This is a genomic window from Barnesiella sp. ET7 (genome assembly GCF_024733785.1).
GTDB lineage: Bacteria > Bacteroidota > Bacteroidia > Bacteroidales > Barnesiellaceae > Barnesiella > Barnesiella merdigallinarum.
This window is the reverse complement of sequence record NZ_JANRHM010000008.1, coordinates 1-57,671: the sequence shown is the minus strand read 5'-3', so window position 1 is coordinate 57,671 and position 57,671 is coordinate 1. Positions and strand designations below refer to the sequence as shown.

Here is a 57,671-nt window from a genome sequence, read left to right as displayed (position 1 = left end):
GCTTCTGCATCAAAGCTTCGGCCCGTTTGCTCTCCACGCCTACGACTACACGGTCGGGGCGCATGAAGTCGGCAATGGCACTCCCCTCCTTGAGGAACTCGGGGTTCGAAGCCACATCGAACTCAATCGACACGCCCCGCTTGTCGAGCTCGCTCTGGATGGCCGCCTTCACCTTGCGGGCCGTACCCACCGGCACGGTGCTCTTGGTAACCACCACCAGATAGTCGTTCATGTAGCGACCCACGGTGTGGGCCACGTCGAGCACATAGTGCAAGTCGGCCGAACCGTCTTCGTCGGGCGGCGTGCCCACAGCACTGAAGAGAATCTCTACCCCGTCGAGACAAGTCGACAAATCGGTGGTAAAGCGCAACCGCCCCGCCTTCATATTGCGGAGAACCATCTCGTCGAGTCCAGGTTCATAAATGGGAATATCGCCCCGCTCGATGCGGGCTATCTTCTCGGCGTCGATGTCTACACACACCACATCGACACCGATTTCGGCAAAACATGTTCCGGTAACGAGGCCTACATAGCCTGTACCTACTACCGCTATTTTCATATATATCTTTTTTTGTACCGTAAAAAATACGAAAAGACGAGAGCAGAAAGAGGCGTAAACCCTCGGTTTTCAGCCTTTGAACAATCCCCGCCCTATCTTCGTGGGGTAAAGATAGTGACATTTTTCGAGCTATGCGCTCTTTTCTGTCGATTTCGTCGAGAAAAGAGCTCCAAAACGCACTCCACTCGAGCCAAGAGACACACAAAAAGCATTCATTTCAAGGTCATTACTTCTCCTATTTACACCACGAAAGCTAACAAAAACCTCGGTTCGGCTGTTCTATCTACAAAATTTTTACTATCTTTGAGCCGATTTTCGACTTATACTCAAAGTGTATGAGGGCGATTCCTAGGGACTCCCCACGCACTTAATCCATCTGCGAATAGACGGAAATTAAAAAAGAGAAACATGAATGTAAAGAATCTTTTCTTATGTGGCGCAACCGTGCTATTGTTAGTATCTTGCGCAAACGAGGAGAATCAGGTCGATTCGGGATACGGTTCCATAAACGTAAAAGTTTCAGCCGATTACCAAGTAGTACCTGTCACTCGCTCGACCACCGAAATTACCGAAACCACCAATCCCGATGTCAGTGAATTTGCCTTAAAGTTGGTATCTGCCGACGGCAGTTTTTCCCGCGCCTGGGACAGTCTGGCCGACTTCGACCCGGCCGAAAAAATTCCCGTAGGCACCTACACCATGAGCGCCTACTACGGCAACCTCGAGGAGGAGGGGTTCGACAAGCCCTACTACCTGGGGCAGTCCGACGTAGCCGTACGCTATCGCGAGAATACGCCGGTCGAGATACTCTGCACCCTGGCCAACGTGAAGGTGACGGTCGAATACTCCGATGCCTTCAAGAAATACTTTGCCGACTATGCCACCACCATACATGCGGCCGAGGGTGACTATATAAAATTTGAGAAAGAGGAGACCCGTGCCGCCTATGTGAAACCCGGCAAGATAACCATACAGACCTATCTGAAGAAACAAAACGGCATCGAGTCGACCTTCGAACCGGCCGCCATCGAGAATGCGCAACCGCGTCAGCACTACCGCATCAAACTCGATATTGCCGACAATGCCGCGGGCGAAGCTCAACTCAGCATCAGCTTTGACGAAACAACCGAGACACAGCCTATCGCCATCGACATCTCCGACGAGGTGATGGTAGCCCCGGCCCCCTCGTTCCTCCCGGCCGGATTCGAGCCGGGCACGCCCCTCGAAGTGAAAGAGAACAGCTACCCCGACAACCGGCAGGCAAATATCTCGCTCACAGCCAAGGCCGGCCTCTCCGCCTGCACACTCACCACCTCGTCGGCCTGCCTCGAAAGCGAAGGGTGGCCCCGCGAAATAGACCTGGTGAACCTGAGCAGCGAAAACCGCGCCCTGCTCTCCCGTCTGGGACTGAAGTTGAAAGGCTTTACCGAGATGGGCAGCAAGATGGGATTCATCGACTTTGCCGAACTTTTTGCCCACCTGCATACCCTCGACGGGAGCGATATGCACACCTTCACCCTCTCGGCCAAAGACATGTATGGCAAGGTGAGCGAATCGCCCATCACCTTGTCGGTCAAGAGCATACCCATCACCTTTGCCTTGCAGACCCCCGAACCGGTATTCGTGGGCAGCAAATCGGTTACGATTCCCGTCGAGTTCGATGGAGCCTACATCGACCAGGTGAAATTCAGCTACCTCAACGCCGAAGGTGCGAAGGTAAACAGCAACTCGACCGTGGTCTCGAGCGAAGGCAACCTCTACCAGATAAAGATTTCGATCGAAGCTACCGACAAGCCCGTCGTAGTCGAGGGCTCGTATGCCAACGGAGCCAAGACCTCGACCATCTCGATACCGGTCAAGACCCCGGCCTTCACCATCACCGCCGAGGAGTATGACATCTGGGCCCGCCGCGCCACCGTCAAACTCACTGCCGAAGATTCGCAGTATCAAGAGGCCGTAGACCGCTATGCCGTGCTCTTTGCCAACAGTACCGGCCAGTGGGAAACCGTCGCCTCGACCTTGAGCCAGGGCCGCCGCGTCATCACCGGCCTCAACCCCGACACCCGCTACCAGTTGCGAGGTTCGTGCAACAGCGGCCAGGACAATGTCAATTACAGCGGCGATCTCACTCTGCGCACCGAGTCGGCAGCCGCCGTGCCCAACGGCGACTTCGAAGAGATAGCCCAAACCATCTCGGTAACCGATATGAACCAGGGCGGCAAATACTCGGTATGGCCGGTCAACTATCAGAATACCTGCAGCTTCACCATACATGAGCCTACGGGTTGGGCCAGTGTCAACGCCAAGACCTGCAACCTCTCGGCTGCCAACCAGAACTCGTGGTTTGTCATTCCCTCGACCTACAATACCACCCTCACCTGGGATGCCTACCGCAGTTTCGGCATGAACACCGTGACGCCCGACCTCTATCGCGACCTCACGGCCCAGAGCGGGAACAACGCCATGGTGGTGCGCAACGTAGCCTGGGACGAAAACGGAACCACTCCCGGGACCTCGGGCGGTGCCTTCAATACCACCTACTACAACACCAACGTGCCCAACATAGCCAACCGCTCGGCCGGCAAGCTGTTTCTGGGCAGCTACTCCTACTCGGGTGGCAGCGAAACCTACACCGAAGGGGTGAGCTTCGCCTCGCGCCCCTCGGCCTTGAAAGGGTGGTACAAATATGCCAACGACGGCAACGACCCCACCGAAACGGGCGTAGTGACCGTGACCCTGCTCAACGGGCAGAAGGTGATTGCCACCGGCACGGCTCGTCTCTCGGCCGCTGCCGACTACACCGAGTTCTCGGTGCCCGTCACCTATTCGGTAACCAATCAGAAGGCTACCACGCTGCGCATCATGATTACCTCGTCGAACCACGCCTCTTACAACCAGAGCGAAGAGAGTGCGGCCATAAAGACTTCGGTCTCGAACGGCCAGTACGAATCGGCCTCGCGAGGTGCAACCCTTACCATCGACAACTTAACTTTCACCTATGAATAAGATAAAGCATAACCCTATGAGAAATATATTAGGCATCTCTCTGGCCGTAGTTCTGGCCGTGGCCGCCTCCTCATGCGACCGGGAGAAATTCACCTACGACCTGGGTATAGAAACCCCGTCGGGAAAAACCGGGACACTCGACCTCTCGACCTTCGGAGCCATACCCAACAACGACACACAAGTGATAGAAAAAGCACCGGTGAGCCGGGCCGTCGATACGGGCGACTTCACCGTGCAAATATACCCCTCGCAGGGAACCGACACCCTCGAATGGAAATATAGCGAGATGCCCGAGATTGTCACCCTCAACGTGGGCGACTACAACGTGGCCGTATTCTCGCACCGCGTGCAGCCGGCCGAATGGGAACACCCCTACTACTATGCCGACAAGGCCTTCACCATCGAAGAGAACCGGGTGACCCAACTCGACACGGTAGTGTGCACGCTGCAAAACATCAAGGTGACGGTAACCTACTCCGAAGACCTGAAATCGTTCATGGGCGACGACTGCAAGGTGACGGTCGACATCGGCTCCGGCTCGCTCGACTTCTCGCAGACCGAAACCCGCGCCGGATACTTCCGCTCCGACGGTGAGAGCAACCTGCTCATCGCCACCTTCACCGGCACCATCGACGGGTATGAAGAGGTGAACCGCATCCAAGTCGACAACGTCAAGGCCGGCGACTGGCGCAAGATTCACTACGACATCAAGCGACCCGAACCGGGCAGCGAGACGGGCGGCGTAACTCCCTCGGTGACCCTCGACGCCTCGTGCGAGACCATTGACCACGAGGGCAACGTGACCATCGAAGAGGAGATTATCCCCGACCCCAATCCCGTAGACCCGGGCACCGACCCCGATCCTGACCCCGAACCCACACCGGGCGAGGCTCCCCAAATTACGAGTGAAACCATACAACTGGGTACCCCTGTCACTATCACCGAAGGGTTGAAAGTGGTGGTCGACATCACCAGCAGCGACCCGGCCGGTCTCACGGGACTCACCGTCGACATCGATTCGCCCACACTTACTCCCGAGGAGCTCTCGAGCATGGGCCTCTCGGCGCACCTCGACCTGGTGAACCCGGGCAACCTGAAAGAGCCCATCGAAGAACTGGGATTCCCCACCGAAGGCAATGTGCTGAACCAAGCGAAAGTAACCTTCGACATCAGCGACTTCATGCCGCTGCTCGGTCTGCTGGGTGCCGGTACACACAACTTCATCATCAAGGCGACCGATGCACAAGGCACCACAACCGAATCGTTAATCCTTGTAACCGAATGATATGAGATACAATATAAAGAGATATTTGGCTGGTACGCTCCTCTTCCTGCTCCTCTTTACCGCCTGTAAAGAGGAGGATATGGCACTGGGCGAAGGCTCGGTGCGACTGAGCGTGCGTGTCTCGGACGACGTGGCCGTTGTCACGCGGTCGGTCGACGCAGGCATCTACAACTCCATGCAAACGCGCATTTACAGCAGCAAAGGACTCGTCCGCTACTACGATGCCACGACACCTATCCCCGAAACCCTCAACCTCGCCAGCGGTCAATACCATGTGTTCGTACTGGCCGGCGACTCGGTGCCTGCGGCATTCAACACCCCCTACTACACGGGCTCGACCGACTTCGACGTGCGAAGCGGCGAAATCACCACGGCCAGCGTCACCTGCACCGTGGCCAACACCCTGGCTACCGTAGCCTTCGACGAGGGGTTGAACGAGGTGGTGACCGACTGCAAGGTCAAGATATTTACCACCAACGGCGAACTCTACTTTACCGAAGCTACCGCCGACTCGGTAGGCTACTACCTCTTCAACGGCAAGGAGCGTGACCTGGCCTGGAGCTTCGAAGGCAAGAAGACCGACGGCAGCAGCTACACCCTGTCGGGTGTGGTCGAAGATGTGCTGCCGGCCACCAAATATGCCTTCTCCTTCAGCTACAACGCCGAGAGTGCAGCTACGGGCGGTACTTTCCTCGACGTGAAGGTAAACGAGTCGACGGTCGACTCGACCCACAACGTGGTCATCACACAGCGGCCGCAAATTGTCGGCGACAAGTTCGACCTGACCGAGACGCTCTACTACGAGACCAACGGCGGCAGCCAAACAGCCGTATGGGTCAATGCCGCTACCCGGCTGCAACGGGTATGGTTTTCGTGCGACAAACTCACCGCTCTGGGATTCCCCACCGACTCAATCGATTTCCTGGCAGCCGACGGCTCGCCGGCTACCGAATTCGAATCGCGGGGCATCTCGTGCAAGCACACCTATCAGGAGGAGAAGGACCTCTCCAACGCCAAGATTACCCTCTCGGAGAGTTTCGTCAAGTCACTCCCGAGCGACGAATATACCTTCACCATCAAGGCCCTCGATGCTGCCGGCAAGGACAATACCGCCACTCTGTCGATTATCGTGTCGGATGCCATCGTCGTGACCGTCGACCCCGAACGGGCCGACATCTGGGCATGCCGGGCTACCCTGCGAGGCAACGTGGTGAAAGAGACTGCCGAGCCGCTCACCTTCCAGTACCGCCGGACAGGGACCAAAGACTGGACATCGGTGGCCGCCAACCGTTCGGGCTCGGCCCTGTCGGCCGAGGTAACCGGCCTTACACCGGGTACGACCTATGAATACCAGGCTGTCGCCGGGGCACAAGCATCGGTCAAGACTGCCACCTTTACCACCGAAATGGCTACTCCCCTACCCAACAGCAGTTTCGAGAACTGGCAAACCCTCTCGAAGGTCATGGTATTATACGGGCCCAATGAAGAGATGTTCTGGGACAGCGGAAACCACGGGTCGGCTACCCTGAATGTAAATGTAACCACTCCCGACGAGACCTACAAAAACAGCGGTAAATATTCGGTGAAACTGAAATCGCAATTTGTAAGTTTCCTGGGCATAGGCAAATTTGCAGCCGGCAATCTCTTTGCCGGGCAATATGTGGGAACCGACGGAACCAACGGCATCCTCGATTTCGGGCGCCCCTTTACCTCACGTCCGGCCAAGCTGAAAGGCCATATCAAGTACACCCCGGGAAGCGTCGACTACTCCGAGACCAACGATTTGCCCAAAGGCTCGACCGACATCGGCAACATCTATATCGCAGTCGGCGACTGGGATGCCCCGGTGCGCATCACCACCAAAGACAAGAAACTCTTCGACAAGAACGACGAGAAGATTATCGCCTACGGCGAATGGGACCTCACCGGCGAGACCCAAGGAACCGACGGCGGCCTGCTCGAATTTGAAATACCGCTCGATTACCGTTCGCTCAACCGTATACCCAGCTATATCGTGCTCGTGGCCTCGGCCAGCAAATATGGCGACTACTTCACCGGAAGTACCGGCAGCACCATGTGGATCGACGACTTAGAATTGATTTATGAATAAACTTATCTATCCCATACTCGCGCTGTTCCTGTTGATTCCCGGCCTCTCGCGGGCCGAGGAATTCGACCGGGGCATCGTGCTGAACACCTTCATACCCAAGGGACAATGGGTTGTGGGCAACTCGATCTCCTACTCGGAGTACAGCAACAACAACTACCAGTTCCTCGTCATCGAGAACATCGACGGCATAGGCTACAACTTCAAGATAAGCCCCATGCTTTGCTACATTGTCAAGGACAACCTGGGCCTGGGCGGCCGCTTTGCCTACGAGCGCAGCCTCACCAAGCTCAACAGCGCCTCGATACAACTGGGCGACGACCTCAACTTCGATGTCAACAACGTCTACAGCCTCAGCCACACCTACTCGGGCATGGCCATCATGCGCAACTACATCAGCATAGGCAACAGCAACCGGTTCGGCCTCTTCAACGAACTGCAGCTCAACCTGGGCGGTGGCGAGTCGAAGATGGTAAACGGCTCGGGCGACGCGCTCACCGGCACCTACGAGCGGTCGTTCAACTTCAAGATTGGCATCGCACCGGGGCTCATGGCCTTTATCAACGACTACACCGCCATCGAGGTGAATGTGGGTGTGCTGGGTTTCAATTACAGCCACGTGACCCAAACGACCGACCAGGTCTACACCGGTAAACGGTCGCAAAACCTGGCCAACTTCAAAGTAAACATCTTCTCTCTGGGATTAGGTATCGCTTTTTATTTATGAAAAACTGGAAATACATACTCATCGCCATAGGCTTCATGCTCCCCGGTCAATCGCTGCTCCACGCTCAAGAGCTCGACTCGACGGCCGTAGCCTACCCCGTGCAACAAGAGGTACCTGCCGCCTCGCTTGTCGCCGCAACGACGCCGACCGAACCCGATACCATCGTGGAAAAACGCGGGTTCAATCGCAAAAAGTACAAACGCGGACTGAAAAACTACCTCTTCATACCCAAGAAGCAGTGGATTATGGGTCTCACCCTCTCGCACGGCGAGTTTGACAGCAAAGACAACAACCTGCTGATTTTTGTCAAGGATTTCAACTTCAAGGGCAACATCACCACGCTCAACCCCTTTATCGGATACTTCATCAAAGACAACGAGTGTATCGGTATCAAACTGGGATACAGTCACCTGAGCGCCAACCTCGACAACCTCAGCATCGACATCGACGAGGATATGCAGTTCAACCTGAGCGACATGCGCTATCTGGGCGAGACCTTCTCGGCCTCGATATTCCACCGGGCCTACATCGGTATCGACCGCAACAAGCGGTTCGGCTTCTTCAACGAAACCGAGCTGGCCTTCTCGAGCGGCTCCAACCGTTTCGTGCGGGGTACCGACGAAAACCTGCGCAACACCAAAACGACCACTTCGGAAATCAAACTGGGGTTGAACCCGGGCTTCTGCGTGTTCATCATGAACAACATCAGCACCAGCGTCTCCTTCGGGGTAGCCGGTCTGCGCTACGGCACCATCAAACAGACCACCAACAACGTAGAGACGGGTAGCCGACGCTCGAGCGGGGCCGACTTCAAGCTCAACCTCTTCAACATCAACATAGGCATGTGCCTGCACATATAGAATGAAAGTCATGCGAAAAAAGATAAGCTACATAATCCCGTTGTTCTGCGCGTTGCTATTGGCATCGTGCATCCAGAACGACATCCCCTACCCCCGCATCAAGGCTCAGATTCTTGCCATTTCCGCCCAAGGTCAGGTGGGTGCGGCTACCATCGACAACGCCACCCAGACCGTACGGATAGAATTGGCCGACACCGTAGACATGCGGCGGGTACGCATCGAGTCGCTCTCCGTAACCGAAGGAGCCACATCCACCCTGCCGGCCGACTCGACCATCGACCTCACTCACGACTATTCGATTACCCTCTCCATTTACCAGGACTACACCTGGACCATACAGGCGGCCCAAAACATCGCGCGCGCCTTCAGCGTCGAGGGGCAAATCGGTGCCCCGGTATTCGACGCCTACAATCACCGGGCTGTCGCCTATGTAAACAAGGATGCCGACCTCTCGAAAATCCACATCACCGAACTGGTGCTGGGTCCCGAGGGGATTACCACCTACTCGCCCCAAATCGAGAATATCTCCGACTTCTCGCTGGGATACCAAAAGGTAATCATCACCTACCACGACATCATGGAAGAGTGGACTCTCTACGTCGTACCCACCGAGAGCGAAGTGTCGACCGACAGGGTCGATGCCTGGACCAATGTAGCCTGGCTGCATGGCAGCGGAAAGGAGGGGGCTCAGAACGGATTCGAAATCAAAGAGGCTACCGCCGAAACCTGGGAACAGGTACCCGACTCCTATATCACCCACGACAAAGGCTCGTTCACGGCCCGCATGATTCACCTCAAGGCCAACACCACCTATGTGTGCCGCGCCGTATCGGGCGACCTCACGGGCAACGAGGTGACCTTCACCACCGGCTCGGCAGCCGAACTGCCCAACGGCAGTTTCGACTACTGGAACCTGGACGGCAAGGTATGGAACCCCTGGCCCGAGGGTAGCGAGAACTTCTGGGATACCGGCAACAAGGGGGCAACAACACTCGGCGACAGCAACACCCAGCCCACCGACGACGCCTGGTCGGGTACCGGGCAAGCGGCCAAACTGGCCACCAAATTCGTGGGTATCGGCTCGCTGGGCAAACTGGCAGCCGGCAACATGTACGTGGGCAACTACCTGCGTACCGACGGCTCCAACGGTGTGCTCAACTTCGGCAAACCCTTCACCCAGCGGCCCACTCGTCTGAAGGGATACTTCAAGTACACCACGGTGCCCATCAACAAGACCAACAGCGACCTGACCGCCCTCATGGGACAACCCGACACCTGCCAGATATACATCGCCCTGGGCGACTGGAGCGACCCGGTAGAGATTCGCACCAAACCCAGCGACCGCAAGGTGTTCGACAAGAACGACCCGCACGTGATTGCCTATGCCGAGATTTCATCGGGAGAGTCGGTTCCGGAATATACCCCCTTCACCCTCGAACTCGAGTACCGCGATACCTCACGCATCCCCTCCTACATCATTGTGGTAGCTTCGGCCAGCAAATACGGCGACTACTTCACGGGTGGCGACGGCAGCGTGCTCTTCATCGACGACTTCTCGCTCGAATACGACTATTGACACCTCGCCCGGCCATCGGGCCCACACCATACACCGAGGCCCTGCCCCACTCTGCTACAAGCAGGAGGCAGGGCCTCGGTGTTTCGTCTCCATATCCTCCGCATGAACCTCGGGTCATAAACCGCCCGCACGACAACCTCCAAACCTTTTCCTCTAAAAACAGACTTCCCCCAAAAAACAGACAAAGAGCTGCCCCCGATTACCGGGAACAGCTCTTCGTCGATCATATAAATGACGCCTCTCTCTTCAAAAAAATTCATTCAACGTCGGTTCTGAACCGGGCCATACACTCACCCGGCATACCGCCGCCTCTATCGCTTGCCCTTGCCTTTGGCCTTGGCCGGTGCATACTTGATGGGGAGTCGCGGACGCTGCATGGCCCGTACCACCAGCCACACCCCGCCAATAACAAACGGGATGCTGAGCCACTGCCCCATGTTCAACGACATCGAAGCCTCGAAGGCCACCTGGTCGTTCTTGATAAACTCGATCAGGAATCGCGACAGGAAGGTACCGATGAGGAAGGTACCGAAGATGAGCCCCTCGCGCTCCTCGGCATTGCGACGCCAATACATGTAGAGCAACAGCCCGAAGAGCAGCAGATAGCACAGGGCCTCGTAAATCTGTGTCGGATGCGACGGAGCCGAAAATACGGGAGGCGCACCGGCCATCCACTCCGGCAGATTCTCGATGAAGCGGAAGCCCCACGGCAGCGAAGTCTCGTGCCCGTAAATCTCGTGATTCATCAGGTTGCCCGTGCGGATAAAGGCCGCCACCAGAGCCACCGGCACCACCAGACGGTCGAGCGTAAAGAGCATGCTGCGATGCGTCACCCGACGCGAGTAAATCCAGATGGCTATGAGAATACCGATTGCACCGCCATGACTGGCCAAGCCGCCTTTCCAGATTTTCAGAATCTCGATCGGGTGCTGCGAATAGAGGTCCCATTCATAAAACAGGCAATGCCCCAACCGCGCCCCGATGACCATAGCCACCACCACATAGATAAAGAGCGAATCGAGCCACTTCACATTCAACTGCTCGTGGCGATACATGCGGTCCATCAGGCTATACCCTACGATGAAACCAATCGCGAAAAAGAGCCCGTACCAACGAAGCTGAATAACCCCGTCGAACAGTGCCGGGTTGGCAGTCCAAGTGATAAAATCAGTAATCATAACCTTCGTAAAAAACAATGCCCTGCCCGTGCAAACACACAGACAGGGACAAAGATACATATTTGTCGGCGAAAACGGGAATCTTCCGCCCCGATTCTTTCGTCACATCATACCAACCGGCGCACCAGCTCGTCGCGGTCGCCATAGAGCAAATCGATCATCGGTATCTCGATAAGCGTGTAGCAACCAGGGCGCTGCAACATGGCAGCACGGGCCGTACCCACCAGAATCTGCGCCGTCAGGGCCGGGTTATTGATGCTCATGTCGAACTCGAAACGCTGGTTCTGCGTCTTGCCCGAAACACCCTTGCGCACCATGTTCACACCGTGGCCCATATCCTTGAGGGCATCGACACTCTCGACCTGCATCACGTGCGTCTCGTCGTGAGCAAAGTAGTCGTCGCTCTTGATGGCACGGGCCACCTCGTCAAACTGGTAACCCTCCTCGAGTTCGATGTAGACCATGCGGCGATGTATGCCCGTACCCAGGGGGATAGTCATCGACAGGGCAGCCTTCACGCCGGCAATCGCCTTCACGGCCACCGTGTGACCCATGCTCATGCCGGGGCCGAAGTTGGTATAGGTAACCCCCTTGGGCGCGCAAGCCTCCATGAGGGCACGCACCACCGAGTCGGTACCCGGGTCCCAGCCGGCCGAAATGATGGCCACCGAGTTGTGCGCCTTGGCCTGGGCGTCGAGCGTCTTGCGCAAGTCGCCTATCTGGGTGTGAATATCGAAACTGTCGACCGTGCGGATACCCTTCTCGAGAGCCTTCAGGGCATAATGCTCCACCTCGCGGGTAGGCGTGCAGAGGATAGCCACATCCACCCCCTCCAGTTCGTCGAGCGACGTCACCACCCGATAGTCGGCCAACTCCCGAGGAATATCGGTTACCCGACGACGTACCACACCCGCAATCTCAAAGTCGGGTGCCACCTGCAAGGCCTCCAATACAAAGTGGCCTATATTGCCATAACCTACTATGGCAGCTCTGATTTTCTTCATATCTCGTTCTTTTTTTAATTTTCGAGGCGTAAAGATACAAAAAAATCGCCAAATACAATTCTTGGAATCACTTTCCAATCCCCAGTCTACGGCACAATTCAGTGACTATCCGACCACATTTCGCACTGCTCCATAATGGTATTCAAGGCATCCTCCTGCCCTTCGGGCGGATAGTGGTACTTGCGCAACAGCCGCTTCACGAGCCGCCGCATACCGGCCCGGGCGCTCTCCTTCAGGTTCCAGTCGATGGTCCTGTTGCGTCGCAGGGCCTCGGTCAGTTCCTGGGTCATCTGGCGCAGTTCGTCGTTCGAGTAGAAATCGCGCACCGCCTCGGGTTTGGTCAAGGCATCGTAAAAGGCCATCTCCTCCGACGTCAGGTTCAACACCTCGCCCACCTTTTCGCCGTCGACAATCGAGTGTGCCAAATTTTTCAACTCCTCGATTACCTCTTCGTTGGTCAACTGCCCCTTCAAATAGTTGCTCATAACCCGGGCAAGAATCTCCGAAAACTTGGCCGCCCGCACCGTATTGGTCCGGCGATAGAGCTGCACCTGCTCGGCAATGAGCTTGCGCAACAGCTCCACAGCCAGGTTCTTCTCCTTCATGCGGCCTATCTCTTCGAGAAATTTGGGGTCGAACAGCGAGAAGCCCTCCTGCACATCCGAGAAGAGGTTGATGACCCCCTCGCTCTGGATACTCTGCTTGAGCAGTTCGTTGATGCGCGCATTTATTTCGCGGAACGAAATCTTGCCCTTCCCCTCGACCCGAGTCAAAAGCGTACGTACAGCCTCGAAGTAGGCCGCCTCGAGCCGCTGCTCGCGCGACAACAGACTCTGACACAGCGAGAGCGCCTGCCTGAGCAAAAGCGACTCCTTCACGTAGTGCTCCTTCACCTCGGCCCGCTCGGGGGCTTGCAGAAAATCGGCACCCCCGCTGATGGCCCGGGCCCGCTCCAGGTCCGACTCCTGGGCGAATCCCCCATAATCGAACCCGTGCAGCAAGTCGCGGCACACCTCCAGCTTCTGCAGAAATTCGGGATAGGCCGTCTTGGCAATATCGGGGTCGCCATAGTTGCGTCGGTCGCGCTGCGTATAGTCGTTCATCGCCTGCTTCAAGGCCGAGGCAATGCCCACGTAGTCGACCACCAGTCCGCCCTGCTTGTCGCCAAAGACCCGGTTCACCCGAGCGATAGCCTGCATCAGGTTATGCCCCGCCATCGGCTTGTACACATACATCGTCGAGAGCGACGGCACATCGAAACCTGTCAGCCACATATCCACCACAATCACAATCTTCAGCGGCCCGGCATCATCCTTGAAGCGCCGTTCCAACTCCTTCTTGTAGGCATCGTTGCCTATAATCTCGCGCCACTCCTCGGGGTCCTTGTTGCTCGAGGTCATCACCACGGCCAGCTTCTCACGCCACGCGGGGCGCATGGCCAGCAGCCGGCGGTAAATCTTCATCGCTATCGGGCGCGAATAGGCCACGATCATCGCCTTGCCCGTCTGCTCCCACTGGCGGAACTCCTCGTAGTGCTTCACCATATCCTCACACAGCGACGCCAGCGTTTCGTCGGCACCCAGTATCGAGTCGAGGCGGCCCAGTTCGCGTTTGCTCTTCTCGATGGCATACTCCTCGGCCTCCTCGGCCATGGCGTCATACTCGACATCGAGGCGACGCAGCGTCGCCTCGTCGAGCTTGAGGTTGATCACCCGACTTTCGTAGAAGACGGGACGCGTAGCGCCATCCTCCACCGCCTGGGTCATGTCATACACATCGATATAGTCGCCGAAAACCTCGCGGGTCGAACGGTCTTTCTGCGAAATCGGTGTCCCCGTAAAACCGATGTAGGTCGCATTGGGCAACGCATTGCGCACCAACCGGGCCGCACCGGTGCGCACCCGCCCCGTGCGCGGGTCGATGTGCTCTTCCAGGCCATACTGGCTGCGATGCGCCTCATCGACCATCACCACAATATTGCGCCGTTCCGAGAGGGGACCGTCGCCCTCCTCAAACTTCTGCATCGTCGAGAAGAAGATGCCATTGGCCTCGCGCCCGGCCAGCAACTCGCGCAGATGGGCGCGGCTCTCGGCCTGCACGGGCACCTGCCGCAAAAAGTCGCTGCACCGGGCAAACTGCCCGTAGAGCTGCCCGTCGAGGTCGTTGCGGTCGGTCAGCACCACAATCGTAGGCGAGGTCATGGCCCGCTGCAACCGCTTGGCAAAAAAGACCATCGACAGCGACTTACCGCTGCCCTGCGTGTGCCAGAACACCCCACCGCGGCCGTCGGTCTCGGCAGCTCGCAACGTCGACTCCACCGCCTTGCGCACGGCATAGAACTGGTGGTAGGCACTCAATATCTTTACCGGCCGCCCGTCCTTCTCCGAGCAGCAGATGAAACCGCCCAACAACTCGATCAGGCGGCTCTTCTCGAACATGCCCCTGAACAGCACGTCGAAGTTGGCATAGCGCCGGTCCTCTTCCGTACCGTCCACACTCTTCCACTCCATAAACCGGTCCTCGCCCGCCGTGATGGTGCCCGCCTTGGTGGTAGCCAGGTCGCTCATCACACAGAAAGCGTTGTAGACAAAGAGCGAGGGCACCTCCTGCATGTAGTTGCGCAGTTGGGCGTAAGCCTCCGACACGTCGGTCCCTTCGCGCGAAGGCGACTTCAGCTCGACCACCACCAGCGGCAGACCGTTTACGAAGACCACCACATCAGCCCTTCGCACCGACCGCTCCTCGACCGTCCACTGGTTGGCCACCGTAAAGCGGTTGTGCAGGGGCAGGTCATAGTCGACAAGCCGCACCAGAGCCGACCGCTGTTCGCGCCCGTCGTAGTAGTTGACCGCCACGCCATTCTGGAGCATGTCGGTAAAGCGGGCGTTCCTCTGCGCAAGCGACCCGCCCTCGTGGTTGCGGATGCGCGCAATGGCTTCGTCGATAGCCTGCTGCGGCAGCCCGGGGTTGAGCCGGGGCAGCATCTCGCCGAGTATATCGAGACAGAGCGGCTCGCTGTGGTCGCGCTCCACATCGGGGCCGTAGAGGTATTCATACCCGAGCAGGTCGCGGAATATCTCGAGTATCGCATTTTCAAAATGAGCTTCGGTAAAGGGCATATACTTATAAATTTCTCCAATTATGTTCTACATCAAGTAATGGAATTTGCTCAAGTAAATAATTTTGAGCATTTTGAGAGTACCTTTTATGTATTTGGCTATTTAGTCTTATTTCTTTATAAAATTCTGAATTATCTTGAATATGTAAGTGATTGATAACAATCAGTAATTTTTTTGTAGTAATATATGGGAACCTCTTTTGTATATTTCCCGTCATTGCTTTAAGCCCCAAAGAATAATAATCTAATTCATTAACTCTTTTAACAGCAACAACCGTTGCATTAGGACTATCTTTAACTAACGTAACTTCTACATCTGCCTTTTTGGCTATTTTCAACGATATAGAAGGACCTGTCCCCTCTTTACTAAGCTGAATGCCTGCAACACCTTTAAAAATTTCATTCCAACCAATGCCATCTCGTAATTTATTGGCAATAGTTCTAATCTCTTTATCAGAAGGTTGAGTATTTTTTTCACCAGAAATAACAGCATCTAAAATACATAAAGGCCGAATCTTTGAATAAGCTTCCTGTCCTTTTCTAGACCCTGGAGTTAATAATTTTTTTATTTCTCTAGTTTCAAAACGGAATAAAGCATCTATATCTAATGGGGCTAATGTTGCAATAGGAAGTACCCTCTGAGGTAGTCGTTCTGATAATTTTATATTGAATACATTACTAAGTATATCAGAGAATAATGTTACTCCAGATTGCATATGAACGTACAATTGCTGTTCTGATATCTGTAAAATATAATGTTGTGCAGCATCTCTTAACCCATTTATTGCTTGTGCAACCAAAGCCTGTTCTTCAGTTAAAAATTTTATATTCCCATTAGAAACAGCTATTCGTAAACATGCGTCAAAGCCAATTGTATTTTTATTATTTTTATCGCGTATTTTCCCATTGCGATGTACAATTGCAGCTTTTAATATCATCTCAAAACTATGGTCCAATAGAATTAAAGCTCCAGTCTGTCTACATTGCTCTTGTGGTCTATTAAATAACTCAATACTCAATATTAAAGATTCTATTGCTTTTTCAAGCAACATCTTAACTTCCTTTTTCATAATACCCTATATTTTTATTTCTCCCTTCATTAACTTCGGCAGCAGGATGTCGCGAAGGGTAGAAAGACAGTTACTTTCTATTTGATTATTCTGAATTTGCAAAAACAATGGCGATACAATAGCATCATAAACTTCAAAAACCTTTTTGTCTGGAATATCTATCTTCATTTGATATAAAATATCTGTTGTCATACTTGGAACAGCAGATCCTGCGTTCATTGCTGAAAGGTTCTTAGACTTAAGAAAGAAATAGACATATTTTGCAATATGGTCATATTTCATTACCGAATAAAACATAGTATCAACAGACCAAAAAGGAGTATTAAGATAAATTATATTATTTAACGACCCTTTTCGAGGTATAAGCACTGTTTCATTTTCGTATATAGGAGTATCCACGTAACGCATAATTCCTCCCGATCCGTAAACAGGAATATTGCCATCTTTTAAATTTTTATGGTCTTTCCCATATTTTATCTCAATAAGGTCTTTTAATATGCCCTTTTGGGTAGGACTTGTTCGACTAATATTATTAAAGAGGGCTTGTGCCTGCTCCTCCAGATTCGCATTGATGCGGCGATTCAATTCTATTTTATCGTCAAGAGATTTTAATATTTCAACAATTCGATCTTGTAAATTTCTTGGAGGAAGCGTTATCGGCATTGCTCCAAAGACTTTGGCATTGATATTACCTCGTGTTCCTCCTGTATCGAAAGACCGAACCCAATCGTAATATGGTTGCGAATGTGTATAGTATTTCAATATTCGAGGATTCACTTTATCACTATCCAAAGAAAACTTAATAAGGAAACCAGCATACACTAATTCTCCATCTGTTCCATCATAAAAATATGTTCTGCCAGTACTATTCCCTGTTCGAGCAAAAACAATATCATTCTCTTTAAGCAAATAATTCCCTGCATGTTTATCATCTACAGACATCAATCCTCCATAATTCAAAGTACCATCATCATTTATATCTGTTATTCGCAAATATGTATATTTACTCGCATCAAATAAAACTGCAGGAGCAGCTATACCATAAGAGCCTTTTGCCGTACAGAGTTCTTCAAGCTTATATGTTTTCCACTCACTCATCGGTTACGAATTAAAAATGTATTGATGTGTATTTTTTAATTCTCGTTCACATTGATTCATGGAGGCTTCGTCTGTAAATGCCACAGTTTGATATTCAATATTGTCAATGTGTTTTAAGACATATTCTCGTTTCTCAAGATTCTTGCGAAATCCACCCCCCCAAGGAGCAGGTAATAAAGAACACATTCTGTAAGCAGCATGTTTTCCTTTTCCAAACAAAACCAACTCTTTCGTATCTTTTCGGCGCAGATGATAAACACCATATCCAAAAGGAGCGTAGAGATATTCTCCTTCCTCCGGACGAGGAAATGGTCTCCATCTACTCCATTTATATTGAGACTTTATTACATTCTTCATAACCATTCACTCTATTTTAAACCCAATACTTTCCAATTGGCGGCGTATCTCGTCTTCCAGCGCGTGCGACCGGTCGAACAGTTGAGAGAGCTCGGTGGTCAGCCGCTCCATCTTTGCCTCGAAAGGTTCGCCGTCGTCCTCGGTGGGGGCTATGCCCACATAGCGACCGGGGGTGAGGATAAAGTCTTGCGCGGCAATCTCGTCGGTGGTGGCTATGGCACAGAATCCCGCCTCGGGCTGGAGCCGACCCTCGGCATAGGCCCAATAGGTATCGGCTATGCGCTGTATGTCGCCCCGGTGGTCGGGCTGGTCACTGTCGGTGAGTTCGCGCAGCTTGCGGGTAACCAGGGTGCCGAGGTTGCGGGCGTCGATAAAGAGGGTGTGGCCCGGCTGCGCCTTGGCCTTGTTGAAGAACCAGATGGAGACGGGTATCTGCGTTGTGTAGAAGAGTTGCGAGGGCATGGCCACGATGCAGTCCACGAGATCGGCCTCGATGAGCCGGCGCCGTATATCGCCCTCGCCGCCGCTCTGGCTCGAGAGCGAACCGTTGGCCAGCACCACACCGGCCCGCCCCGTGGGGGCGAGGTGATGGATGATGTGCTGTATCCAGGCAAAGTTGGCGTTGCCGTTGGGCGGTGTGCCGTATCGCCAGCGCACGTCGTCGGCCAGCTTGTCGGCGCCCCAGTCGCTGAGGTTGAAGGGAGGATTGGCCAGCACGAAATCGGCCTTGAGCGTGGGGTGGCAGTCGTGAAAGAAGGTATCGGCACTGTGCGGCCCCAGGTCGGCCTCGATGCCCCGTATGGCGAGGTTCATCTGCGCCATCTTCCAGGTGGTGGGGTTGGAGTCTTGCCCGAAGACCGAGATGTTGTTGATGTTGCCGGCATGGCTCTCGACGAAGCGGGCCGACTGTACAAACATGCCGCCCGAGCCGCAACAGGGGTCGTAGACACGCCCGCGGAAGGGGCGGAGCACCTGCACGAGGGTCTTGACCACACAGGCCGGGGTGTAGAACTCGCCGGCCAGCTTGCCCTCGGCCTCGGCAAAGCGCGACAGGCAGTATTCGTAGGTGCGGCCGAGTATATCTTTCGAGTCGCCGTGCTCGTGCATGCGTATGTTGGTGAAGAGGTCGACCACATCGCCCAGGCGCCGCTTGTCGAGTTCGGGGCGTGCGAAGTTCTTGGGCAAGATGTCTTTGAGGCGCCGGTTCTCACGCTCGATGGCCCGCATGGCGTTGTCGATGACAGTGCCTATCGCTGGGGTGTGCGCCTGGGCGGCAATGGTTGCCCAGCGGGCCTCGGCGGGAACGTAGAAGATGTTCTCGGCCGTATACTCGTCTTTGTCCTCCTCGAAGCCCTCGCCTTCGTCGACGAGCTGCCGGTATTTGGTTTCGAACTTGTCGGATATGTATTTCAGGAAGATAAGGCCCAGAACTACCGACTTGTACTCCGACGCGTCGATATTGCCGCGCATCTTGTCGGCTGCCTTCCAAATCTCCTTCTCAAAGCCTATATCGGCTGTATTCATTGCTGCCATAGATACTCACAAATGGGATATTTGGAGTAAAGGTAACAACTTTTACAAAAAAAATACCATTTACGGGAGAAATTAGACGCCTCGTCCCAGATGAAACGGCTTTGCTCCCCCGCGGCATATGCCGCGGGCAAAATGCGATGCCACGGCCCTCACTCGTGCAGGCCCCGGCGGCGCAGGTAGTCGAGCAGGAAGGCGGGGCGGTCGGTCTGCAAGATGCGGCAGCCCAGCGAGTCGACAAGGCAGCCATACTCCCGGTCGGGTGCCGAAAGCGCACGGTCATCGTCGTGTCCGCCAGCGAGGGTGTCCCACAAGAGGTTGTACCAGATGAGCGACTTGCCTCGGAGCGAACGGGCCAGCTGACGGGGCAGCGGATTGTCGTCACGGGCATACAGCAGTTCGAATGCGGCCGGCTGCATGGCGCGGACAAACGCTTCTACCTGCTCCCGGGCTCCCGGTTTGTCGAGGTTGACCACCGGCATATAGATGACCCGGTCGAGGTATTTGCCGTAGAGGGCTCTGACTTCGGCGGCGGGACGGCTCCCCTTCATCACAATCTGGCGGGTGGTTCCTGTCTTTTCGAGCAGCTCGTACACCTGGTCGAAGTAGCGGTCGGCCTTGTCGAGGTTGATCATGACTTTTCCCCGGGCCAGCCGCAAGGCCTCCTCGAGGGTGGGTACCCGGTGACGGGTCCTGATGCCGCACCCGTTTTTCAGGTACAGGGTGCGTATCGAGTCGAGCGTCCACTCCCCTACCTTGCCTCTGCCGGTTGTGGTGCGGTCGAGCGTATCGTCGTGCATCAAAATCAACTTGCCGTCGCGGGTGCGCTGCAAATCGAGTTCGACCATGTCGACCCCCATATCGATGGCGCTCTGTATCGCCGCCAGGGAGTTCTCGGGGAAGTTGCGCCAGTCGGCCCGATGAGCAACCACGATTACCGACGACAGTTCGCGGTCCAACAACCGCTCCCGTATCTGTTCGGCCCGCTCTTGCGCCCAAGCCGACACGGCCAGCAGCCACAATGTGGCCACGGCCCATAACCTCAAATGTTTTACACTGTTGATTTTCATTATCTTACCTTTTTATGCCAATAAAAAAAGTTCCTCGATACGAGAAACTCACCCAATGATATGTTTTGAAAGATAGATAATGAAGTGGAGTATAGCGGACTCGAACCGCTCACCTCGACACTGCCAGTGTCGCGCTCTAGCCAGATGAGCTAATACCCCTTGAGCTGATTTGCGCTGCAAAGATAAGCGCTTTTTTCGAACCGTGCAAAGATATTTTCAACTTTTTTCTGCATTTAAAATCGAGCGCCTCATCTTCAAAGAGTTATATCCCGAAAAAAAAATAGACCATAGAAAAAAAGCGGAGCGAATGTAGTGAACATCCGCCCCGCTCGCAAGGAGATGAAATCTTTTACGTTTCTCTCTTATTCTTGCTTTTATGCTATTTTGTCACCGGGACAAAGGTGAAGTCGAACCGATAGGTGTCGAGCGGCAACCGGTAGGCGGGCAATATGCCGGGGCCACAGGTGGCGGTACCTACCCCGGTTTGGGCAGCATCGAGGTGAACGGTGACCGTACCGTCGGCATGCAGATCGTTTACGTGGGTGGCGGCATCGATGCAGGCATCGGTGTAGGGCGTGGCGCTGAACTGGAAGGGTGCATCGGCCGTGACTTTCCAGCCGTTACCGGCCTCGCTGCCGAAGGTTACCCAACGGGTATCGGTGCGGTTGCCGGTGGCCTGGGGCACTACATAGCAGTGGAACATCTCGTCGGGACTGGTCTCGTAAAGGGCTATCTTGCCGGCGAGGCGGTCGACGTAGGTCTCCATATCGCCCCGGCCCAGATAGGTTACCCGGCGGCAGTTCCCGGTCGGCATCCCGAAGGTGAGGCCCACGCGGGGCAACGACTTCACCACCGTGGTGTCGGGGGTGAATGTGGTGTGTACCGTCAACACGCCCTTACGGTCGAAGGCGTAGGTGAGTGTGCCCTCTCCTATCGATTGGCCCTGCGCATTGGTGAGGGCAATGGCCACCTCGCATCCGTTCTTGCCCGGCTCGATCGAGGTGACCCGCTGCGATACCGACGAGAGGCCGGCCTTCGCCCACAACTGGCCGCTGGTCTTGTCCTTCTTGTCGTTCTCGGTCAAGGGGCGGTAGAGCGAGAGCACCAGGGGCGAGGCTATCATCTCGGCGCCGTTGTAGCGATAGGAGGTCAGGGCGCCGGTCTCGGGCGATACGGTGGCCGATACCCGGTCGTTGCTCCAGGTGTAGCCGTCGCGTTTCAGCGACCGACCCGAAGGCAGATCGATTTTGGCCTCGTAGCGCGGATTGGCCTCGAGCACGAACTGGTCGTAGGCCACCTCGTCGGTCGTCTGGACAAAAGCCGTAGCGTGGTTGGGGGTCCAACTGAGGTTGAGGTAGGCCTCTCGGGCGTCGCGGGGCAGTGCCACACGACCCAAGGCGACATCGACCGTCTGATGCGGAGCGCAGGCAATCACCTGCTCGCCCCGGGCCACGACGGTACCGTTGTCGGCCGTCACGTTCCAGTGCAGGGTATAGGCGTCGAGGTCGGTAAAGTCGTGCCAGTTTTTCACCGTGACGGTGAGGTTGTCGGCATCGGTAAGGGTCGACTTGATGTATTGGTACACATGCTTGACGGCATGGAGATGGGGATGCGGTTCGCGGGCTGCGTTGACCAGACCGTTGCAGCAGAAGCTGCCGAACGAGGGTATCCCCTCGGGGCCGTAGTCGCCACCGTAGCTCCAGTACCAGCGGCCGTTGGCATCGACCTCGCGGAACGACTGGTCTACCCAGTCCCAGATGCAACCGCCCTGAGCCATCGGCTCCGACTCGAACACCTTCCAGTAGTCCTGCAGACCGCCCTCGCTGTTGCCCATGGCGTGGGCATACTCACACAGGATGAAGGGGCGGTAGATGTCGGGCTGGGCCAGATAGGCCTTTATCTCGTCGATGCTGCGGTACATGCGGCAATAGATGTCGGTATTGAAGTTCTGCTCGGCGCGCTCGTACTGTACGGGGCGGTTGGTCTCGACCGATTTGAGCCAGCGGTAGGTGTGCTCGAAGTTGACCCCGTTGCCGGCCTCGTTGCCCAGCGACCAGATGGAGATCGAAGGGTGGTTCTTGCTCCGCTCGTACATGCGCCGCGTGCGGTCCATGTGAGCCTTGAGCCAGGTGGTATCCTTGGCCAGCGTAGCCGGGCCGTAACCCATGCCGTGCGACTCGATGTTGGCCTCGTCGATGACATAGAGCCCGTAGCGGTCGCACAGGTAGTACCAATAGGGATTGTTGGGATAGTGGGCACAACGCACCGTATTGATGTTGTTCTGCTTCATTAGTTGTATATCTTTCAGCATCAACTCCTTGCTCACGGTGCGGCCGCGGTCGGAGAACTCGTGGCGGTTCACCCCCTTGACCAGGACGGGCACCCCGTTGATGCAGAAGCGGCCCTCCTTGATTTCCGAGGTCTTGAAGCCCACCGGGCAACCGGTCGTCTCGACCACCCGTCCGGCCTCGTCCTTCAGATTCACAACCAACGTATAGAGATAGGGCTGCTCGGCGCTCCAGGGGTGGGCATCGGGTATCACCTGCTCGAAGCTCACGATACTGTCGGCCGACACCTCGCGGGTATCGCGCACCACCAGCCGGTTGTCGGCATCGTACAACTCGTAGGCCACGGTAGGCTTTTCAATCCCGCCGACTCCGCCCACATGCACGGCCAGCGACAACTCGCCATCCCGGTAGTCCTGCCGGTCGAGCGGCGACACCACCTTGTAGTCGGCAATATACTGCTGCGGCGTGCTGTACAGATAGACATCGCGCTCGATGCCGCTCAACCGCCACATATCCTGACACTCGAGATACGAACCCGCACTCCAGCGATAGACCTCGACGGCCAGCACGTTTTCGCCCGGTTTCACGCGGTCGGTCACATCCCACTCGGCCGGGGTCTTGGAGTCCTGGTTGTAGCCCAGCAGCTCGCCGTTGAGCCACACGTAGTAGAACGACGCGGCCCCCTCGAAACAGAGCACGATGCGACGCCCGGCCCACGAGTCGGGCACGGTGAAGGTGCGGCGATACGAGCCCACCTCGTTTTCGGCGTAAGGCACCAGGGGCGGATTTTTCTTGAAATTGAACATGGGGTCGTCGAACTCGTACGACTCGTTCACATAGATGGCCGTACCGTATCCCTGACGCTCCCAGTTGCCGGGCACCTCTATCTCGTTCCAGTTGCCCACGTAGTAGTCGGGGCGGTAGAAGTCGACCGGCCGCGTGTCGGGGTTGCGCACCCAGTTGAACCGCCAGGCTCCGTTCAGACTCATGTAGTAGGGCGACGACTCACAGGCCTGCTCGCGAATAGCCTCGACATCGCCCGCCGCATAAGGCCACACATAGGCATGCGGGGTCAGTTTGTTCAGTCCCGTGGCATATTGGCTTTGCCACTCGGGCTGGTTCTGTTGGGCCTGCATGGTCGCTGCCGTCAGACAAGCGAGGCAGAGGCCCGTCCATATTGTTCTCTTCATCGTTTCAAAAAAGTATAGATTTCAAAAAAAGTTACCTTCACACATCCTCACTCCAGCGGGAGCCCTACCCGACCGTCCTTGATTTCGGCCAGCTTGCGGGCCAGTTCCTCGACAACGGCCGGATATTGGGCAGCCACGTTTTTCGTCTCGCCCTTATCGCTGCGCATGTCGTAAAGCTGAGGGTCGGGGCTGTTACCGGTCTCGATACCCACGTTGCTGTTGTAGGGGCTACCCTCGCCCGGTTCGAGGTATTTCCAGTCGGCGGTAATAATCGAGAGGTTGTTCTGGGCATTCTGCTCGACCAGCGAGCTGCGCCCTTGACGGTCTTTGCCCAGCCAGGCATCGAGCCAGTTCTCGCTGTCGGGAGCAGCTCCGGCAGGCATCGACACCCCCAGCAGCGAGGCCAGCGAAGCCATCCAGTCGAGCTGACAAACCAGCGCGTCGGAGACTGCCGGTTGCACACGACCGGTCCAGCGAAGAATGCACGGCACGCGGGTACCGGCCTCGTACAGGCTGTATTTGCCTCCGCGGAAGGGTCCGCCCGGCTTGTGGTTGCCCAGCAGCTCGACAGCCTGGTCACGATAACCGTCGTCTACCACCGGCCCGTTGTCGCTCGAGAGAATCACAATCGTATTCTCGTCGAGACCCAGCCGCTTCAGCGCAGCCATCACCTCGCCCACGCTCCAGTCGAACTGCAGCAGCACGTCGCCTCGCGGTCCCATACCCGACTTGCCGGCAAAACGGGGGCCAGGCACCCGGGGCACATGAGCATCCTGCGTGGCAAAGTAGAGGAAGAAGGGCTCGTTCTTGTGCTGCTCGATGAAGTCGATGGCCTTGGCCGTCAACTCATCGGCAATCCGGTCGTCTTTCCACAGGGCCGACTTGCCCCCCTTCATAAACCCGATGCGAGAAATACCGTTCACAATACTCTGGTTGTGACCGTGCGAAGGGAGCATGGTGAGCAACTCGGGGTTGTTCTTGCCCGTAGGTTCGCCGGGAAAATTTTTCTGATAGCTGACGTAGATGGGGTCGTCGGGGTCGAGATTCGCTACCCGCCCGTTCTCCACAAACACGCAGGGCACGCGGTCGCCCGTGGCCGCCATGATGTAGGAGTAGTCGAACCCGATGTCCGACAGGTTGGGCGAAATGAGCCCGTTCCAGTCTTGCGTCCCCTTCTTGTCGCCCAACCCCAGATGCCACTTGCCTATGGCACCGGTCGTGTAACCAGCCTCGTGAAACATGTCGGCCAGGGTGTAACGGTCGGGGCGTATGATCATACCGGCATCGCCATCGGCAATGCCCGTGCCCTGCCGACGCCAGGCATACTCGCCGGTGAGCATGGCATAGCGGGCCGGCGTACTGGTGGCCGCCGCACTATGGGCATTGGTAAAGCGCACCCCCTCGGCGGCCAGTTGTTCGACGTGGGGCGTGCTGATGGTCTTGGCGCCGTTGCAACTCAAGTCGCCATAGCCGATGTCATCGGCATAAATGAATATGACGTTGGGCGTTTGCGACTCCCGCTCGGCGGCATGGCTCGCGAAAGGAAGCGGCAGAGCCATCAAAGGTAATATCAAAGGTATCGATTTCATCTCTTTCTCTGTTTTGTGTATCGTATGGATGGCACCCTTGCCCCGCATAGAGCAGGGTGCGGTAAAAGTCAAAAAAAAATTGTTCTTCGGGAAGCCGTATCAGGGCTATCCCCTGGGCTGTCGGGCGACTATTGCACCATCACCTCGTCGAAGTACATCCAGACCTTCTGCCCTTCGCGCACATCGCCGGCCGGACAGAGACCCGGATTCACCACCTCGAACTTCAGATAACGGGCTTTCACCCCGAGGTTGTTGAAACGGGCATCCTCGATAGCCATGCGGTTCTCGAAAATCTCCTCCCGGGAATAGCGAATCTCGCCCACCGGGCGGTAGTTCTTCTTGTCGTTCGAAAGCGACAGCCTGATTACGGCAGGCTTGTGAACCGCCATGCCCGAGTTGGTGATGCAGCCGAGAGTCACCTCGCTCACCGGGGTCTTCTTTCCCAGGTCAATCACAAACGTGGCATCCTGGTCGTACCAGCCCACCCACTCCGAATCGGTATGGCGCAAACTGCCCCGCACACCGTTAGTGAGTACACCGGCACTCCCGTTGTTGGCTATCTCCCGTTTGCCCGTAGCCAGATTCCACTGCATATCCAGGGTGAGGGTCTTCCCCATCTGCACACCTTGTGCAAAGGTAGCCGCCCGAACACAGGTGGAGGCATCGACCGTAAACGGTTTTTCGTATAGCGGCGACGTGGCCACCGGCTCCGTGCCGTCGCAGGTGTAGCGTATCTCCACATCGGGGCGGATGCACGAGAGGTCTACCCGCAGTCTCTTCTTCTCGGGGGTAACCCGGTGGTCGATGTTGTACATCGAGCGGGCGCAAGTCACGCCCAATGCCTCGAGGTGAGGCAACACCCGGTCGAGCCGGGCGAGGAATCCGGGCCAATCCTTCGTGCCCTTTTGAGTCCAGGCCACATCGGCCAAGGCCAGCAACCGGGGAAAAAGCAGATACTCCACATCGGCCGGCGAGTTGCAGAACTCGGTCCACATCGAAGCCTGTACCCCCATCAGCAGCGATTCGTAGGCCGGTTTCCAATCCTGCTGCACCGGCTCATACTGGTAGACATCCTTCAGGGTATTGTTGCCGAAATAGGTAAACGGCTCGAACCACTGGGGTCCCTGATAACGAATGAGGTAAAGCACCCGGGCCGGAGTCATCACAAACCGATGCCCCTGTTCGGCCGCCTTGAGAGCCGCCTTGCCCAAACCTTGCCAACCGTAGATGATGGCCCCCTCGGGCAGGGTACTGTTGGTGAGCTCGTCCCAGCCCATCACCTCCTTGCCCTTGCTGCGCACATAGTCGCACATGCGGGTCATAAAGTAACTTTGCAGCTCCTCGATATGGTCGATGTGCTCGGCCTTCATGCGGGCCTGGCACAACGGGCATCGTGCCCAGTTTACCTTCGAAGCCTCGTCGCCACCCAGGTGTATGTATTTCGAGGGGAAGAGTTCGACAATCTCGTCGATGACATCCTCGAGAAACGAAAACACGCTGTCGTTGCCGGCACAATAGACAATCTCGGAGTTCTTCCCGCCGATGCCCGGCAACACCCCGATAAAGCGGTCCTCCACGGGGCAGGCCAACTGCGGATAGGCAGCCAGCGACGAATTGGTGTGGGCCGGCATCTCAATCTCGGGGATTACCTCGATCTGACGTTCGGCCGCATAGCGCACAATCTCCCGAATATCGTCCTGCGTATAGTATCCGCCCTCGGTAGCCTCCTCGCCCCGCTCCTGGTTGCGGCGGTTGGGAAAGAGCTCGTCGCGCTTCACGCGCCAGGCTCCCACCTGCGTGAGGCGGGGGTACTTCTTAATCTCGATGCGCCAGCCGTTGTCGTCGACCAGATGCAAGTGCAGCTTGTTGATTTTCAGTATCGAGGCCGCCTCGATAATCTGCAACAAATCTTTTTTGGGCATAAAGTAGCGCGACACGTCAATCATCAGCCCCCGGTATCCGAACCGCGGAGCGTCGTCGATCGTCATCGCCGGCACCCGGCAAAGGTTACGCGCCACAGGCTCCACCCCCTCGATGGCGGGCGGGAGCAACTGACGCAACGTCTGCAAGGCATAGAAGAAACCGGCATCGCCCGACGCCTTTATCGTCATCCGCCTGGCAGACACCTCGAGCCGATAAGCCTCGGGGGGCATCGAGGGCACCGTCATCAGCCGCACATCGGGCTCGGGAGCTCCTACCTCGATGACCGGCAGAAAACCGGCCGTGCGACCCAAGCGGTCGACAAAAGTCGAGACCATCTGCAACTGCGACTCACACTCCACCCCGATTGTTGTCGAGGGGGTAAAGTAGAAATAGCCGCTGTCTACGCTGCATGTCATCGGCGCCGGTATCACCGGCAACGCCTCGGCCCCGACCGACTCGCCCGCCCATACCGGCAGGCTCAACCCCAGAGCGCAAGCAATCCATAGTTTTATTTTCATGGCTCTCCCCTCGTTTATTCGTTAATGGGAAACTCGTTCAAGATCGGGTCGTCGTATTGTATTTGCAGCCGCTTCAGCTCCTTCTTCAGGTCACGGGTAATCTCCTCGGTACCCTCCTGCCCGTAGATGTTGTGCATCTCGCAAGGGTCGTTCTTCAAGTCGTAGAGCTCCCACACGTCGATGTCGTTGTAGAAGTGGATGAGCTTGTAGCGATCGGTGCGTACGCCGTAGTGGCGCTTCACCATGTGCTCGGCAGGGAACTCGTAGAAGTGGTAGTACATCGAGGTACGCCAGTCGGCCGGCGACTCGCCCCGCAACAGCGGAACCAGCGACTCGCCCTGCATGTCGTCGGGCACGGTAACCCCGGCCAGTTCGAGGAAGGTGGGCGCATAGTCGATATTCTGCACCATCTGAGGAATGTCGCCCCGCTTGTCGAGCCCCTTGGGCAGGTGCATGATGAGCGGCGTGTGCATCGACTCTTCATACATGAAGCGCTTGTCGAACCAGCCGTGCTCGCCCATGTAGAAACCCTGGTCAGAGGTATAGACCACGAGCGTATTGTCGAGCAGCCCCTCTTTCTCGAGGTAATCGAGCACCCGGCCCACATTGTCGTCGAGCGACTTCACCGTCTTGGCATAGTCGCGCATGTAGCGCTGGTATTTCCAGTGCACCAGCTCCTCGCCCTGCAGGTTGTCCTTGTAGAACTTGTCGATAATGGGATTATAGAAGTTGTCCCAGGCAGCCTTCTGGGCCGAATCCATACGTCCGTAAAAAGACTCATACAGCGATTTCAGTCGGCTATCCTTATCGGCGCGCAACATCTTCAGGTCGTAAATCAGGTCCATGTCCTTGGCGATGCTCATCTCTTGAGCCGCAGCGGCCAGACGGCCCTCGTACGTATCGTTGAAGGTCTCGGGATAAGGGAACTCACGGTCTTCGTACAGCGTGAGGTTGCAGGTATCGGCCATCCAGTTGCGATGAATCGCCTTGTGGTGGATAAAGAGGCAGAAGGGTTTCGACTTGTCGCGCTTGTTTTGCAGCCAGTCGAGACTCTCGTCGGTAATGATGTTGGTCACATAGCCGTGCTTGCGCACCGTATCGTTGTTCTGTGTAATGAAATCGGGGTTGTAATAGTCGCCCTGTCCCGGCAGAATCTCCCAGAAATCGAAACCCGTAGGCAACGACTCGAGGTGCCACTTGCCCACGATAGCCGTCTGGTAACCGGCCTGCTGCAACAGTTTGGGCATGGTTTGCTGCGAGCTGTCGAACCGGCAGGTGGTATTGTCGGTAAAACCGTTTTTATGACTGAACTTGCCGGTAATCATGCAAGCCCGGCTGGGACCGCTCAGCGAGTTGGTCACGAAGCTGTTGGTAAACCGCACGCCATCGCGAGCGATGCGGTCGAGATTGGGAGTCTCGATATAGCGGGTATCATAGCAACTCATCATTTGAGCCGTATGGTCGTCGGTCATAATATAGATGATATTGGGGCGTAGCGCCTCCCTCTTGGTGTTCTGGCACGAAGCCAAACTACCCACTACCGCAAAAGAGGCTACGGCATAAAGCCAGTTGGAGTCAATCGATTTCATAAGGATTAAAGCACTTATAGGTTGGACAAATAACAGATTCTACAAATATATAAATAGAAAAGCACAATGACAAATGAGACATCCATCTCCATACGACTTTCGCAAAATCTTCTTACCTTTGTAACTGATATAACCGTTCAAAAACCGTTCGAGATGATTATCTTCAACACCACCTATCATGCCGACAATGCTCGCAAAGACGAGTTTATCGACTGGCTGAAAGAGTCGTATATCCCTACCGTCGTGGAGCACGGCCTGCTGCGGGAGCCGCAACTGACCCGCATCTTTGCCGATAACGAAGACGAAGGCACCAGCCTCTCGCTCCAGTTCAAATCGCCCGATACCGAATCGCTGGAACGCTGGCACGAGGAGTGCGGCGAGGCGCTGCTTGCCGAGATGCAAAAACGGTTTGGCGATCAGGTTTTGGGATTCAGCACCTTGCTCGAAGTAATCGACTTGTAAATGACACCCGAGAACGACCGAGTAATCATAGGCATCGACCCCGGCACCAACGTGATGGGCTACGGCATCTTGCGCGTAGTCAAGAACAAGCCCGAGGTGGTGGCGCTGGGGGTGATTCAGCTCAACAAGTTCGAGAGCCACTACCTGCGTTTGCGGCGCATCTTCGACCGGGTGCTGGGCCTCATCGAGCAATATCTGCCCGACGAGATGGCCATCGAGGCTCCCTTCTTCGGCAAGAACGTGCAGTCGATGCTCAAACTGGGCCGCGCCCAGGGGGTAGCCATGGCGGCCGCCCTCTCGCGCGATATTCCCATCACCGAATATGCCCCCCTGAAAATAAAGATGTCGATTACCGGCAACGGCGGTGCCTCGAAAGAGCAGGTGGCCGCCATGCTGCAACGCATCCTCCACATCCCCGAGGAGAACATGCTGCCCCAGCTCGATGCTACCGACGGTCTGGCGGCCGCCCTCTGCCACTTCTACCAGACCAACCGGCCTCAGGTGCCCAAGAGCTACAACAGCTGGAAGGACTTCATCAACAAGAACCCCGACAAGGTCTCGAACGGGAAACCTTCGCCCAAGAAATAGCGTCCGACCCGCGTCGCATCAGCTCCCGCCCCGCTCCTCAGCTACATATTATCTCCATTATTGGCAGAATATTTGTTTGTTTCCTCTGCTCTGTCGGGCGAAAAACAGAATATTTCACCACATCACCCACCCCAAAGAAGAGATTATTTCGAGAGGCCAAACGATAATTAGCGTTACCTTTGTACACGGGGATTTCCAATCCTGCCCTTTTTTGTATTCACGCCATACCTCTACATGATATGACTACTCTGAAACAACTACTCGACCAACGCATTCTCGTGCTCGACGGAGCCATGGGAACCATGATACAACGCTACGGACTCGGCGAACGGGAGTTCCGGGGCGAACGCTTTGCCCACACCGATGTGGAGCTGAAGGGCAACAACGACCTGCTATGCCTCACCGCCCCGCACATCATCGACGAAATACACCGGGCCTACCTCGAGGCCGGGGCCGACATTATCGAGACCAACAGCTTCAATGCCAACGCCATATCGATGGCCGACTATCGGCTCGAAGGGGCCGTGCGCGAAATCAACCTCGCCGCCGCCCGTCTGGCCCGCCAAGCGGCCGACGACTACTCGACTGCCGAGAAACCGCGCTTCGTAGCGGGGTCGGTAGGACCTACGAACAAGAGCTGCTCCATGTCGCCCGACGTGGAGAATCCCGCCCTGCGCAGCCTCCATTTCGACACCCTTGCCGCAGCCTATCGCGAACAGATGGAGGCGCTCGTCGAGGGAGGCGTAGACCTGCTGCTCGTCGAGACCATCTTCGACACCCTCAATGCCAAAGCCGCCCTGTGGGCCGCCCGCCAGGCCATGGAGTCGGCGGGTCGCGAGGTGCCCGTGGTGCTCTCGGTCACCGTTACCGAAAGCGGCCGCACCCTCTCGGGGCAGACCCTCGAGGCGTTCCTCACCTCGGTATCGCACGCCTCCCTGCTGGCCGTGGGACTCAACTGCTCGTTCGGGGCCCGCGACATGAAACCCTGGCTGCAACGTCTGGCGACCATTGCCCCCTGCTACATGAGCGCCTATCCCAACGCGGGGCTGCCCAACCAGTTGGGCGAATACGACGAGACGCCCCAGTCGATGGCCGTACAGATTAAAGAGTTTATCGACGAGGGGCTGGTCAACATCGTGGGCGGTTGCTGCGGAACCACCCCCGAACACATTGCGGCCTATCGCGAACTCGTGGCCGGGGCCGTACCCCGTCGTCCGGCTCCCCGCGACCATAGGCTGCACTTGAGCGGACTCGACGACCTGGTAGTCTCGCGCGAGACCAACTTCGTAAACATCGGCGAGCGGTGCAACGTAGCCGGCTCGCGCAAATTCCTGCGGCTCATTCACGAAAAGAACTACGCCGAGGCGCTCGACATCGCCCGCCAGCAGGTCGAGGCGGGAGCACAGGTCATCGACATCAACATGGACGACGCCATGCTCGACGCCTGCGACGAGATGGTCAACTTCCTGAACCTCATCGTCTCCGACCCCGACATCTACCGGGTACCCGTCATGATCGACTCGTCGAAATGGGAGGTCATCTCGGCGGCTCTCAAATGCCTGCAAGGCAAGGCGATTGTCAACTCCATCAGCCTCAAGGAGGGTGAAGAGCTCTTTCTGCAACACGCCCGCGAAATCAAACGGATGGGGGCGGCTGTGGTGGTGATGGCCTTCGACGAACAGGGGCAGGCCGATACCTATGAACGCAAAATCGAGGTTTGTGCCCGAGCCTACCGGCTGCTCACCGAGGTAGCAGGCATGGCTCCCTGCGACATCATCTTCGACCCCAATGTGCTGGCCATAGCCACCGGCATCGAGAGCCACGACAACTACGCCGTCGACTTCATCCGCGCTACGGCCTGGATTCACCAGCACCTACCCGAGGCCAAGGTGAGCGGCGGGGTGAGCAACCTCTCCTTCTCCTTCCGGGGCAACAACTACATACGCGAGGCGATGCACGCCGTCTTCCTCTACCACGCCATTGCCCAAGGGCTCGACATGGCCATCGTCAACCCGGCCACCTCGGTGACCTACGACGACCTGCCTGCCGAGACCCTCACGCTCATCGAGGATGTGGTGCTGAACCGCCGCCCCGATGCGACCGAACGGCTCATCGACTTTGCCGCCCGGCACCGGGAGGAGGCCGACAAACCGAATAGGACCGAACCGCAGGAACGCACAAGTGTACCCGTAGCCGACCGGCTGCGACAGGCGCTTGTCAAAGGGTTGTCGACCCACCTCGAGAGCGACCTGGCCGAAGCGGTGGCCCAATACGGGTCGGCCATCGCCGTCATCGAACAGCCCCTCATGGAGGGGATGAACCGCGTGGGTCAGCTCTTTGGCGAGGGAAAGATGTTCCTGCCCCAGGTGGTCAAGAGTGCCCGCACCATGAAGCAGGCCGTGGCCATCCTGCAACCCCTCATCGAGCAGGAGAATGCCCGCACGGGCGAGACGGCGAAACGGGGAAAATTTGTCGTAGCCACCGTCAAGGGCGACGTGCACGACATCGGCAAGAATATCGTCTCCGTCATTCTCTCCTGCAACAACTTCGAGGTGATAGACCTGGGCGTAATGGTCCCGGCCGAACGCATCGTCGAACGGGCCATTGCCGAAAAGGCCGACTTCGTAGGGCTGAGCGGACTCATCACCCCCTCGCTCGAGGAGATGGGACACGTGGTGGCCGAGATGGAGAAGGCCGGCTTGCGCACCCCGGTCATCATCGGTGGGGCCACCACCTCGCGACTGCATACCGCCGTGAAGATAGCCCCCCGGTATAGCGGACCCGTCGTCCACGCCGGCGACGCCTCGCAAAATCCGCTCATCGCCGCACAACTGCTCAACCCGCAGACCCGCCAGAGCTTCATCGTCTCGCTGCAAGCCGAGCAGGAGGCTCTGCGCCGTTCGCAGAAACCGGCCGACACCCTGCCCCTGGCCGAGGCCGAACAGCGGGCTCCCCGCATCGACTGGGCCCGCTACGTTGCACCGCGTCCCCGGGAGTTGGGCCGCCACACGATTGCCCCCACCATCACCGAGATTCGCCCCTACATCAACTGGCGGGCCTTCTTCGCCGTATGGAAGATAGGCGCAAAATATGCCGCCATAGCCGATATGCGAGGCTGCGACCACTGCCGGGCCGCCTGGCTCGCCGCATTCCCCACGGCCGAGCGGGCCAAAGCCACCGAAGCGATGCAACTCTACAAGGAGGCCAACCGACTGCTCGATACCCTCGAACGCGAAAACAACGATTCGCCCCGAGGGGTCTATCTGCTGACCGAAGCATCGAGCCGCGACAACCTCATACGCCTGCATCTGCCCGAGGGCGACGTGCTCGAAATCCCCTGCCTGCGCCAACAGGTACGCAAACCCGAAACCGATGCCTGCTACTATGCCCTGAGCGACTTTGTGCGCCCCGAACAGACCGGAGCCCCTGACTATGCCGGACTCTTTGCCGTCACTGTCGGCGGCGACATACAGCGACGCATCGAACGGCTGCGCCTCGACGGCGACGACTACAACGCCCTGCTGTTGCAATCGCTGGCCGACCGCCTGGCCGAAGCCGCTTCGGAGTGGTTGCACCTGAAGGTGCGGCGCGAACTGTGGGGGTATGCCCCCGACGAACCTGCACTCGGCCTGCCGGCTCTCCTGGCCGGCAACTACCGCGGCATACGCCCGGCCGCAGGCTACCCCTCGCTGCCCGACCACTCGCTCTTCTTCGACTGGGACCGGGCTCTCGACCTCGGACAGATAGAGATTACCCTCACCGAAAACGGGGCCATGTATCCCAACGCCTCGACCGCCGGGCTCTACCTGGCTCACCCCGATGCCCGCTATTTTCACATCGGCCACATCGCCCCCGACCAGCGCGAGCGGTATGCCCGTCAGCGGGGCCTCTCGCTCGAGACCACAGCCAAATGGCTCTCGGTATGATTTCGTAATTTTTAATCCATACAGAGAATAAACAAATCTCATCGAACCAACCACCCGTTGCGATTGTTATATCCGGGACAGACCAATCATCACGACTATGACACACCATCGCCTTCGGATCCTCCTCCTTGTACTGTTGGCGGGCATTGCGCTTGCTCACGCTCAAACGGGCATGGACGACCTCATCGCCCGGCTCGACACGATGTCGAACTACCAGAGCTCGTTTACCTATCGGGTGACACTGCCCATCACCGACTCTGAAATCGAATACCGCGCCCGGCTCGACTACCGCAGGGAGCCGGCCGATACCTTGTGCGGGTACAGTTACCTCATTGATTACAAGGCCGAGAACGACACCTGCCCCTATCGCAACTTTGCGGCGTATGCCTCCGGCCACTGCTTTCGCTTCGACCGCAACCGGCTGCGGGAGTATCACCACGACGAGAACCCCGAACCCTTTGTCCCGAGGGGGCGCAATCTCGGGGTGCACCGCTCGGGACTGTTCGCCGAACTCTTCCCGGCCGAGATGGCCCGGCAACTGAACGAGTTTCGGGCAAAACCCGACTGCCGGATGCTCTTCTTCCCCGACACGACGGTGCAGGGAGAGCCGTGCCACGCCATTCTGGTAACCGACTCGATGCGGGGCGAGGTAGTCCGCACCATACTCTATACCTTCGACCCCACTACCGGCCTGCCTCTCTACCGCGAGACCGAGAACAATCCCGGCCACCTGGGTTCGCAAACGGTTGTGGTGAGGTATGGCCCGAGCCGTACCGATACTCGTTTCTCTCCCGATCACTTTGGCGAAGAGCATCTGCTACAAGCCTACAACGAGGTGTTCCTCCTCTTTCGCGAAGGGAGCTATGCCGCCAGCGACCGTGTGGGACAACAGGCCCCCCGGTTCGACCTGCCCTGGGGCGAACGCCGCTTCACCTCCGACCTCCTGAAGGGACAGGAAGCCCTGCTTCTCTTCCTCGATACCGAAGGACAATTTTGCGCCCCGGTACGACAAACAGCCGAAGCGATTTCGTTGCAAGAGAATCTGACCCCGGTACTGCTCTACGCCGACCGGGAACCCGAGGCTACCCCCAATCCGGCCGGAGCCATCGTACTGAAACACGCGGCGAAAACCGCTACCACCTACGGCGTGACCGGCTACCCCACCCTCTTTCTGCTCGACCCCGATGGGAGAATTCGCTGGGTCAAGGTAGGCTACACCCCCTCGCTGGCCGAGGAGCTGGAACTGGCCATCCGACAGATGCGCCACCCGCCGAAACAACCTCCACATTAAAAATCATTTATACATTCACTACAATGGAAACAACAGCATTCAAAGGCACCCCCGTACATACCTACGGCAAACTGCCTCAAGTCGGGAGCATCGCTCCCCAGTTCACCCTCACCCGCGGCGACCTGACCGAACTGCGCAGCGAAGAGCTAAAGGGACGACGCATCGTCCTGAACATCTTCCCCAGCCTCGACACCGCCGTCTGCGCCACCTCGGTGCGCAAGTTCAACCAACTGGCAGCCTCGCTCGACAACACCACCGTCGTAGCCGTGTCGAAAGACCTGCCCTTTGCCCAGTCGCGATTCTGCACGACCGAGGGCATCGAGAACCTCATCGCCGCCTCGGCCTTCCGCTCGCCCGAATTTGGCAGGGAATATGGTGTCGAGATGGTCAACGGTCCCCTGGCCTGCCTGCTGGCTCGCGCCGTAGTGGTTATCGACGAAACCGGCCGGGTAATCTACGAGGAACTCGTGCCCGAAATCACCCACGAACCTAACTACGAGGCAGCCATCAACGCGCTGAAACAAAACTGGTAACGGCACTCTCGCCTCATTCGACAAACCCGAGAATCGCCTTTCCCGACTGGTGTGGAGAGGCGATTCCCTATTTAATAAATTTATGTGGTATTACGCAAACCGATTGATGATAGAGGCAATCTCGTGCACATCGTCGTCGGTCAGATAAGACGACATGGGCAGGCTCAATACCTCGTGGGCTAGCGTTTCGGCCAGCGGCAGATGCAGGTGGTTGTATTCGCGATAGCACTGTTGCTTGTGCGGCGGTATGGGGTAGTGAATGAGACTGCCTACCCCCTGCGACTCGAGATAACGCATCAGCCGGTCGCGCTCGGTGCACCGCACCACATACTGGTGCCAGATGTGTTCGCCGGGCTCTCCGGCCTGTGGCAGGATGAGCCGCTCGTTGTCAATCGACTCGGTATAGAGGCGCGCTATCTCGACCCGACGGCGGTTCTCCTCGTCGAGGTGTTTCAACTTTACCAAAAGGAAGGCGGCCTGCAAATCGTCCATGCGGCTGTTCACCCCTTTGTATTCGTTGACATAGCGCACGGCCGAGCCGTAATTGCCCAAGGCCCGCACCCCATCGGCCACCTCGCGGTCGTCGGTAGTCACGGCCCCGGCATCGCCCAGGGCTCCCAGGTTTTTGGTGGGATAGAAACTTTCGCCTGCGGCATCGCCCAGCGCCCCGGTATGGTGCGAACCTTGCAGTCCGGCGACCGACGAGACGGCCCCGAAGGCCTGGGCATTGTCCTCGACAATCTTGAGTCCGTGACGGGCAGCTACCGACTTCAGTGTCTCGTCCCAACAGGCCCGGCCATAGAGGTGCACCACCATGATGGCCCGCGTGCGCGGGGTAATGGCCTGCTCGATCAGCGAGGTGTCGAGGTTGTAGGTATCGACCGAAGGCTCTACAAAAACCGGCACCAGTCGGTTGTCGGTTATGGCCAGAACCGAAGCCACATAGGTGTTAGACGGTACGATAACCTCGTCGCCCGGCTGCATTACCCCCCTCTCGATATAGGCTCGCAACATCAACCGCAGCGCATCGAGCCCGTTGCCCGTAGCCACCGCATAGCGGCAACCCAGGTATTGGCACAACAGCTCCTCGAGCTGCGACACATATTTGCCCCGGATATACCAGCCGCCCTCGATTACCTCGGCAGCGACGGCCTTCATCTCGGCCATATAGGGTTCATTGGCCCGTTTCAAAGAGAGGTGGGGATATTTCATTCTTGACTGTCTATCTGCTTAAAATCGTTATACTCGCGCACATAATCGGACTCGTCGTAATAGTCGGAGGTCAGCACCAGACACACCGAGCCCGACGAAAAGTTGTTGAGGACCCGCCAGATACCCGGCACGATGAGCAAGCCGTAATAGGGACGATTCAACATCACCGTGCGGGTGTGCTCGCCATCGTCGAGCAACACGTCGAACGAGCCGCCGGCTGCCACCAGAAACTCGTACAGCTGCTTGTGCGAATGGCCGCCACGCTCCTCGCCGCCCGGCACATCGTAGAGATAATAGACCCGCTTCACGGCAAAGGGCAACTCGCGGTTGTTCTCCACCACCGTAATGCTGCCGCTCTCCTGCATGTGCTTGGGCAACTGGATGATGCGGCAATCGTCTACCGAAACCCGTTTACTCATCTCGACCTCCTTTCAACAACGTGCGATACTCCTCGAAATCTTCGATATAATCGGCGGCATCGTAGGGGGTCGACGAAAGCACCAGCGCCAACGAGTTGGTGGAGAAGTTATCGAGCTCGCGCCACATCATACGAGGCACATAAAGCCCGTAGTACGAGCGGGCCATGTGGTAGCGCCGCGTCTCGGTGCCGTCGTTCAGCACCACGTCGAAGCTACCCGAAAGGGCTACGATGAACTCCTCTTGCTGCCGAAAGGCGTGACCGTTGCGCCGCTCGTCGCCCGGCACGTCGTAGAGCCAATAGGTGCGCGCAATCTCAAACGGGATGTGCCGGTCGCTCTCGATAAACGACAGGTTGCCCCGCTTGTCGGCCACTTTGGGCAAATCGATTAATCGCACCTGGTTAAAGCTCATTGTTCGCCAATCTTATCAAATATTGTCCATACTGGTTTTTCTTCATCGGTTCGGCCAGCTCGAGCAGTTGAGTCCGGTCGATCCATCCCATGCGATAGGCCACCTCTTCGAGCGAAGCTACCTTGAGGCCTTGACGGTGCTCGATGGTTTCGATGAAGTTGGAAGCTTCGTAGAGCGACTCGTGCGTACCGGTATCCAGCCAGGCAAAACCACGCCCCATCAACTGAACACCCAGTGCCTGCGACTCGAGAAAAGCCTGATTTACCGAGGTAATCTCCAACTCGCCCCGGGCCGAGGGTTTCACCTGCTTGGCCACCTCGACTACCCGGTTGGGATAGAAATAGAGCCCCACCACGGCATAGTTGGACCGCGGTTTGGCCGGTTTCTCCTCGATACTGATGGCTCGCCCACTCTCATCGAACTCGACTACGCCATAGCGCTCGGGGTCTCCCACCCGATAGCCAAACACCGTAGCCATGCCCTTGTCGGCCTCGGCCACGGCCTGCCGCAACATGCGGGTAAAACTCTGTCCATAAAAGATATTGTCGCCCAACACCAGACAAACGGTGTCGTTGCCGATGAACCGTTCGCCGATGATAAAGGCCTGGGCCAACCCGTCGGGCGAAGGCTGCTCGGCATACTCGAACTTCACGCCGAACTGACTGCCGTCGCCCAGCAACCGCTTGAACCCGGGCAGGTCGGTAGGCGTGCTGATGATGAGTATCTCGCGAATGCCCGCCAGCATCAATACCGATATGGGATAATAAATCATGGGTTTGTCATACACGGGCAGCATCTGTTTCGACACACCCCGCGTAATGGGATACAATCTCGTACCGGAACCTCCGGCCAATACTATGCCTTTCATTGTACTATCTGTTCTAACAGGCAATCAACGATTGCCATACATTTGTTCGTAATATTTTTGATAATCACCGCTTACTACCTCGTCGACCCAGTCCTGATGGTCGAGGTACCAGCGTACGGTCTTCTCGATACCCACCTTGAAGGGAGTCTCGGGATACCAGCCCAACTCGCGGGCAATCTTCGACGGGTCGATGGCGTAGCGCATGTCGTGTCCCGGGCGGTCACCCACAAAGGTAATCAAATCTTCGTTGATATTCTCGACATCGGTCTTCAATACCCGACGGTATTCGGGCTCCTCGCGCATGATGCGGGCAATGATGGAAATCACCAGTTTCACGATGTTGATGTTCTTCTCTTCGTTGAAACCGCCCACGTTGTAAACCTCGCCTATGCGACCATGCTCCAGCACGGCATCGATAGCCTTGGCATGATCCTCGACATAGAGCCAGTCGCGCACATTGTCGCCCTTGCCATAAACGGGAAGTTTCTGACCGGCCAGGATATTCTTTATAATCAGCGGAATCAATTTCTCGGGGAAGTGGTACGGCCCGTAGTTATTCGAGCAGCGGGTAATGTTTACCGGCATGCCATAGGTCTCGTGATAGGCCCGCACAAAGAGGTCGGCACTGGTTTTCGAAGCCGAATAGGGCGAACGCGGATCGAGCGGCGTCGTCTCGGTAAAGAAGTGCTTGCCATAGGTGTGCAGGTCGGTACGGCCGCTTACTACCCTGCGCACGTCGGGGTCGGTAATTTCGAGCGGATGCGGTTCGTCGTAGTCTTTGGTCAGCGAACCATACACCTCGTCGGTCGACACCTGCAAGAACTTCTTCCCTTCGGCATAGACCGGCTTACCCTCGGCGTCCTTCCCGCGATACCACGCCTTGCGGGCGCAGTCAAGCATGTTCTGGGCCCCCAGAATATTGGTTTCCAGGAAGAGTTGCGGATTGGTGATACTGCGATCGACATGCGACTCGGCCGCAAAGTTGACCACATAGTCTATATCGGTCTCGGCAAAAATATTGGCTACCAATTCGGCATTGCGTATATCCCCTCTGATGAATCGTACCCGAGGGTCGGCAATCTCCTCCTTGATTGTACCCAAGTTGCCGGCATAGGTGAGCTTATCCAAAACTACCACATAAATATCGTTTCCATACTTCTTCAACAAGTATTTCAAAAAGTTAGCACCAATGAAGCCGGCTGCGCCGGTAACCAAATATTTTTTCATGTTCGACAATTAAAAAATTCGTCGCAATTTACGACTTTTTTAAGAAAAAATACAATACAAGTTTCATTATGTTTCAAAGTTACATCAAAGATTCTGCCCTACACATCCATTTACCTTTCACAATAAAAAGAGAAGAAAAACATCTCTTACCTCCAAACGAGTTCCAATAAATCGATAGATGCGCTACCAAATACAAAAACACGAGACAATATTGTTAAAATATATTTATCACATTAGGGATAACTCGATTCCCCCGGTTTAATATTATGCGAAGGTTTCGTTTTTTCAAGCTTTCGCTTACCATGAAACAACAAATTTAAAAACCAAATATCCATTAAAAACACTCTTTATGAAAAAGAATTTACTTTTATCGTTACTTTTTGTAACAGGTTTATTTACCACCAATCACATCGAAGCAGCCGTTACTCCCCTGGATGGAGCCGTAGTTCCCGAAATCAGCACCGCCGATTCGCCCAAATGGTATCTGCTGATGTCGTCGCACCTCTCGGACAACACCCGTAAGAACCGCTTTCTGAAATTGGACGGCACCACATTGTGCACCGAACAATTCATGTCGGGCATTCCCGAAGGTCAAGTAACCGAGGCCTTCATCTGGCGCTTGGAGTCGGCCAACGATGGAACAAGCACGCACGCCTATCTGGTCAACAGCAACGGTCAGCGGGTATTTGTTCCCACTTCGGCTACAGCAGAAGACGGATCGACACACGTAAATACCCCGCTCGAAATGAACGAGACCGGTACGGTGTGGGACGTAATCACCAGCCAATCGACCGGTATCAGCAACGATTGTGCTGCCAACCAATACGCATTGCAATATATCGGATATAGCGGGGCTCGTGCCTTCATGAATGCCATGGACGGCGGTACCCAGTTCGGCGTTACCATCTACGCCGCCGGTGTACACCAAGCCTCGGGCTGGTTCTTCTACGAGACCGACTACTCTCCGGCAGTGCAAAAAACTGTCACCATTGCATCAAGCGATGACAGCAAAGGTTCTGTTTCAATCGAGGGCAGCAACGAAAACAGCGTAGAGGTTGGCTCGACCGACGCCGTAACCGTAAAAGCAGAGGCCGCCGAGAACTATATGTTTTACCGTTGGGTTGAAGAGGGTACCGAAAATGCAGTCAGCTACCGCCCCACCTACTCCTATGCCGGAGAGGAGAGCATCAATCTCGTGGCCGAATTTGTAGAGAAGGACTACCCCATTATGACCCGTTTCTATGTAGTCGATTTGAATCAACAAAACCGTTACCTGAGTGCAGCATCCTATACCGCAGGCAGTGAAACTCACGAAATCTTCTCGTGCGAGAGCGAAAGCGACCTGCCTTTCACCCCGTATGTACAACTGCATACCCCCCAAATCGAAGGTGCTGTCATCGACAAGACCGAAACGCCCATTCAACTGACCGAAGGGGTTGAATCGTTTACCTTGAAATTCAAACAATACAACAACAATATCACCTATAACAACGGTAAAGAAGAGTTCATCTGCGAACCCGAATTGGTATGGACTCGTCAAGCCGTATATGTCGACTGGAACAACGACATGGAGTTCAACGGCTCAAACGAAATCTACGAATCGATGGGCGAAAACAGCGCCACCAACAATTTCGGCGACCCCAACGGTAGCATTGCCGAGGGTTGGCAACGCAGCATCGCTATTCCTCAAGGGACCGAAGCCGGTACCTACCGCATGCGTGTTATCTACATGGCCCCCGATCCGGTTGACGGCTGGATTAACAAGGTATTCGGTGAGTTCTACAACGAGCTGAGAAACGGTATCGCCTATGACTTCGAGATTCAGATTTCTCCGGCATCGGGTATCGAAAGCGTAGCTGCCGAGACCATCTACTACGACTCGCAGGCTCAGACTATCGTAGCACCCCACATGGAGAAAGCCGCCATTTACAATCTCGCCGGCCAAGTCGTACTGCAAGCCGAAAATGCCGATGCTATCTCGGTTGCAGCTCTGGCTAAAGGTGTATATGTAGCTCACATAGACGGAAAGGTGATTAAATTCATCAAATAATCCAGTAACACTCGTAGGGGAGGAAAACAAACGGAAAGCCTCCCCTACGCTTTGTTTCTACTCACCCTCCCCCCCAAAAAAAATTAAAGAAACTCCTCATGAACAAATTTTTCAAATCTCTATTCATCATTCCTCTTGTAGCCTCGGCCTTACCGATAGCGGCAGCCGATACGACAGCCGACAGCTACATCACGTCGGATCCTTTCGAAACAATGGTCCGTCTGGGACGCATCAGCGAAAACAGCCCCATCTACCAAATGCCGGCAGGCTCGGCCAATGGCGGATACATCACCTCGGCTACCACCTCGGGTAATGCCATTATCTATCCGCTGGGATATGTCAAATCGAGTGCCCCAAGCAGCTACTTTACAATCGTATCGAAAGAGACTTCGCTGCTGATTGCCGGCGAAAGTTTCGAACTCAATGCCACGATGTCGGTCGACCCGTCGAGCTACGTAATCACGGCTTATACCGACTGGGACCGCAACGGTATATATGAAAAAGAGTCGCAAACGGCACAAGTAAACGCCTCGACCCGCAGTTTCGTGCAACCCATCACCATCCCCGAGACGGCTGCATTGGGTAAGACCCGCGTGCGGATAAGAGTCGAATCGTCCACCCCCTCGTCGGCCGATGCCTCGATTTCGGGACGCATATACGACTTCGTAGTCTATGTGATGGAGGCTTCGGACCGTACCGACTGCTTCATCAGCGTAACCTCGAACAACAACGAATTGGGAACGGCTCTTATCGAAACAGCACCAAACGAAGCCGGCCGCTACGAAATCGGCAGCCAGGTTACCGTCAAGGCCGTTATCAACGAAGAGTCTGAAACCGTAATCGACTTCAAAGGCTGGCAAGAAGGCGGCGAAATCGTGAGCGAAGAGGCAGTCTACACCTTTACCGTGAGCAAGAGTACGAGCCTCATCGCCGTATTCGAAGCGGCTGTTCCCCAACTGGCTACACCCGAGGTGAGCACGGCCGAGAATCCCATTTGGTATCAGATTATGAATGCCCACACCTCCGAAACCCGCAAAGAGCGTTATATTGCCTACGACACCAACATCGGCGGCGACTATACCACCGAATTGCGCGTAGAGAAGCCGGCCAACCAAACCGACAAGTTCCTGTGGCGGCTCGAAGACGCCGGCAACAATCAGGTGTATATTGTAAACCGTGGCACCGACCTGCGCATATCGGGATCGAAAGTGCTCGAGACTGTAAACTTCACGGCTTCGGCTACCGGCAACCGGTTTGAAATCGCCCCCAGCGGAAACGCCAACGGCAGCTATTCGATCAAATACGAAGGCGACAACTCCTACCTGCTCAATGCCAAGGACGGCGTGTGGAGCGTAGTGCTGTACAATGCCGGTATCGGTACCGGGTCGGGCTGGTATTTCTACAAGGTGTCAATCAAAACACCCACCGCTATCGACGATGAAACCCAAAGCGTAGCTCCTCGGGCCCGGCTCTACGACGGACACCTCACGGTAACCGGTCTCGACGGCCGCAACCGGGTGAGAGTCATCAGCCTCTCGGGACAGTTGCTGGGCGACTATCTGGCAACCGATACCACCTTCGAAGGCGACCTGCGATACTCCGAGCGATTCATCATCGTAGTCATCGAATCGGAAACAGGAAAGACCACCTCACTCAAACTTCTCGACAGCAAACTCTAAATATCAAACATACCAACATGAATACCAGTAAATTTATATATCCGGCCAGCGGCCTGCTCCTCACCTCAGGCATGTGCTTTGCCCAAGAAAGAGATGCCGTAGCCACGACCGAACGTCCGAACGTCATCTACCTGCTCTGCGACGACATGGGATACAGCGACATCGAGGCCTATGGCCAGCAAATGATTTCGACTCCCAACCTCAACCGGCTCGTCAACCAGGGTATGACCTTCACCCAATTCTACGCCAGCACCGCCGTGAGTGCCCCCTCGCGAGCCTCGTTGATGACCGGCCAACACACCGGCCACACCAAAATCCGTGGCAATAAAGAGATTCAGCCCGAAGGGCAGGAACCGCTCGACCCGAACGTAGAGACCTTGGGCAACTTGTTCCAGAAAAACGGGTATGTAACCGGCTGCTTCGGCAAATGGGGCATGGGCTATCCCGGCTCTGGTGGCGAAGCCAACGACATGGGCTTCGACGTGTTCTACGGCTACAACTGCCAGCGCAAGGCCCACTCCTACTACCCCGAATATCTGTGGAACAACAAGACCAAGGAGTATCAAAACGGGCGCTACTCGCAGGATGCCATCCACGAGCATGCCATGAAGTTCATCGAAGACAACAAAGATAAAGCCTTCTTCGGCTACTTCACCTATACCATCCCGCATGCCGAGCTGCGCCAGCCGCAAGACAGCATTGTGGACATGTATAAAGGCAAATTCCAGGAGCCCAAACCCTGGTATAACGACGGCGACTACGGAACGGCGACCGACCCGCGCACCCAGTTCGCTGCCATGATTACCCGCCTCGATACCTATGTAGGCCAAATCATCGACAAACTCGAAGAGCTGGGTATCGCCGAGAAGACCCTCTTCATCTTCACCAGCGACAACGGCCCTCACAACGAAGGCGGTGCCGACCCCACATTCTTCAACACCGAAGAGCGGCTAAGAGGATTGAAACGCGCCTTGTACGAGGGCGGTATGCGTGTACCCTACATCGCTTATTGGCCCGGAACCATTCAACCCGGTTCGATTACCGACCTGATGGCTGCCGGCTGGGATATGATGCCAACCTTCGTCGAACTGTTGGGCGAAAGTCCCAACTGGCGCGACGAAGCCATGGACGGCTTGTCGATACTCCCTACCCTCACCGGTAAAGGCGAGCAACAACAGCATGAGTTCCTCTATTGGGAATTTCACGAAGAGAACGGACGCCAGGCCGTGAGAGCCGGTGAATGGAAACTGATACGCCAGAATATCAAGAACGGCAATCCTACCCACGAGCTCTACAACATCGACGAAGATCCCCACGAAGACAATAACCTGGCCAACACCTACCCCGACAAGGTAGAGGAACTGAAGGTCATCATGGACCGTGAACACACGCCGTCCACGATATTCAACTTCGGACGCTAAAGGTACACAACACACCTCTTCAATTTGATAAAAACAGATAGCGGCCTCGAGTTCATTCTCGAGACCGCTATTCTGTTTCTGCCCCTCACACGGGGCTATCTCTCTCAAACCGGCAATCAGTCGATGTTGGCATTGAGCTTGTGCCACTCGGCGATGGGCGGGATAATACCCATTTCAATCACTTCGTCGCGCAGTTCGCACAAGTGTTTGTAACTGTTCTCAAGTTCCTTCTCCTCCTCGGGCGTACCGTAAACGGGGTTGTAGTGAACGCCGTTGCGGTCGATAATCGTCTCCATGGCCATGAGGATGTGGTTGAACTTCCCTTCCGAGAGGTACACACCGGCCGGCCAGGTAAAGGGATTTCCACCCATGGCGGCGGCAATCATCTCGATCGAGAGGTAAGCCGGGCTCTGGAACGACGAGCGACCACGCAGGTCGATAATGTGTTTACCGCCTTGTACTACCTGATGGCGAATCTTCTCCCAATCTTCGGCAGGCAACTTGTCGGTACCGATCAGGTCGGTGAGCGGCGTACCCTTCACCTTGGTCGTCGAGGCAAAGACAGCCATCTGCTCGCCATGACCGCCATAGGTACGGCAATTCTCGATTTCGTCGGCAACGGCATGGAAATATTTGGCCAGTTCGCTTTGCAGACGGGTGCTGTCGAGAGCGGCAAGCGTCGATACCTGCGAAGGTTTCAGACCCGAATAGAGCAGAACGATGAGGCCCGTAATATCGGCCGGGTTGAAGATAACGACAACATGTTTCACATCGGGGCAATAGGCACGCAGGTTTTTACCAAATTCGGCAGCAATCTCGGCATTACCCTTGAGCAAGTCTTCACGAGTCATACCGGCTTTACGGGCAGCACCACCCGACGATACCACGTAAGCAGCACCCGTAAGAGCCTCTTTCACATCGCTCGTATAGGTCAGGTTCACCCCTTTGAAAGCACAGTGACGCAACTCCTCGGCTACCCCTTCGAGAGCCGGAGCATACGGGTCGTACAAACATACATTGGGAGTCAAGTGCATCATCAAGGCCGTTTGAGCCATGTTCGAACCGATCATACCGGCTGCGCCGACGATCGTCAATTTCTCGTTTGTCAAAAATTCCATAATCGTTTTTATTTTAAGTTCTGTATTTCGTATTTGAACTACATGACGAATATAGGTAAAGAGCCGTGCAGAAGCAAAAGAAAACCGAAGTTTTCCAGTTTGACTATGCCAAGTGCATCCTTTATTCGTGTAACAAAAATAACAAGTAAAACCCGATTTTGATTATCATTCTTTTTTACTTTCCATAACAAAAGGTTATTGCTTGCCGCATGCCCAAATCGCCGAAACGATAATCTTCTCATATAAAAACGATTAGCCAGAATCTCACAGAATGCCGATGACAAGGGACTTTGGTCCTAAATTGACAAAAGCCTTGCCAGAGAGCTTCACCGAACCGAAACAGAAATTTCAAATCTTTTACACACCCCCGTAAATTCATGGATTTTTTTTACTCGGTTTTCCAAATAATCTGTACTTTTGTACAAAATTTAGGATATGGGGAAAGAAACATCAGAAAGGATTCAGACCTCTCTGCTCAATGCAGCAGAGAAAAAAGCATTAGTTTGGTTGGCTCAACGTCAGCCCTCGTGGGTTACGTCGGACTTCCTCACCTATACGGGTCTGCTGGGTGCAGTCATCTGCGCAGTCGGTTTTATACTGGCACATATCGATAAGAATTACTTGTGGCTTTCGTCACTGGGTCTGTTCATCAACTGGTACGGCGACAGCCTCGACGGCACGCTGGCACGTGTGCGCAATACGCAACGCCCGGTCTACGGATTCTTTATCGACCACTCGCTCGATGCCATCACCATCTGCATCATGTGTATCGGTGCCGGTTTGTCGCCGATGTTCCGCCTCGATGTAGCCATGCTGGTACTGGCCGGTTATCTGGTGCTCTCGATTTATACCTATATCTCGACCATCGTCAAAGGCAAATTCCTGCTTACCTACGGTAAACTGGGCCCCACCGAATTGCGACTGGTTATCATCTTGATTAACACCATATTCATATATACTTCGCTCGAAGATATCAAATGGACTATCGGCGGCCAGACACTGGGCTTGTTCGATGTAGCCGGCCTCTTCATCGCCTGCTTCCTCTTCATCGCCTGGCTCGTGCAATTCGTAACCGACCGCCGCGCCCTGTCGCAGCAAGACCCGTTGAAACCCTTCCAGAAATAAGTAACGAAGCGAAAAGGTCGTGAAAGCCGGAATATTGAAACTACGCATCTATCTGCAATTCGTGGTCAGCCGCCTGTTTGGTACAGGGGTCGACACCTTCGTGCTATGGATATGCGACCACTTCATATTCACCAGCTATTTCGGCAAATACATACTCTCACCCACCATCAGCTTCGAATTTGCCGTACTGAGCAACTTCATGTGCTCCTACTTCTGGATTTGGAAAAGTCGTCTGGGACATCGCTCCACACGCGATTTCTGCCTCAGATTCCTGGTATTCAATCTTTCGTCGGGTGCAGGATTCCTGATCAAGATGGTATTCCTGCTCATCTTCCAGAAGATATTCGAGTGGAATGTAGTCTACTGTAATCTCGCCGCCCTGCTCATCTCGGGTGTATTCAACTACCTGGTGGCCGACATGTTGGTATTCAAGTCGAGCAAACAGGTAAAAGTGGGCAGCGTGGGCGGTGGCAGCGACGAGTGTGACTCGCTGGGTGCATAACCGCCACTCTACGCCTCTTATCAAACACAACACCCCACACCGTAACGGCAACCGGCACACCTATCAATGGCCGCTGCATGCGCTATACATACGCCTCACGAAAAAGCACATTACCCCACTACTTCTATTCCCGATTGAACATATCGCCCGAATGCGATGCCAAGCCCCTTGTACAGGCAATACCAGCCTGCCACCCGGGGGCTTTGAAGATTGGGCCATAAAAAAAGGGAGCAAACGAAATGCTTGCTCCCTTGAGGTGATTGAGTTGGGATTCGAACCCAAGACCCACAGCTTAGAAGGCTGTTGCTCTATCCAGCTGAGCTACTCAACCGACCTTTCATAGAAAAGTGCTGCAAAGTTAGGGATATTTCGCGATATTCCAAATATAAGAATCTACTTTTTTTAGCTACACCCCCAAGCCCGTGCATCAGAAGGGATACCCCACCGTGAAGTGAAAGGCCGAGTCGCGCTTGAAATTCTGCGAAGCAATGGCCCAATGCTCCTGTCCGGCAGCCGGGTTATAGGCTTTCATACCCAAGTCGAACCGCAAGAGGAAGTAGCTGAAGTCGAGACGAATGCCCAGACCATAGGCCAACGCAATCTCCTTATAGAACGAGTCGAGCCGGAACTGCCCGCCGGGCTGCGCCTCGTAGTTGCGAATGGTCCAGATGTTGCCGGCATCGATAAAGGCGCCTAACTCGACTTTCCAGAAAAGTTTGGCCCGATACTCGAGATTCATGTCGAGCCGGATGTCGCCGCACTGGTTGATAAACTCCGACACCAGGTTGTTGCCATTGTAGCTACCGGGGCCCAACGTACGCACCGACCACCCCCGCACACTGTTGGCACCACCCGAGTAGTAGCGTTTCTCAAAAGGCAGAATATCGGAGTTGCCGTACGGAATACCGATACCGCCCCCCACGTGAAAAGCCACCGAGTTGCGGTCGTCGATCAGGTGGGTAAAGCTGTAATCGAAATCGAACTTGGCATACTGCGAATAGCGGATGCCGAATATCTTGTAACCGTCGGTCGGCTGCGACTTCGAGGTGAGCCGCGAAAAGGCGTTGAGCACGTTGCCGGCCACCTCGCCGGCAGCCCGCAGCGTATAGACGTTGGTGCGACGCTGCACGGGATTGGAGGGGTTCAGGTTCGAACAATAGAAGGTATACCCCATGCGCATGATGAAGTGATCCTCGTAACTATACCGCAACAGCGGGTTGTCGGGGGCGATGGTCTCGAGGAAGTCGTCGGTCTTGTGGGGCAGATAGACGTAGTTTATATCCAGCAGGTCGTAGTTGTGGCGGAAGAATCCGCGATTGGTCGTCCACTTGTATTTCCAGGCCGTACCCCAGATGACACGGGTATACTCGGGCCGCTGCTGGAAGTTGAAGTTCACGCTGTACTCGGTGCTGGCCTTCATGCGCCGACGGAAATCGGTGCGCAGGAAGGGGAAGAGAAACTTCGGGTAGGTGATGCCCACCTCGCCCCCCAGCTCGGTGTAGCGGTCGTTGATGAGTCCGCTCAAGTCGCCCGATAGACTCTCGTAGGCCCCGCGCACCTTGGTCGAAAAGGTCTCGGAACCCTTGAAGATGTTGCGGTGCTCGTAGGTGGCCCCCACGGCAAACCCCAAGTCTCCCTCCGAATTGGTACCCTCGACCTCGAGAGAAACCGACTGAGGCTTGTCCTCGCTGAGCAGAATATAGCAGTCGAGCTCGTTGCGCCCCTCGGCACTTCGACCGGCCGATTCGAAACGGATATTGACATACTTGACAATGTGCAACCGGCCGAAAGCGGTATAGGTGTTGTCGACATCGCGGCTGCTGAAGAGGAGCCCCGGCCGGATAAAGCAGTTTTCGACCAGTGTCTCGCGACGTATATAGGGGTGATCGCCCTCGATGAAATAGTAGTTTTTGTACTCCCCGGCGTTGGAGACGTCGATAGCATCGGTAGCCGTAGGGTCGTAGGAGAGCACGAAATAGATTTTGCGCATGTAGTAGCGCTCGTAAGGTCGATAACCCGACGTGTTGACCATCGAATCGGGCCGTATGTTCAGCGTCAGGTTCACCGCCTTGGAGTGGTCGGCGGTATCGGCCGTATAGGTGATGAGCTCCTTGTTGAAGGCATAGAAACCGTCGCTCCGCAAGATGTCGGAGATGCGCTGCCGCTCCTCGTCGAGCACGTTCCGGTCGAAGTTGTCGCCCTTCTTCAAGAGCGAATGGTTCGAGAACCGCCGCTCGATCAGCCGCGACAGAGTATCGTTGGCGATGTGATAATCGACATTGGCTATATAGTGCGGCGTATTGGCCGACACGCGATAGACCACATCCATGCGCTTGCCCCGCGAAGTGGTATCGGCCTCGACCCGGGCAGACATATAGCCCTTGTTGAACATCGCCTTCTCCATCTGCAGGCGCGAGTTCTCCATCAGCATCGGGTCGTAGATGACGGGCGGGGTTCCGGCATTTCTCACCCAGCGGTTGAACCACTTGGTCGAGTCGTTGCCCGAGAGGTTGTAGAGCCCCAGCGTGAAACGAAACAGGCCGAACATCCGGTGGTTGGGCTCCTGTCGCAGATACGACTTCAGATCCGAGGGTTTCACCTCCTTCGCATCGGTCTCTATCTTCACATGGTCGAGCAGATAGCTGCCGTCGGGGACATGACGGGTAGGACTGCACGCCACCAACACCCCACAGGCGATGGCTACTCCACAGGCTGTTATGAAACGTCGCATTCTCAAGGTTCCCCGAATTATATGGATTTTATACCTATCTCGTTATCGTAATAAGGCACTGCAAATATACACTTTATTTTTTCAAATCCCCTCTATTTGCCGGCGAGATGCACAACCGAGGGCTACACTCCGGTTGAGGAGTTTTGGCAAAGACACATTATTATATATCTTCTTGTTGCAAAAACAAGCAAAATAAAAGCAAAATTAAATTTCAACCACAAATTTTCTTTCAAAACTCTTGCTTATTTCACGAAAGAGTTTTACATTTGCAATACCATTTAATCACACAGCATGATGATTATGATACTACATGTCATTTCTCTATCGATTATTATTAGCGAACTTATTGTCGTGAGTCGGTAAGGTGGAAAGGCGTATGTAGTTACTTCAATTCATAGTTATAAACAATCAAGAGTAATTGTAAAACCTTTCCACCTGCGCGGAAAGGTTTTTCTTTTTTTTGTAAACAGTAGATACGATGAAACATCAGTTACGAAGCACAACCAGTACGGCCGGCAGGCGAATGGCCGGAGCCCGGGCCCTGTGGCGGGCCAACGGTATGAAGGCCGAGCAGATGGGACGCCCCATCATTGCCATAGTCAACTCGTTCACCCAGTTTGTCCCGGGGCATGTACACCTGCACGAAATCGGACAGACGGTCAAAAAGGAGATTGAGAAACTGGGGTGCTTTGCCGCCGAATTCAACACCATCGCCATCGACGACGGTATAGCCATGGGACACGACGGCATGCTCTATTCGCTCCCCTCGCGCGACCTCATCGCCGACAGCGTGGAGTACATGGTCAACGCACACAAGGCCGACGCCATGGTGTGCATCAGCAACTGCGACAAGATAACGCCGGGCATGCTCATGGCAGCCATGCGGCTGAATATCCCCACCCTCTTCGTATCGGGCGGTCCCATGGAGGCCGGACACCTCGACGGACGGGGCCTCGACCTGATCGACGCCATGGTCGAATCGGCCGACGAGAGCATCGACGACGAGCAGGTGCGCCGCGTGGAACATGCGGCTTGCCCCACCTGCGGCTCCTGCTCGGGCATGTTTACCGCCAACTCCATGAACTGCCTCAACGAAGCCATCGGGCTAGCCCTTCCGGGCAACGGCACCATCGTGGCCACGCACCGCAACCGCGAACGGCTCTTCGTCGAAGCGGCCCGACAGATTGTCGAAAACTGCCAGGCCTACTACCGCGACGGCGACGAGAGCGTGCTGCCCCGCTCGATAGCTACCCGCGCGGCCTTCCTCAACGCCATGACGCTCGACATCGCCATGGGCGGCTCGACCAACACCGTGCTGCACCTGCTGGCCATCGCCCGCGAGGCGGGTGTCGACTTCACGATAAGCGACATCGACCGGCTCTCGCGCAAGTCGCCGGTACTCTGCAAGGTGGCCCCCAACTCACACTACCACATACAGGATGTGAACCGGGCCGGCGGTATCCTCTCGATTCTGGCTATCCTGGCCGACGAGGGGCTTATCGACACCTCGGTGCACCGGGTCGACCGCCACACGCTGGCCGAGGCCATCGAAGCCTATGCCATACGCGACGGCGTATGCCCGACCAAGGCCAAACAGGTGTGGCACAGTGCACCGGGCAACCGTTTCAACCTGGTACTGGGCTCGCAGGAGAACTACTACAGCGACCTCGATACCGACCGCAGCACAGGCTGTATTCGCGACTTCGAACACGCCTATGTCAAAGACGGCGGCCTGGCCGTGCTCTTCGGCAACATCGCTCAGGACGGCTGCATCGTCAAGACGGCCGGTGTCGACGAAAAGATATTCCACTTCAAGGGCCGGGCCAAGGTATTCGAGTCGCAGGAAGAGGCTTGCGAAGGGATACTCGGCGGCCGGGTCGAAAGCGGCGACGTGGTGGTGATTACCTACGAAGGCCCCAAGGGTGGCCCCGGCATGCAGGAGATGCTCTACCCCACCTCCTACATCAAGTCGAAACACCTGGGTAAGGCCTGCGCCCTCATTACCGACGGACGCTTCTCGGGCGGCACCTCGGGACTGTCGATCGGCCACATTTCGCCCGAGGCCGCGGCGGGAGGCAATATTGGTCTCGTACGCGACGGCGACCTCATCGAGATAGACATCCCCAACCGAAGCATCGAGCTGCTGGTCGACGATGCCGAACTGGAACGGCGGCGCGCCGAAGAGCTGGCGCGAGGCCAGGCGGCCTTCACCCCCCGGCAACGGCAACGCACCGTATCGAAAGCCCTGCAGGCCTATGCAGCCCTGGTCAGCTCGGCCGACAAAGGTGCCGTTCGACTCATCTAATCTCCCTCTAAAATCTACGAAACGATTATGGCAACAGAAAAAATACGCGGAGCAGAAGCGCTCATCAGAGCCTTGATTGCAGAACAGACAGAATATATCTTCGGGTATCCGGGCGGAGCCATCATGCCGGTATTCGACGTACTTTACGACTATCGCGACCAGATAAACCACATACTCGTGCGCCACGAGCAGGGCGCCACCCACGCCGCCCAGGGCTACGCCCGGGTATCGGGCAAGACGGGTGTCGTGCTGGTCACCTCGGGACCGGCGGCGACCAACATCATCACCGGCCTGTCGGATGCCATGATGGACAGCACGCCGCTCATCGTCATCACGGGGCAGGTAGGTTCGTCGCTGCTGGGCTCCGACGCCTTCCAGGAGACCGACGTGGTGGGCATCACCCAGCCGGTCACCAAATGGAGCTACCAGATACGCCGCAGCGACGAGATTGCCTGGGCCGTGGCCCGCGCCTTCTACATTGCCGGCAACGGACGCCCCGGCCCGGTAGTGCTCGACTTCGCCAAAGATGCCCAGACGGGATTGACCGACTTCGACTACCAGCCCTGCCAGTTCATCCGCAGCTACAACCCCTACCCGGCCATCAAGCCGGCCGAAATCGATGAGGCCGCCCGCCTCATCAACCAGGCCCGCAAACCCCTTATCCTGGCCGGACAGGGCGTGATTATCGCCCAGGCCGAAGCCGAACTGGCCGCTCTGGCCGAAAAGGCCGACATTCCCGTGGGCTGCACCCTGCTGGGTCTCTCGGCCATCCCCACCGACCACCCGCTCTACAAGGGCATGCTGGGCATGCACGGCAGCGTGGCCGCCAATATCAAGACCAACGAATGCGACCTGCTCATCGCCATAGGCATGCGCTTCGACGACCGGGTAACGGGCGACGTGAACCAGTATGCCAGACAGGCCCGTATCATCCACATCGACATAGACCCCTCGGAGTTCAATAAAAACGTGAAGTGCGACGTGTCGGTACTGGGCGACGCCCGGGCCGTGCTGCAGGCCCTGCTCCCGAAGGTGGAACCGGCCCGCCACACCGAGTGGCTCGAGTCGTTTGTCCCCTGCGAAGAGGCGGAGCGCGTCAAGGTCATCGAGCCCGAGATACACCCGCAAAAGCCGCTCATGAACATGGGCGAGGTGGCCCGCAAGGTATCGGAGGCAACCGGCAACGAGAGCATTCTGGTAACCGACGTGGGCCAGAATCAGATGCTGTCGGCCCGCTACTACCGGTTCAAGCACCCGCGCAGCCTCGTCACCTCGGGCGGGCTGGGCACGATGGGATTCGGTCTGCCGGCAGCCATCGGCGCCAAGATAGGCAACCCCGACCGCACCGTCTGCTTCTTTACCGGCGACGGGGGCATACAGATGACCATCCAGGAACTGGGCACCATCATGCAATACGGCATCGATGTGAAAATCATCATCCTCAACAACAACTTTCTGGGCATGGTGCGGCAGTGGCAGGCCCTCTTCTTCGACCACCGCTACTCCGAGACCCCCATGCTCAACCCCGACTTTACAATGATAGCCGCAGCCTACGGCATAGACGGCGAACGGGTAGCCACCCGCGAGGAGCTCGACGATGCCATCGAACGGATGCTCTCTCACCGCGGCTCCTACCTGCTCGACGTACAAATAGACCCCGACGGTATGGTATTCCCCATGACTCCCGCCGGAGCCTGTGTAACCCACATCATGCTCAATGCTACCGAAAAATATGAATAACGATATGACAGACAAAACATTATATACCGTAACCGTATACTCCGAGAATCAGGTGGGTCTGCTCAACCAAATCTCGATTATCTTCACCCGTCGACAGCTCAACATCGAGAGCCTGTCGGTATCGGCCTCGGCCGCCGAGGGGATACACAAGTTCACCATCACCACATACAGCGACCGCGAAACGATGGAGAAGCTGGTCAAGCAGATCGAGAAACGCATCGACGTGCTGCGGGCTTTCTTCTACACCGACGACGAAATCGTGTTCCAGGAGGTGGCCCTCTACAAGGTGCCTACCGACAAGCTGCTCGACGACAGCCGTATCGAGGAGCTGATACGGAAACACAACGCCCGCATCCTGGAGGTGAACCGTACCTACACGGTCATCGAGAAATCGGGGCATACCGACGAAACCCAAGCCCTCTTCGAGGAGCTGAGCCGCTACGAGGTGATGCAGTTCGTGCGGTCGGGCCGCGTGGCCATCACCAAATCGACGGTCGAGCACGTAAGCCTGTTTTTACAAGAACAACAATATCGCCAGAACCAACTATGAAAGAGAATCAAGCACTTTCGGAATCGCCCGTCCAGCCGGTCTACACCCACAGCTATACGGTAGAACCGGCCGAGGCCAATGCCCAACAGGAGCTGCCCTTGCCCCTGCTGGTGAAGCGGATACTCGAGGTAGCCACGCTGCATGCCGAATCGTGGGGCATCGGGTACAGCGACCTCATCAAACAGCGGCAAGTGTGGGTACTCTCGCGACTGAGTATCGAGATGACCCGCTACCCACGCATCCACGAGAACTACACGCTCGAGACTTGGATCGAGGGGTACAACAAGCACTTCTCGTCGCGCAACTTTGCCATCTACGGGGCCGACGGAACCCCCTGCGGCTATGCCCGCACGATATGGGTGGTAATCGACCTGGAGACCCGGGCATCGGTCGACCTCAGCCAGCTCGACTACATCGCCCGCAACATCACCGACCGTCCCTGCCCCATCGACAAGCAGTCGCGAGTGCGCGACGTGCACGACGACCATCCCGCCACGCATCGCGTGGGATACATCGACATCGACCTCAACCGGCACGTCAACAGCGTGAAGTATATCGAGCATCTGCTCGACCTCTTCGACCTCGAGCGCTACGACCGCCAGCAGGTGCACCGCTTCGAAATCAGCTATGCCAACGAGGCCCGTTACGGCACCCCGCTGCAACTGCTCAAAGCCGAGGAGGCGCCCGACAACTTCGCCCTCGAGATACGCAACGACCAGACCATCTATTGCAAAGGACGAATCATTTTTGAAAACAGATAAATACAAATTCCATAACCTCAAAACGTAAAAGAACATGGCAATCATGAATTTTGGCGGTGTTGACGAGAACGTAGTTACCCGCGAAGAGTTTCCTTTGGAGAAAGCAAGAGAAGTACTCAAGAACGAGACAATCGCCGTTATCGGGTATGGCGTGCAGGGCCCGGGACAGAGCATGAACCTGCGCGACAACGGCTTCAAGGTGATTGTAGGCCAGCGTAAAAATTCCAAGACCTGGGACAAGGCGGTAGCCGACGGCTGGGTACCCGGCGAAACGCTCTTCGAAATCGAAGAGGCCTGCAAACGGGGCACAATCATCGAATACCTGCTCTCCGATGCCGCACAAATCGAGGTGTGGCCGCAGGTGAAGAAGCACCTCACGCCGGGCAAGACGCTCTACTTCTCGCACGGCTTTGCCATCACCTATAAAGAGCGTACAGGCATCGTGCCTCCCGCCGATGTCGACGTGGTACTGGTAGCCCCCAAGGGGTCGGGTACGAGTCTGCGCCGCATGTTCCTGCAAGGCCGCGGCCTCAACTCGAGCTACGCCGTATTCCAGGATGCGACCGGGCACGCCAAGGAGAAAGTATTGGCTCTGGGTATCGGGGTCGGCTCGGGCTATCTGTTCGAGACCACCTTCAAACGCGAGGTTTACTCCGACCTCACTGGCGAGCGCGGTACCCTCATGGGAGCCATCCAGGGTATTTTTGCCGCCCAGTACGACACCCTGCGGGCTCACGGCCACAGCCCCTCGGAGGCCTTCAACGAAACCGTCGAGGAGCTCACCCAGTCGCTCATGCCCCTTATCGCCGAGAACGGTATGGACTGGATGTATGCCAACTGCTCGACCACGGCTCAACGGGGTGCCCTCGACTGGTGGAAGCGTTTCCGCGACGCCACCAAACCGGTATTCGAAGAGCTGTATGACGAGGTAGCCAAGGGCAACGAGGCTCAACGCTCGATCGACGCCAACAGCAAGGAGGGATACCGCGAAGGGTTGAACAAGGAGCTGAAGGAGTTGCGCGACAGCGAAATGTGGCAAGCCGGTGTTACCGTGCGCAAATTGCGCCCCGAAAACAACTGATCGAGCCATAGGTTTAGTTTATATAGCG

The 57,671-nt window shown here is 56.0% G+C and carries 41 protein-coding genes and 2 tRNA genes (1 of these 43 running past the window's edge); 21 read left to right on the top strand and 22 right to left on the bottom strand.

Going from position 1 to position 57,671, the window contains the following annotated elements; genetic code table 11:
* Nucleotides 1-559, bottom strand: the beginning of a protein-coding gene (locus NW211_RS06665) for a UDP-glucose/GDP-mannose dehydrogenase family protein (protein WP_087408597.1). The gene continues 764 nt to the left of window position 1, outside the view; only the first 559 of its 1,323 coding nucleotides appear in the window; its start codon is at nucleotides 557-559; its stop codon lies beyond the left edge, outside the window.
* Nucleotides 560-967: 408 nt separating this feature from the next.
* Here NW211_RS06665 and NW211_RS06660 point away from each other — a divergent pair, with 408 nt between their 5' ends.
* From NW211_RS06660 to NW211_RS06635, 6 genes are read left to right on the top strand one after another with little or no spacing between them, the layout of a single operon-like run.
* Entirely contained in the window at nucleotides 968-3,565 is a 2,598-nt protein-coding gene (locus NW211_RS06660) for a DUF4493 domain-containing protein (protein WP_258327343.1), read from the top strand.
* Between the two features lie 16 nt (nucleotides 3,566-3,581).
* Entirely contained in the window at nucleotides 3,582-4,850 is a 1,269-nt protein-coding gene (locus NW211_RS06655; RefSeq protein ID WP_258327342.1) for a DUF4493 domain-containing protein, read from the top strand.
* Between the two features lies 1 nt (nucleotide 4,851).
* Nucleotides 4,852-6,960, top strand: coding sequence for a PCMD domain-containing protein (locus NW211_RS06650; protein ID WP_258327341.1), 2,109 nt, complete (start codon nucleotides 4,852-4,854; stop codon nucleotides 6,958-6,960).
* Nucleotides 6,953-7,684, top strand: coding sequence for a hypothetical protein (locus tag NW211_RS06645; protein ID WP_087408601.1), 732 nt, complete (start codon nucleotides 6,953-6,955; stop codon nucleotides 7,682-7,684). Before NW211_RS06650 ends, NW211_RS06645 begins: the two co-directional genes overlap by 8 nt.
* Entirely contained in the window at nucleotides 7,681-8,544 is an 864-nt protein-coding gene (locus NW211_RS06640) for a hypothetical protein (protein WP_087408602.1), read from the top strand. The genes NW211_RS06645 and NW211_RS06640 overlap by 4 nt, the downstream gene beginning before the upstream one ends.
* A gap of 10 nt (nucleotides 8,545-8,554) precedes the next feature.
* The gene (locus NW211_RS06635; protein ID WP_258327340.1) at nucleotides 8,555-10,120 is read left to right on the top strand and encodes a PCMD domain-containing protein; all 1,566 of its coding nucleotides are present in this window, start codon (nucleotides 8,555-8,557) and stop codon (nucleotides 10,118-10,120) included.
* 311 nt (nucleotides 10,121-10,431) lie between these two features.
* Here the strand turns inward: NW211_RS06635 and lgt are convergent, their stop codons facing one another.
* From lgt to NW211_RS06570, 13 genes are all read right to left on the bottom strand, one after another.
* Complete coding sequence (gene lgt / locus NW211_RS06630; protein ID WP_087408664.1) at nucleotides 10,432-11,295, bottom strand: prolipoprotein diacylglyceryl transferase; 864 nt, start codon at nucleotides 11,293-11,295, stop codon at nucleotides 10,432-10,434.
* 110 nt (nucleotides 11,296-11,405) lie between these two features.
* Complete coding sequence (locus NW211_RS06625) at nucleotides 11,406-12,302, bottom strand: diaminopimelate dehydrogenase (RefSeq protein WP_258327339.1); 897 nt, start codon at nucleotides 12,300-12,302, stop codon at nucleotides 11,406-11,408.
* Nucleotides 12,303-12,400: 98 nt separating this feature from the next.
* Entirely contained in the window at nucleotides 12,401-15,421 is a 3,021-nt protein-coding gene (locus tag NW211_RS06620) for a type I restriction endonuclease subunit R (protein ID WP_258327338.1), read from the bottom strand.
* A 4-nt stretch (nucleotides 15,422-15,425) separates the two neighbouring features.
* Nucleotides 15,426-16,490 (bottom strand): DUF3644 domain-containing protein, encoded by a 1,065-nt coding sequence (locus tag NW211_RS06615; protein WP_258327337.1) that lies wholly within the window; start codon nucleotides 16,488-16,490, stop codon nucleotides 15,426-15,428.
* Nucleotides 16,491-16,496: 6 nt separating this feature from the next.
* On the bottom strand, nucleotides 16,497-17,588 hold the full coding sequence (locus NW211_RS06610) for a restriction endonuclease subunit S (protein ID WP_258327336.1): 1,092 nt from the start codon (nucleotides 17,586-17,588) through the stop codon (nucleotides 16,497-16,499).
* Between the two features lie 3 nt (nucleotides 17,589-17,591).
* On the bottom strand, nucleotides 17,592-17,945 hold the full coding sequence (locus tag NW211_RS06605; RefSeq protein WP_258327335.1) for a hypothetical protein: 354 nt from the start codon (nucleotides 17,943-17,945) through the stop codon (nucleotides 17,592-17,594).
* Between the two features lie 6 nt (nucleotides 17,946-17,951).
* A complete protein-coding gene (locus NW211_RS06600; RefSeq protein ID WP_258327334.1) occupies nucleotides 17,952-19,478 on the bottom strand; it encodes a class I SAM-dependent DNA methyltransferase in 1,527 nt (508 codons plus the stop codon).
* Nucleotides 19,479-19,627: 149 nt separating this feature from the next.
* Nucleotides 19,628-20,545 carry a glycerophosphodiester phosphodiesterase family protein gene (locus tag NW211_RS06595; RefSeq protein WP_087408606.1) on the bottom strand — a complete coding sequence of 306 codons (918 nt, stop codon included), beginning with the start codon at nucleotides 20,543-20,545 and terminating at the stop codon, nucleotides 19,628-19,630.
* Nucleotides 20,546-20,630: 85 nt separating this feature from the next.
* A tRNA-Ala gene (locus NW211_RS06590) sits at nucleotides 20,631-20,704 on the bottom strand.
* 220 nt (nucleotides 20,705-20,924) lie between these two features.
* Nucleotides 20,925-24,023, bottom strand: coding sequence for a glycoside hydrolase family 2 TIM barrel-domain containing protein (locus tag NW211_RS06585; RefSeq protein WP_258327333.1), 3,099 nt, complete (start codon nucleotides 24,021-24,023; stop codon nucleotides 20,925-20,927).
* A gap of 47 nt (nucleotides 24,024-24,070) precedes the next feature.
* Nucleotides 24,071-25,582: an arylsulfatase gene (locus tag NW211_RS06580; RefSeq protein ID WP_375379579.1), complete on the bottom strand. Its 1,512-nt coding sequence runs from the start codon at nucleotides 25,580-25,582 to the stop codon at nucleotides 24,071-24,073.
* Between the two features lie 158 nt (nucleotides 25,583-25,740).
* Nucleotides 25,741-28,053, bottom strand: coding sequence for a glycoside hydrolase family 20 protein (locus NW211_RS06575; protein ID WP_258327332.1), 2,313 nt, complete (start codon nucleotides 28,051-28,053; stop codon nucleotides 25,741-25,743).
* A gap of 14 nt (nucleotides 28,054-28,067) precedes the next feature.
* Nucleotides 28,068-29,642, bottom strand: a complete 1,575-nt coding sequence (locus NW211_RS06570; RefSeq protein WP_258327331.1) for a sulfatase — start codon at nucleotides 29,640-29,642, stop codon at nucleotides 28,068-28,070.
* Nucleotides 29,643-29,708: 66 nt separating this feature from the next.
* Between NW211_RS06570 and NW211_RS06565 the strand changes: the two genes are divergently transcribed.
* The 5 genes from NW211_RS06565 (at nucleotide 29,709) to tpx (ending at nucleotide 36,442) form a co-directional block, all read left to right on the top strand.
* A complete protein-coding gene (locus tag NW211_RS06565; RefSeq protein ID WP_241147825.1) occupies nucleotides 29,709-30,104 on the top strand; it encodes a DUF4286 family protein in 396 nt (131 codons plus the stop codon).
* Nucleotides 30,105-30,692, top strand: a complete 588-nt coding sequence (gene ruvC, locus NW211_RS06560) for a crossover junction endodeoxyribonuclease RuvC (RefSeq protein WP_258327330.1) — start codon at nucleotides 30,105-30,107, stop codon at nucleotides 30,690-30,692.
* A gap of 239 nt (nucleotides 30,693-30,931) precedes the next feature.
* The gene (gene metH / locus NW211_RS06555; protein WP_258327329.1) at nucleotides 30,932-34,618 is read left to right on the top strand and encodes a methionine synthase; all 3,687 of its coding nucleotides are present in this window, start codon (nucleotides 30,932-30,934) and stop codon (nucleotides 34,616-34,618) included.
* A gap of 97 nt (nucleotides 34,619-34,715) precedes the next feature.
* A complete protein-coding gene (locus tag NW211_RS06550; protein WP_258327328.1) occupies nucleotides 34,716-35,909 on the top strand; it encodes a hypothetical protein in 1,194 nt (397 codons plus the stop codon).
* A gap of 23 nt (nucleotides 35,910-35,932) precedes the next feature.
* Nucleotides 35,933-36,442 (top strand): thiol peroxidase, encoded by a 510-nt coding sequence (tpx, locus tag NW211_RS06545; protein ID WP_258327327.1) that lies wholly within the window; start codon nucleotides 35,933-35,935, stop codon nucleotides 36,440-36,442.
* Between the two features lie 90 nt (nucleotides 36,443-36,532).
* Here tpx and NW211_RS06540 read toward each other — a convergent pair whose 3' ends face one another.
* Genes NW211_RS06540 through NW211_RS06520 form a run of 5 tightly spaced genes read right to left on the bottom strand, consistent with a single transcriptional unit; the run spans nucleotide 36,533 to nucleotide 40,580 of the window.
* A complete protein-coding gene (locus NW211_RS06540; RefSeq protein WP_258327326.1) occupies nucleotides 36,533-37,654 on the bottom strand; it encodes a DegT/DnrJ/EryC1/StrS aminotransferase family protein in 1,122 nt (373 codons plus the stop codon).
* Nucleotides 37,651-38,073 (bottom strand): FdtA/QdtA family cupin domain-containing protein, encoded by a 423-nt coding sequence (locus tag NW211_RS06535; protein WP_258327325.1) that lies wholly within the window; start codon nucleotides 38,071-38,073, stop codon nucleotides 37,651-37,653. Before NW211_RS06535 ends, NW211_RS06540 begins: the two co-directional genes overlap by 4 nt.
* A complete protein-coding gene (locus NW211_RS06530; RefSeq protein ID WP_087408619.1) occupies nucleotides 38,066-38,485 on the bottom strand; it encodes an FdtA/QdtA family cupin domain-containing protein in 420 nt (139 codons plus the stop codon). The genes NW211_RS06535 and NW211_RS06530 overlap by 8 nt, the downstream gene beginning before the upstream one ends.
* A complete protein-coding gene (gene rfbA, locus NW211_RS06525; RefSeq protein WP_087408620.1) occupies nucleotides 38,475-39,353 on the bottom strand; it encodes a glucose-1-phosphate thymidylyltransferase RfbA in 879 nt (292 codons plus the stop codon). Before rfbA ends, NW211_RS06530 begins: the two co-directional genes overlap by 11 nt.
* A gap of 24 nt (nucleotides 39,354-39,377) precedes the next feature.
* Nucleotides 39,378-40,580 (bottom strand): dTDP-glucose 4,6-dehydratase, encoded by a 1,203-nt coding sequence (locus NW211_RS06520; RefSeq protein WP_258327324.1) that lies wholly within the window; start codon nucleotides 40,578-40,580, stop codon nucleotides 39,378-39,380.
* 349 nt (nucleotides 40,581-40,929) lie between these two features.
* On the opposite strand from NW211_RS06520, the gene NW211_RS06515 reads away from it, so the two are divergent.
* The 3 genes from NW211_RS06515 to NW211_RS06505 all read left to right on the top strand — a co-directional run bounded on the left by NW211_RS06515 (nucleotide 40,930) and on the right by NW211_RS06505 (nucleotide 45,730).
* Nucleotides 40,930-42,630, top strand: a complete 1,701-nt coding sequence (locus NW211_RS06515) for a T9SS type A sorting domain-containing protein (RefSeq protein ID WP_258327323.1) — start codon at nucleotides 40,930-40,932, stop codon at nucleotides 42,628-42,630.
* A gap of 98 nt (nucleotides 42,631-42,728) precedes the next feature.
* Nucleotides 42,729-44,309, top strand: coding sequence for a GEVED domain-containing protein (locus tag NW211_RS06510; RefSeq protein WP_206422483.1), 1,581 nt, complete (start codon nucleotides 42,729-42,731; stop codon nucleotides 44,307-44,309).
* 17 nt (nucleotides 44,310-44,326) lie between these two features.
* Complete coding sequence (locus NW211_RS06505; RefSeq protein WP_258327322.1) at nucleotides 44,327-45,730, top strand: arylsulfatase; 1,404 nt, start codon at nucleotides 44,327-44,329, stop codon at nucleotides 45,728-45,730.
* 116 nt (nucleotides 45,731-45,846) lie between these two features.
* Here the strand turns inward: NW211_RS06505 and NW211_RS06500 are convergent, their stop codons facing one another.
* Nucleotides 45,847-46,848: a malate dehydrogenase gene (locus NW211_RS06500; protein WP_087408624.1), complete on the bottom strand. Its 1,002-nt coding sequence runs from the start codon at nucleotides 46,846-46,848 to the stop codon at nucleotides 45,847-45,849.
* A gap of 435 nt (nucleotides 46,849-47,283) precedes the next feature.
* On the opposite strand from NW211_RS06500, the gene NW211_RS06495 reads away from it, so the two are divergent.
* Together NW211_RS06495 and NW211_RS06490 are read left to right on the top strand one after the other, a co-directional pair.
* Nucleotides 47,284-47,973, top strand: coding sequence for a CDP-alcohol phosphatidyltransferase family protein (locus tag NW211_RS06495; protein WP_087408625.1), 690 nt, complete (start codon nucleotides 47,284-47,286; stop codon nucleotides 47,971-47,973).
* A 19-nt stretch (nucleotides 47,974-47,992) separates the two neighbouring features.
* Entirely contained in the window at nucleotides 47,993-48,475 is a 483-nt protein-coding gene (locus NW211_RS06490; RefSeq protein ID WP_241147826.1) for a GtrA family protein, read from the top strand.
* A gap of 257 nt (nucleotides 48,476-48,732) precedes the next feature.
* Here NW211_RS06490 and NW211_RS06485 read toward each other — a convergent pair.
* Nucleotides 48,733-48,806: transfer RNA gene (locus NW211_RS06485), tRNA-Arg, on the bottom strand.
* Between the two features lie 96 nt (nucleotides 48,807-48,902).
* Nucleotides 48,903-51,206 (bottom strand): BamA/TamA family outer membrane protein, encoded by a 2,304-nt coding sequence (locus NW211_RS06480; RefSeq protein ID WP_258327321.1) that lies wholly within the window; start codon nucleotides 51,204-51,206, stop codon nucleotides 48,903-48,905.
* Nucleotides 51,207-51,684: 478 nt separating this feature from the next.
* Between NW211_RS06480 and ilvD the strand changes: the two genes are divergently transcribed.
* Genes ilvD through ilvC form a run of 5 tightly spaced genes read left to right on the top strand, consistent with a single transcriptional unit; the run spans nucleotide 51,685 to nucleotide 57,643 of the window.
* On the top strand, nucleotides 51,685-53,511 hold the full coding sequence (ilvD, locus tag NW211_RS06475) for a dihydroxy-acid dehydratase (protein ID WP_258327320.1): 1,827 nt from the start codon (nucleotides 51,685-51,687) through the stop codon (nucleotides 53,509-53,511).
* Nucleotides 53,512-53,538: 27 nt separating this feature from the next.
* Complete coding sequence (gene ilvB / locus NW211_RS06470) at nucleotides 53,539-55,251, top strand: biosynthetic-type acetolactate synthase large subunit (protein WP_087408628.1); 1,713 nt, start codon at nucleotides 53,539-53,541, stop codon at nucleotides 55,249-55,251.
* 4 nt (nucleotides 55,252-55,255) lie between these two features.
* Nucleotides 55,256-55,801 carry an acetolactate synthase small subunit gene (gene ilvN / locus NW211_RS06465; RefSeq protein WP_087408668.1) on the top strand — a complete coding sequence of 182 codons (546 nt, stop codon included), beginning with the start codon at nucleotides 55,256-55,258 and terminating at the stop codon, nucleotides 55,799-55,801.
* Nucleotides 55,798-56,562, top strand: a complete 765-nt coding sequence (locus tag NW211_RS06460) for an acyl-[acyl-carrier-protein] thioesterase (RefSeq protein ID WP_258327319.1) — start codon at nucleotides 55,798-55,800, stop codon at nucleotides 56,560-56,562. The genes ilvN and NW211_RS06460 overlap by 4 nt, the downstream gene beginning before the upstream one ends.
* Nucleotides 56,563-56,596: 34 nt before the next feature.
* A complete protein-coding gene (ilvC, locus tag NW211_RS06455) occupies nucleotides 56,597-57,643 on the top strand; it encodes a ketol-acid reductoisomerase (RefSeq protein WP_087408630.1) in 1,047 nt (348 codons plus the stop codon).
* The last annotated feature ends 28 nt before the right edge of the window (nucleotides 57,644-57,671 follow it).

Bases quoted from the DNA above. Each gene is read 5' to 3' on its own strand.
- NW211_RS06535 (WP_258327325.1), bottom strand. From the start codon at position 38,073: ATGAGTAAACGGGTTTCGGTAGACGATTGCCGCATCATCCAGTTGCCC.
- NW211_RS06645 (WP_087408601.1), top strand. From the start codon at position 6,953: ATGAATAAACTTATCTATCCCATACTCGCGCTGTTCCTGTTGATTCCC.
- NW211_RS06495 (WP_087408625.1), top strand. From the start codon at position 47,284: ATGGGGAAAGAAACATCAGAAAGGATTCAGACCTCTCTGCTCAATGCA.
- NW211_RS06550 (WP_258327328.1), top strand. From the start codon at position 34,716: ATGACACACCATCGCCTTCGGATCCTCCTCCTTGTACTGTTGGCGGGC.
- NW211_RS06515 (WP_258327323.1), top strand. From the start codon at position 40,930: ATGAAAAAGAATTTACTTTTATCGTTACTTTTTGTAACAGGTTTATTT.
- NW211_RS06530 (WP_087408619.1), bottom strand. From the start codon at position 38,485: ATGAGCTTTAACCAGGTGCGATTAATCGATTTGCCCAAAGTGGCCGAC.
- rfbA (WP_087408620.1), bottom strand. From the start codon at position 39,353: ATGAAAGGCATAGTATTGGCCGGAGGTTCCGGTACGAGATTGTATCCC.
- NW211_RS06595 (WP_087408606.1), bottom strand. From the start codon at position 20,545: ATGAAAATCAACAGTGTAAAACATTTGAGGTTATGGGCCGTGGCCACA.
- NW211_RS06605 (WP_258327335.1), bottom strand. From the start codon at position 17,945: ATGAAGAATGTAATAAAGTCTCAATATAAATGGAGTAGATGGAGACCA.
- NW211_RS06615 (WP_258327337.1), bottom strand. From the start codon at position 16,490: ATGAAAAAGGAAGTTAAGATGTTGCTTGAAAAAGCAATAGAATCTTTA.
- NW211_RS06635 (WP_258327340.1), top strand. From the start codon at position 8,555: ATGCGAAAAAAGATAAGCTACATAATCCCGTTGTTCTGCGCGTTGCTA.
- NW211_RS06650 (WP_258327341.1), top strand. From the start codon at position 4,852: ATGAGATACAATATAAAGAGATATTTGGCTGGTACGCTCCTCTTCCTG.
- NW211_RS06570 (WP_258327331.1), bottom strand. From the start codon at position 29,642: ATGAAATCGATTGACTCCAACTGGCTTTATGCCGTAGCCTCTTTTGCG.
- NW211_RS06660 (WP_258327343.1), top strand. From the start codon at position 968: ATGAATGTAAAGAATCTTTTCTTATGTGGCGCAACCGTGCTATTGTTA.
- ilvN (WP_087408668.1), top strand. From the start codon at position 55,256: ATGACAGACAAAACATTATATACCGTAACCGTATACTCCGAGAATCAG.
- NW211_RS06505 (WP_258327322.1), top strand. From the start codon at position 44,327: ATGAATACCAGTAAATTTATATATCCGGCCAGCGGCCTGCTCCTCACC.
- NW211_RS06580 (WP_375379579.1), bottom strand. From the start codon at position 25,582: ATGGCTCTGCCGCTTCCTTTCGCGAGCCATGCCGCCGAGCGGGAGTCG.
- NW211_RS06585 (WP_258327333.1), bottom strand. From the start codon at position 24,023: ATGAAGAGAACAATATGGACGGGCCTCTGCCTCGCTTGTCTGACGGCA.
- NW211_RS06540 (WP_258327326.1), bottom strand. From the start codon at position 37,654: ATGAAATATCCCCACCTCTCTTTGAAACGGGCCAATGAACCCTATATG.
- NW211_RS06520 (WP_258327324.1), bottom strand. From the start codon at position 40,580: ATGAAAAAATATTTGGTTACCGGCGCAGCCGGCTTCATTGGTGCTAAC.
- metH (WP_258327329.1), top strand. From the start codon at position 30,932: ATGACTACTCTGAAACAACTACTCGACCAACGCATTCTCGTGCTCGAC.
- NW211_RS06620 (WP_258327338.1), bottom strand. From the start codon at position 15,421: ATGCCCTTTACCGAAGCTCATTTTGAAAATGCGATACTCGAGATATTC.
- NW211_RS06480 (WP_258327321.1), bottom strand. From the start codon at position 51,206: ATGCGACGTTTCATAACAGCCTGTGGAGTAGCCATCGCCTGTGGGGTG.
- NW211_RS06640 (WP_087408602.1), top strand. From the start codon at position 7,681: ATGAAAAACTGGAAATACATACTCATCGCCATAGGCTTCATGCTCCCC.
- ilvD (WP_258327320.1), top strand. From the start codon at position 51,685: ATGAAACATCAGTTACGAAGCACAACCAGTACGGCCGGCAGGCGAATG.
- NW211_RS06625 (WP_258327339.1), bottom strand. From the start codon at position 12,302: ATGAAGAAAATCAGAGCTGCCATAGTAGGTTATGGCAATATAGGCCAC.
- NW211_RS06565 (WP_241147825.1), top strand. From the start codon at position 29,709: ATGACAAATGAGACATCCATCTCCATACGACTTTCGCAAAATCTTCTT.
- NW211_RS06610 (WP_258327336.1), bottom strand. From the start codon at position 17,588: ATGAGTGAGTGGAAAACATATAAGCTTGAAGAACTCTGTACGGCAAAA.
- tpx (WP_258327327.1), top strand. From the start codon at position 35,933: ATGGAAACAACAGCATTCAAAGGCACCCCCGTACATACCTACGGCAAA.
- NW211_RS06460 (WP_258327319.1), top strand. From the start codon at position 55,798: ATGAAAGAGAATCAAGCACTTTCGGAATCGCCCGTCCAGCCGGTCTAC.
- ruvC (WP_258327330.1), top strand. From the start codon at position 30,105: ATGACACCCGAGAACGACCGAGTAATCATAGGCATCGACCCCGGCACC.
- NW211_RS06575 (WP_258327332.1), bottom strand. From the start codon at position 28,053: ATGAAAATAAAACTATGGATTGCTTGCGCTCTGGGGTTGAGCCTGCCG.
- NW211_RS06500 (WP_087408624.1), bottom strand. From the start codon at position 46,848: ATGGAATTTTTGACAAACGAGAAATTGACGATCGTCGGCGCAGCCGGT.
- NW211_RS06510 (WP_206422483.1), top strand. From the start codon at position 42,729: ATGAACAAATTTTTCAAATCTCTATTCATCATTCCTCTTGTAGCCTCG.
- ilvC (WP_087408630.1), top strand. From the start codon at position 56,597: ATGGCAATCATGAATTTTGGCGGTGTTGACGAGAACGTAGTTACCCGC.
- NW211_RS06655 (WP_258327342.1), top strand. From the start codon at position 3,582: ATGAGAAATATATTAGGCATCTCTCTGGCCGTAGTTCTGGCCGTGGCC.
- ilvB (WP_087408628.1), top strand. From the start codon at position 53,539: ATGGCAACAGAAAAAATACGCGGAGCAGAAGCGCTCATCAGAGCCTTG.
- NW211_RS06600 (WP_258327334.1), bottom strand. From the start codon at position 19,478: ATGGCAGCAATGAATACAGCCGATATAGGCTTTGAGAAGGAGATTTGG.